Genomic DNA, 47583 nt, shown 5'->3' with positions numbered 1-47583 from the left:
TGAGCGGCTTCTAGGCCAACCACGGCGCTATCATAACGTAGATTATAACCGCATATAGCACACTGATAATTGTAAGCACGTAAGATATTTTTTCTAAAAGTGGGATCTCGGTTTTGGCGAATTTCTTGTAGGGAAAAATCAAGACGGTTAGCAATAACTTCTTGAACATTATCAGGGAAGTGTTCACTTAAAATCTGTTGTGCTAGCTTATTGATTAAACTTGGCTTTTTTATAAGAAGCTGATAGCTTTCTTGGTCAAATCCACCTAACACATTTTGCTGAATTAATTTATTTTTCGATGGTTGCTTATTATCTTTTGATAGATCGCTCTCTTTTGGTTGTTGCAATTCCCAAAAACCATCGCGAACTAATCGCCAGAAAGGCAGATTTGGATAATGCTCACGGCGAGATGGGCCAAAATTAATCAATAATTCTAATAACTGTTGATGAATTTCATTACCATAATTAAATAGTCGTGGATGGCCTTTGCGGTACTCGGAAAGCGCTAATAAGAGTAACAGTGGTTTATGGGGCGCTCTGTTATCACCTTTACGCCAGATCGTGATATTAGAATTTTCTGTTGTAGGATTTTTTGAGTATACATGGGTATTTTAGATAATAAGTGAATGGCTGAATGATAGCGAATGCGAAAGTTTATTAATATAGTCGTATAAAATCTTATTTTATAGAAGAAGTACAGAAATATGTTTAATTATTCATATCTGTTATAATAACATTGTTTTTTAATTTCTTTGCAACATCTTGATACTTAACGTAACAATAGTGATTTTAATGTCTCAAACATCTTCCTCACTCTATTAAATACAATATAAAAATAAAATGGTAAAACATCCTCTAATCGCTCATTTTTTTTGATTTTACTATTAAAAATGGTTTTATCTTTATTTTAAAGATTCTAATAGGTAAATCTGTTTTATTATAGAATAACAACCATTCTTACATTTTGTACTATTTTTAGTCGTATTTTAAAAAAAATAAAATAATAGACTCAAAATATCTATAAGTAAAAATAGCTAATTATTCTATTCTTTGAAATGCTTATAAGAAAGCATTTTTATGCTATGGTAATATTATAAGTAATATCATATTTGATATATTTTTATAAATATAGTTATTGGTGGAGATTATTTTTATCTTTAAATTTAAAATATATTTTTATTTATACATGCAAGTATTAATTTTTTAACATTATATTAACTGTAAATTAGGCTTTTGTTTAGATAATAATCTTTATTAAGGTAAATTATTAAAATTTAATACTTAAAAAACGCATTTATAGGTATATCTATCTAAGTATTGTTACTACCGATCAATGCTTGTTTTTTGATAGCTGTTAGCTATCGTAATCTTTTTATTGATCGTTTTTATCAATTTGTACTAGAATCATCATTAGGGTTACCTGTCATTGAGGGGCGTATATGATGATCAATACAGTGGTAGGGAAAAGAATACAAAATAGAAGAAAAGAATTAAATATATCAAGTTCGAAAATTGCATTACAGTTAGGGATGACAGAGCAATATTATCTAAAATTAGAAAATGGTTATACTAAGATAACCGTTGATGAATTAATATGTATTGCGATTATTTTGAAAGTGTCACCACAAAGTTTATTACTAAAATCAACTGTTAGTCAGCAAAATAAGGATAGCCAATTAAATAATTATTATCACTAATAATATTATCACAATAGTGCTTTGTTAAAAAATACTCATATAGTAGTAGTTTATTGAGTAATATAGTAATGATAAGAAATTACTTCTAGGCATCTTTGATATTAAAATATAAGTATATATCTTTATTGAACGTCATAAATCAATAATTGATGATGCATATTTGATCGTTTTAAAATGTTTTCTATTACTACTCTATAGTGTTAAAGCTTTGTTTTTATAGTATAAAATCAGGTCTAATGTTAAATGAAATAGTAATTAAAAGTCGTGATAGATGGCTAATCATCACTAAAGTGAATTAATAATAACCCTCTATCTTATACTGATGGCATTTAACATCGCTGATGCGTTTTTATTTTCGCTATCTACTAAGATGTATAACCGATTTTATTATTTAAGATCACAGTGATGGTTTAATTATTAGATTTATTAGTCAGTTAAGCCACGATTTAATAACGTGGCTTTAGTTTTATATGAGTTATTTCGTTATTGGTAAAAACTCACGTCCATAAAAACAATGAGTTGCATTACCACGGATCACTCGGTGATGAGCTAGGTGCCGCTGGTTATTAAATGAAGCTTGCTGTTGGGATAGATAATGATTTAGATGCCAAGCAATAAGCTGTTTCGCTAATTTTTTATTAGCATGTTGGCTTCGCTGAGACTGGATCTTGACGCTAATGCCTGTTGCAATATGCGTCGCTCTGACAGCTGAACTCGTTTTATTAACATGTTGTCCTCCGGGGCCATTGGCGCGCATGGTTTCAAATAAAATTTCGGTGTCTTGGATTTCTTGTGGTGGTTCAAAATAAGCGATACCGATAAACCAATTTTTGCGTTTATGTTTAGGTCTTAAAGTACTTGTACATTGCCATTGCACTGTGCCTGACCATTGTTGTGCGATAGCTTTAGCCTCTGCACCTTTAAGCGATACTAATACTGACTTTAAACCATAACGCGATGGCTCTTGCTCAAGAATTATCACATCAACTTGCCGCTGCTCTGTGACGGTTAGAAAATAATTCAATGTTTTTTCTACCGCTATACAGCATTCTTCGGGGCCTTGTGCTGAAGAAAATTGTAATAACATTATGCTATCTCCCCACTGGTTTTATAAGTAATAACCGGTTTTAAGCGGGCGATAACCTCAATTAAACCAAGACTCCTCATACTTTCTATAACAGTTTCAATTGATTTATACGATTGAGGCGCTTCCTCATAAATTAATTGTTTATTAGCACAAATAATACGGCTACCTAGTGCTGTGCGTGAGAGCTGTAATGGCGTAAATCGATGTGATAAACGGCCTTTACACTCCGTTCGCATCCACTTTCTACCCGCACCATGTGGTAGAGAATGAAGGCTTAATTCAGAGATAATAGGCTTAACGAGATAACTGTGATCACCACGTGAACCAGGAATAACCACAATTTCGTGATGAGCGGGCGTCGCCCCTTTGCGATGTAACCATCCTTGTTGATTATATAATTCGCAAGGCTCTACCAGATTATGGTTAACATCAGTAATAACCGTTCCTTGTGTATGAATTTGTTCCATCATTCTATGGCCAATCAAGTGGCGATTGAGCTTAGCATAATTAAGAGCATGGTCATGGGCTTGTAAGTAGTCATTGGCAGCGTCTGTATTCGCGACCAATCCTTGATGGCCAAATTGCTCTGTGTGAGCACGTAAAATAGATTGCCCTAAACCACGTGAACCACTATGCACCAATAGCAATAATTGTTTTTTATTAATACCACTGTTTGTAAACAATGCTTGATTAATAACTTGGTCAATTTGTTGGAATTCAGCAAAGTGATTTCCACCACCAATAGAGCCTAATGAGTGAGCAAATGGATGATTTTGCATATCTGCAGGTAAATTATCTATCAACCATTCGATGGGCGCGATATCACTCATTTCGCTCAATTTTTTTTCTATTTTATCTAAATTGAGTTTGCTATGGTTAAATTCTGTTTGAAACAGTGTCATACCACAGCCAATGTCATTACCGACTAAAGCAGGGTAAAAACGGTTAACAGAAAAAAAAGCCGCTCCAATGGGATAACCACGACCGGGATGTAAGTCTGGCATGCCAGTGACATAAGCCATTTCAGGAAGTTGAGCGGTTGTTACTAGTTGTTGGATTGCTTTACTTTCAATCCAAGTTTTATCTGAGGCGATATAACAAACGCGATCAGATAAATAATGAACACACTTGTCCATATTCCAATCCATATATTGTAAAGGATAAAAAATAACGTGATTGGCGGACAGTAAAAAGAAAGGATTACTTTTGAGATTGTCCGCAAAGAGTATTCATATTTGTTGTTGTCATGGGATACCTCCTTGCAGTTCTGTGAAATGGAAAATAATAAATCAGGCGAATAGTAATCACTTTTTTTCACTTTAGCAATTAAAAAAGTAGCGTGATTTTTCTTTCTGTTTACCAAAAAAAGTAAATTAGGGAACAGTGAGATTTTTCTTTTGGGTTAATAAATAATTTTAACTGAGCTTTTTCGGCAATAGGCTTCGTAATCATCTGTTAATTTTCTATCGGTGATCACGACATCAAATTGCGCTAAATCCCCCATATTGCCTGTGGCGGTTTCATCGAAGGCGTGGTATTTGGTGAGTAAGATCTTGCGAATCGATTTATCCATCGCTTTTCTTTTCATATGAAGATCATCGATGTTGTAGCAAGAGACACCAAAATCGAGGTGGACACCCTCTGCGGAAATAAAGGCTTTTTTCGGGTTTATGTTATCAAGGTAACAAGGCTGGAGGGGATTATAAAATGAGTCGCTTTTAGGGCGATATTCGCCACCACACAGTAGTACGGTCGCATTTTTCTTTCGGCTTAATGCCAGAAAAACGCGGTGCGAATAACAAATACCAGTAAAGTGTAAACTCTCAGGAATAAGCTCAATTAATGTCGGAATAAGTTGGCCATTATCAAAAAATAGTACATCACCTTCAGACACCATGCCCGCAGCAAGATTAGGAATATGTAATTCTTGGGTTTGATCCGGGGTGATAATATCACTAGTCGATGTGATTAGGTTACTATGAGGTTGTGCCAATGCGACAATATAGCCACCAAGCAGTGACATCGGATAGGGGTTTTCAACATCTGAACTGAGATCACGACGAATGGTCATTTCAGATACTTCAAGGATCCTCGCGGCATCTTTGAGATGGATGCGGCCTGAGCGTTTTATGCATTCGCTAAGGCGACGCAAACGTTCATGCTGTTTGGTCTCTATCACCTAAGGATCCTTCTATTATCGAATAGCGTATCCCATATAACGATACGCTAGGCTATTAGTAATTTGATTCTGGTGCATCTGAATCTGTTACAATCGCAACACTGGCACTTGCACCAATACGTGTTGCCCCCGCTTTGATCATCTTTAAGGCAGTTTGGCGATCACGTACACCACCTGACGCTTTTACGCCCATTTTGTCACCGACAGTTTGACGCATTAAAGCGACATGGTGTTCTGTGGCACCCATTGTACTGTATCCAGTTGATGTTTTAACAAAATCAACACCGACTTCGCAACACATTTCACAAACTAAACGTACTTCGTCGTCAGTTAATAGGCATGTTTCTAGAATAACTTTTAGTGTTGTATTTCCGCAAGCGGCTTTTACCGCGGCAATATCTTGTTTTACAAAATCAAAACGACCACTTTTTAACATGCCAATGTTGATAACCATATCGACTTCTTGAGCACCTTGGCGAATAGCTTCTGCCGCTTCAAATGCTTTGGTTGCTGTTAAGCCTGCACCAAATGGGAAGTCGATAACACAACATACTTTTACATCACTTCCGGTTAGGCAAGTTCTTGCTAAAGGGATATAAGAAGTGTTAATACACACAGAGAAGAAACCGTGTTCAACAGCTTCAGCACATAATTGTTTGATTTGTGCTTCAGTTGTATCTGCAGCAAGTAGAGTATGATCGATATAATTAGCTAATGGACGCATAATCGTTTCCTTAAGAGAAGATTGTTATTTATCACTCATGTTAGTTTGGCAACATAATAGTGAGCTTTTAACGGGATAACAATCACAAATGATATTTAAATAACATGATATTGTTATATATCTATCTAAATGTAACTATTCTAACATTTTAACTTTTTCATTAGGGTGAGAGGGGCACTATGGATATTGCAGTGATTGGTTCAAATATGGTGGATTTGATCACCTATATAGATAGGATGCCAAAAGAGGGAGAAACCCTTGAGGCGCCAGCATTTAAGATTGGTTGCGGCGGGAAAGGGGCAAATCAAGCGGTTGCCGCTGCAAAATTAAATTCTAAGGTGATGATGTTAACCAAAGTGGGAGATGATATTTTCGCAGATAACACCATCATGAATTTAGAGTCTTATGGTATTAATACTCGTTATGTTGAAAAAGTGCCCGGAACCACCAGCGGTGTTGCACCTATTTTTGTTACCTCTCAATCATCCAATAGTATTTTGATCGTAAAAGGCGCGAATCAGCATCTATCTGCTGAAGATATCGATAGAGCCGCGGTGAGTTTAAAAAAATGTCGTATGATTGTGCTGCAATTAGAAATCCCGCTTGAAACGGTCTATCACGCGATTGAGTTCGGTAATAAACATCATATTCCAGTATTGTTTAATCCTGCACCAGCATCGAAAGCTTTAGATATCACTATCGCCGCACAATGTGATTTTTTTGTCCCCAATGAGACAGAGCTGGAAATTTTAACGGGTATGCCAATTAATACGTTGGATGAAATTCGAGAAGCAGCCTACTTTTTACTCGAAAAAGGGTTTAAAAATATCATTGTTACATTAGGTGAAAAAGGGGCGTTATGGGTGAATGGGGAAATTGAGAAATATATCCCCGCCATTGAAGTTAATGCCGTTGATACCAGCGGTGCTGGAGATGCTTTTATTGGCTGTTTTTCTCATTACTATGTGCATACCGGCAATATTGAAGAAGCGTTAAATAAAGCGGTTATGTTTTCGGGTTTAAGTGTCACAGGAAAAGGCACTCAATCTTCTTATCCTAGTATTGAAGAATTTAGCGAATTTTTAAGCTCAGCAAAATAGCCATCAATGAGCCATACCTCTCACAGCTCTCCTGTTTAAAATCAGGAGAGCTTTATTATCAATAAGTTATCTTTTTTACATCGCGTTAAGTTTGTTTTTAGTTGAATGTTTTTACGGTATTGTGATTTTGTTCACAAAATAGTCATCAATAAGATTGAATTAAAATTTCATTAGATGTAATTTTAATTGAAATACTATTTCATTAAGGTTATTACAATGAAAGATGATGCATTGAGTTTATGTCTTCAAAATGAAAGTAACCAAGAGACCGCACAATTTTCTGAGCTAAGTACCTTAGCGTTAGTTTCGTTAATTAATAGTGCCGATATCACCGTGGCCTATGCCGTAAAGAAAGAACTACCCGCAATCGCGAAAGCCGTAGACAAAATTTGTGAACGTCTACGTCAAGGGGGACGCATTTTTTATGTCGGCGCAGGAACAAGTGGCCGATTAGCGGTATTAGATAGCGCGGAATGTCCGCCTACTTTTGGCGTTTCTCCCTCACTGGTACAAGCCATTATTGCTGGTGGGCATGATGCTATGCTTCAAGCCGTTGAGAATATTGAAGATAATCAACAAGCTGCTATCGAAGAGTTGCAACGCCGTGAGGTAAATTCTAACGATGTCGTTATTGGTATCGCTGCCAGTGGTCGCACGCCATTTACAGTGGCTGCATTACAGTATGCAAAGCAGATCAATGCATTAACGCTCTCAATTACTACCCGCGGTAAAGGTATGATGAGTGAAATAGCCGATTTATCCATCGCGCCAGATGTCGGCGCCGAAGTGTTAACAGGCTCGACAAGAATGAAAAGTGGCACGGCTCAAAAAATGATCTTAGGTATGCTAAGTACCAGTGTAATGACTCGTTTAGGTAAGGTGCATAAAAACCTGATGGTCGATGTGGTGGCCAGTAATGAAAAATTACAGCGACGTGCTGAAGGTATTGTGAGTGAAGTGTGTGGGATCACAACACAAAAAGCAGCGGAGTTATTAAAAATGGTTAATTATCATCCGCGAAAAGCCATTTTAATGTATGAGCTTCATCTGAGTGTAGAGAAGGTTGAGCAAATGACACAACGCTATCCTTACCACTCTTTACAACAACAGTTAGCCCTATTTAATGAATAACAATATCAGTCAATCCTCTGAACTCTAGCAGGCACAATTATGGCTAATAAAATAGAACATCTCGACACCTTAGCATCAGAAATAGAAAAACAGGCTGGTGGGTTTAGCAATATCGCAACCTTAACACATTGCATGACCCGTATTCGTTTGATCTTAAAAGATAGTTCGCTATTTAATACCGAAGCATTAAAACAAGTCGAAGGTGTCAAAGGCGTGGTATTTAATGGCGAGCAACATCAAGTCATAGTAGGAATGGGAACGGCCGCCAAAGTTTATTCAATCATGAATAAACGTATGCAAAAAAACACAGATAATAGCGAAGAAACCCCTGCGTCAACACCAGTGAAAAAAGGGTTTTCCATTCGTCGTATGCTAAATACGTTGGCGGCTATTTTTGTTCCTACTATCCCAGCATTAATTGGCTGTGGTTTAATTATGGGGCTAATTAATATTATCCGTTTAGTGGCTCCCGGCTTAGTTGATCAGTTTCCTGAACTCTTTAAGCTATTTAAACTGATCGGAAGCACCGTATTTGCTTATCTCTCTATTATGATAGGTATAAATACGGCTAAAGAGTTAGGGGCTTCAACCTCCATAGGTGCTGTTATGGCGGGATTATTAGCCATGCCGGGACTGGCTGATATCACATTATTTGGTGAGAAATTACAGCCTAATAGTGGCGGGATCTTCGCGGTCTTAATGGTGGTGGTATTCTCTTCAAAATTAGAACTATGGTTTCGCAGTATTGTAAAAGAGAGTCTTGATCTTATTTTAACCCCCTTTGTCACTATTTTAGTTTCTGCGTTAGTGGCGATTATGGTATTCCAACCTATTGGTCATTATCTGAATCAACTATTAGCGCAAGGCGTCTCCTTATCACTATTAAATCATGGTGGCGGTGCGGTTGTGACAGGCGCAGCGTTAGGGGGCAGTTTCTTATTCTTATTACTAACCGGTCTACACCAAGGTTTAATACCGATCCACACTGAAATTTTAAATACCTTTGGGTTAAATTACCTATTCCCTATTTTAGCAATGGGCGGAATGGGGCAAGTAGGCTCTTGTTTCTGGGTTTATTTACGTACTAAAAACCAACGCTTAAAGAAAACGTTAATGGGTGCATTGCCTGTCGGAATTTTCGGCGTGGGTGAGCCTTTATTATTTGGTGTCTCTTTACCTTTAGGTAAGCCCTTTATTGCAGGTTGTATTGGCGGAGCTGCGGGTGGTGCATTAATGGCTTATTTTCAGGTTGGGATCATTATTCCATTTGGTACTGCTGGGTTATCATTAATTCCACTGGTAGGGGATGGGCAGATCATCAAATTCCTTATCGCAGTATTGGGGGCTTGGGTTGTCGGTTTTATTGCCAGTATATTAATCGGATTTACCGATCCAGAAAAATAAGTCAGAAGAAGAAAAGAAAAAGGATAATAGAATGTCAACACTGACTAAGAAACTTGAAAATTTGCGCTTACAAGGCAAAGGGACAGAGCAACGTCTCGCCCACTATTTATTAGAAAATAGCGATAATATTGCCAGTATGAATGCCGCAGAATTGGCACAAAAAGCCGGTGTCAGTAGTGCTTCTGTTATCCGTTTTTCCCGCCAAATGGGGTATGGCGGTTATCCTGAGTTTAAAATTGATTATCTCTCAGAGGAAAAACAACAAAAAAGCAGTAGTGATATTCTTTATGCCAATTTAGCCAAAACAGACTCGACTGAGCAGATTATTGCTAAAACAGGACATCTATTTACTACCGCCATTCAGGATTCGATAGCGTTACTGGATGCAGCGACGATAGATCTACTCGCTGAGAAAATGATCAGCGCTAAACGGATCGTTTTATTTGGTGTGGGCGCATCTGCGATCGTTGCGAGCGATATCTTCCATAAACTGATCCGAGTGAATAAAAACACCTTATTTAGTGCAGATCTCCATGCGCAACTTGCTTATTCAGCGAATTTATCCGCGGATGATTTGGCTATTGCTGTTACTGCAAGAGGTAATACTGCGGATATTAATCGAATGCTGAAAGCGGCAAAACAAGAAGGCTGTATCACAGTGGCTTTAACACGTTTTGGGCAAGATGAAGCTACGCGCTTAGCGAATTACACATTACCTTATTTTTATGATGAGCAACATTCACAATTGGGGGTGATCACACCGCAAGTATTGCAAATGGTCGCTTTTGATGTGCTGTTTTTTAAATATATGACACTGGCAAAAGGCTCAGCGGAAAAAGCGCTATTAAAAGGGCGACAAGCTGTAATGCAAGGAAATCAATAATGTTATTTATCACCATATTAGCTGTTGGTGCGGCGATTGGCTTAATTATTAGCACAACGGGGGTAGGTGGTGGTGTTATTGTTTTACCTATATTAACGTATTTCTTTGGTATGAATGCATTAATGGCGGTGGCAACCGCAAATTTACTTTCAATGTTGATGAAAGTGACATCCTCATATATGCATTTCCGTTTGGGGAATATTCCCTTTAAACGAGCCATGATAGTCCTTGCCATTATGTTGCCAAGTACTTTTTTAGCGAGTTTACTCGTCAATTATTTAGGTTCATTAACGCAATATCAGCAGCAAGTTGAGTGGGGGATTAATGCGCTGGTGGTGGCTGCCATTATTTTTTCTCTCTTTTTGTTTATTCAAAGAATGTTTTTCTCTTCACCTGTGATAGCTAAACAGATAACCCCATTAGCGCCTCTTAATATTAAGGCACTGTTATTGCCGGCGATTGCAGCAGGTGTTGTTTTAGGTGCCACAGGGGTCGGTGGTGGTGTGGTGGTGTTACCTTTATTATTGCGTTACGCCAATCTATCGATAAAACAAGCGATAGGTACTTCGATTTTTACGACCACCCTATTATCAGGCTCTTCTGCATTAGCTTATATGCAAGATGGTCATACCGATATTCATTTAGCATTGCTGCTGTTTCTTGGCTCTTTGATCTCCATTCCTCTATCAAAATGGCTATTAATTAAAATGCCGGATAGGGTATTTCAGTATGCAACGTTGTTTTTAATTTTATGCAGCGCTTTCATGATGTTGGCGAGATTGTTTTAACTGATAGCCATACTATGGCATTGCGTCGATTCTTTATTCTTGGTTGGTGTTTTTTTCTAGTTTTTTATGCTGTTACAACACGGAGTTACTACTTGGATTAACAAGTGATCTAGCTCTCGTTTTGAGCGGTGATAAAAAATAAACTGAAAAAAAAGGTTGTTAATTTATAGAAGTTATGTTTTTTTAGATACAGATAACAGACAAACACATCATTACATTAATTGATAGGTAACCCATGATCATCACTACTCTACTACAAACTCTACGACTAACAGCGCACATCGCGGCTGTGGTTGTTGTGCGTGTGGTGGTGGTCGTCGGCAAAGCGCCGTAACGGGTCCGAATCAACACAGTTTCGCAACCCCGCCGGCGTATTAACCGGGCGGGGTTTTTCATATCTACCGCCCATAAAGTCCGGCTTAGTAAAAAGGACACAGAACAATGGGTGCTCAACAAGATAATGCCACAGGAAAAACCTTCACTGGTGCGCAATTAATTGTTTATTTACTGGAACGGCAAGGTATCACTACGGTTGCGGGGATCCCCGGCGGAGCCGCTCTTCCTTTGTATGATGCATTAAGCCAAAGTCAGTCTATTCGCCATATTTTGACACGTCATGAACAAGGGGCGGGTTTTATTGCCCAAGGTATGGCTAGAGCAAATGGTCAGCCTGCGGTGTGTATTGCCTCAAGTGGACCGGGGGCGACAAACTTAGTTACAGCCATTGCTGATGCAAAATTAGACTCAATTCCTTTGGTTTGCATTACGGGGCAAGTCTCTTCTGCCATGATTGGGACTGATGCGTTTCAAGAAGTTGATACCTATGGGATGTCTATTCCTATTACCAAACACAACTATTTAGTCCGCGATATCGCACAGTTGCCGGAAATTATCTGTGATGCGTTTCGTTTGGCAATGTCAGGTCGCCCTGGACCTGTATGGGTTGATGTACCTAAAGATATTCAACAAGCGACTATCACCTTAGATAAATTGCCACCGATACCACAAAAAGATGCAGCTCCAGCCTTTAATACCGATTTGGTGATCCAAGCCGCGCAAATGATTAACCAAGCGAAAAATCCTGTGCTTTATTTAGGGGGCGGTATTATTAGCTCTGAAGCGTGTAAAGAAGCGATTGAATTGGCGGAGAAAAATAGCCTACCCACCACGATGACGTTAATGGGATTAGGTTTAATGCCACCAACACACCCGCTATATTTAGGGATGTTAGGTATGCATGCGGCACGGAGTACCAACTTTATTTTAGAAGAAGCCGATCTGCTGATCGTATTGGGGGCGCGATTTGATGATAGGGCAATTGGTAAAGCAGAAAAATTTTGCCCCAATGCGAAGATCATTCATGTTGATATTGATAGGGCAGAGATAAGTAAGATCAAACGTCCTGATATTGCCATTCATGCAGATGCTAAAGCGGTGCTGTCGCTGTTATTACCTTTAATTAATATTAATCAGCGCAACGAATGGATAGATAGAGTCAATACCTTAAAACAAGAATATCCCTTAGAAATGAAAAACTCACACAATATTCTTAGCGGTTACGGCATCGTACTTGCTGCGGCAAATTGTGTTGATGATGAAGCGATTATTACCACCGATGTAGGGCAGCATCAGATGTGGGTTGCTCAAGCTTATCCACTGAATCGACCGCGCCAATGGTTAACATCAGGAGGCTTGGGGACGATGGGATTTGGGTTGCCGGCAGCGATAGGGGCCGCATTGGCAGAGCCAAATAAAAAGATCCTCTGTTTTTCAGGGGATGGTAGCATCATGATGAATATTCAGGAGTTAGCAACAGCCGCTGAGCATCAGTTAGATGTAAAGATTATTTTGATAAATAATCAAGCATTAGGGTTAGTACACCAACAACAAACACTCTTTTTTGATGAGCGTATTTATGCCGCAGCCTACCCTTATCAAACGGATTTTATTCGTATTGCTCAAGGATTTGGGTTGGATACTTGTGATTTAAATCAAGAAGCAGATCCTCAGGCGGCGCTACAAGCGGCAATTGCTAAACCTGGGCCTTGTTTAATTCATGCCATGATTGATATTAACGAAAAAGTATTTCCAATGGTTCCGCCGGGGGCGGCAAATATCGAGATGATAGGAGCTTAATTTATGTCACTACAATCACAACCTATCGCACTAGAACTTATTGTTCGTAACCATCCCGGTGTGATGACCCATATTTGTGGGCTATTTGCGCGTCGTGCATTTAACGTCGATGGTATTTTATGTTTACCAATGAAAAACAGCGATAAAAGTCGTATTTGGTTATTAGTACAAAAAGATGAGCGTTTAATGCAGATGGTGAGTCAAGTGGAAAAACTTGAGGACGTAAAAGAAGTGCGTTTTAGTGATGATCTGCGCGTTTTTGAACAGATGGAAAGTTATTTAAATTAATTGCACTGTTTGTTCTGGCTCTTTTTAGGTACGAGAGAGCCAGAACCTAAATATCTAATGATGATTATCTTCCAGATGTTGTTTATCCTCACTTTCCATCTGTAAGGTAATATGATTGATATGAAATTGTTCACGTAGTTGCTTATCAATAGTAAGGCGTAATGCTTCACTATCTACATTGGGTTGATAGACAATATGACCACTGAGGATCAACTTGCTTTGCGTCAGTGCCCATAAATGTAAATCATGGGAGCTAGCCACCCCTGCGGTATTATTAATGGTGTCTGTTACCTCAGTTAAATTAATGCCTTTAGGCACGCCTTCTAATAAAATATTCAGGCACTCTTTTAATAAGATCCACGTGCGCGGAAAGACCATAAAGCCGATTAATACCGCAATAATAGAATCAACTAATTGCCAACCGGTTAGCCAAATAATTACCGCCCCAATAATGACGCCCACTGAGCCTAACATATCCGCCCACACTTCAAGATAAGCCCCTTTAACGTTTAAGCTTTCATCTTTTGCACTGGTGAGCATTTTCATTGAGATAAAATTAATGATAAGCCCTGCGATTGCCACAACAAGCATACCCATAGACTGAATGTCAGGAGGGGAAGAGAGTCGTTGATAAGCCTCATAAAGAATATAAAAAGCCACCGCCATTAAGATCAGTGCATTCATCGCAGCAGCCAATATTTCAAAACGAGCATAGCCATAAGTTCTGAATAGATCTGCTGCTTTTCTACCTGCGTGGATCGCGATAAGAGCAAGTAAGAGTGCAAATGCATCTGTCATCATATGCATTGCATCAGAAATCAAGGCTAAACTTTCTGTTAAGTAGCCACCAATAAACTCAATCACCATAAAAGAGCCTGTTAATGCAAAAGCAATTAACAGACGTGATTCAGGTAGCGCTTTGACATCACCGTGCTCGTGGCCTGCACTCATGCTATTTATCCCCGCCATTATTAATAATACTTAGAATAATAGTTTAAATGGCGGTGAAATATAATGGGTATTTGTCTTAAGGACGATGATGATAGTGTTGTTGATTGGGGCTAGACATGATAACTGATGCACGCATATGGCCTTCCACACAAATATAAGAGTGTGGCGCATTACCATGAAAGGCATAAAAATCGCCGGTTTCTAATAATACGGTTTCATCGTTAGCAAAACGCATCATCAGTTTGCCAGAATAGACCATAATATGCTCTTGGGTGCCGTCGGCATGGGCTGGGCTATTAATAATTGCCCCGTGCTTCATCTCAATATGCCAAATTTCAGTAATATTGCCGATGCCAATACGGAATTTAAATTCTTGTGCATAGTCGCCAACGATAGGCTTATGTCGCTCTAAGCGAGGATATTCTTCGCGGGTAAAACTAAATAAATCACCTAATGGAAATCCAAGGGCTATCGCGATAGCTTCTAAGGTATCGATGCGAGGATTAGAATCGCCAGACTCTAATTTGGACAATGCCGCTTTAGATATGCCTGATTTTCTTGATAACTCATTAAGTGACAAGTTTCGAGATTGTCTTAACTGCTTAACCTTATTACCAAGGTATTCGTTTGTCTTTTTCGGTGATTGTGGGTTCATTGCCAATTCAAAATATTGTCAGTTTAAAAGTATAATTTCCTGTAGATGATAACATCAATTCTTCACAGACGGGAAAAGCACAGACTATTTAGACAATATTTTGTGAACAGGGTGCGCGTATCAGGCGATATTTTAAAGCATGTTTATCTATTTCTTATCCCCTATAATAAGGCAATATTTTCCATTCATTCAATATTCACTATGATGAGGTTTCTACAGCGTGTAGAAACAAAATAATATGTTGCAACAAAATTATCGTCAGTCCGAGCTTTTTGCTATTACTACTATTACAGTCAGTATTGCGGTGATAGGGATTGTTATTGGATTAACTATTCCGATGGTGGCTTTACGGCTAAACTTGGCGGGGATCAGTGAATCTATTATTGGTCTGATTTCAGCCGCACCTGCGATGGGAATGTTAATCATCTCACCCTTTGCACGCTATATTGTGCAATGGCTTGGTAAACGTTTAGCGATGTTATTAGCAACGATTATATCAGCCATTAGTCTATTGCCTTTAATGGGGAGTTTGCCATTAGAATTCCTGTTCCCATTACGACTAATCACCGGGATTGCCAGTGGTGTGATGATCTGTTTGGGGGAGACATGGATCAATGAACTTGTACCGGATAATAAGCGAGGTCGTATTTTAGCGATTTATACGACCGTGTTTACTATCAGCCAGTTGCTAGGCCCTTCAATTATTGCGTTATATGGCGTTGCTGATAAAACACCGATCTTAATCAGCGTACTGCTTCATATTATCTCTATCGTGCTATTTTTAATGATGGATCAGAAAGTGGGCGATAAATTAGCTAAAGACTCAGAAGAGTCGCACTTTTCTATTCTTCGTTTTATTAAAGTGGCGCCTGCGATATGTGGTGGCATTATCTTTTTTGCATTTTTTGATGGCACAGTGTTGTCTATGTTCCCTATTTATGGGCTAAGTGTTGGTCATAGTGAAGCGATTGCTGCCATGATGATCAGTGCTATTTTGGCGGGAGATGCCATAATGCAAATGCCATTTGGTTGGCTTGCTGATCATATGAATAGAACACGGCTATACCGAATTTGTGGAGTCATTACATTATTAGCAAGCTTATTATTACCCATTGCTATGCCACATACTTTAGTTATTTGGCCACTATTATTAGTGCTTGGTGCAACGGCGGGAGCCATTTATACCATTGCATTGGTACAAATTGGGCAATACTTTTCAGGAAATGATCTGATGATAGCAAATGCTTCAGCGGCGATGTTATGGGGCATTGGTAATCTTTCTGGTCCCATTTTAGCCGGTGCTATGTCTGAAATCTCCCCATCTGCGTTACCTTTTTTATTGGTGGTTATGACGGGATTATTTTTAGTTTCGACGATGGATCGCTTTAACTTGCATGTCGACACTCTAAATCGTCATACATCATAATTGCATGCTCTTTTTTACCTTATTGTAGGTAAAAGAGGGCGCTATTTTCATTAAATTAGACAATAATTTCCTGCTGTTTTATCACCCATTCAATTATTTTTTCTTTTATTATCTTTATTTTAATAATCAATGTAATACATACTATTCAAAGGTTTTTATTGGTGATTTATTAAGAATAATCCAGAAATAATAAAATGAAATAAGAAAGATTTGCTAAATGGCACTATTTTCATCTAGTTTTATCACAAGGAGGTGTGTGTTTTTCAAGCAGAGTGTGATGAATACTGAGTCAATATTATCGCCAAACAAGGGAAGATGCTGTTAAAACAGTAAGTTCAAAAATGATAAAAACATAAGAAATATTTAATTAATATTTATAGTATCAAACCAAGCATTATTAATATAAACATCAATGATATTAATAAAAACAGTTGATTATAAGTACGCTTCACCTTTTAGGGTGATTGCGTTGCTAAAACAGTTTAACCAGAGGAGAAATATATCACTATTCTCCTCTTTTCTTTTTTCTGCGAACACTAGAATGTCTTTTTATGACATTTTTGCTAAAAAAGTATTTTTTTTCTTGATTCTTACCCTAAAAGCACCAGATAATCGTTTGCGTCAAATTCTCTCACTCTATCCACATTAATAAACAAACGTTTGCTTTTTCACTCCTCTGATGATTTTTTTACCATTGGAGGTGATAATAATTTTAGACGTAATCGTTTTCGTTGGGGAGGGTGAACTGTTTTTTATGTCAGAGGAATGTAATGTCTGCTAATCAATCAGCAACCACAGGTAAACTGGATAATTATTTTAAGCTTACCGCCCGGGGCACTACGGTTCGTAAAGAGATGATCGCCGGTTTAACAACCTTTTTGGCGATGGTCTATTCCGTTATTGTCGTACCCAGTATGCTAGGGCAAGCGGGGTTCCCCCACACGGCGGTATTTATCGCAACCTGTTTAGTGGCAGGATTTGGTTCTCTGTTAATGGGATTGTGGGCAAATCTACCTATGGCGATTGGTTGTGCCATTTCATTAACGGCGTTTACCGCCTTTAGTTTGGTACTTGGTCAACATATCTCTGTACCTGTTGCTTTGGGGGCGGTGTTTTTGATGGGGTGCCTATTTACCCTATTTTCTTTAACAGGGATCAGAACGTGGATCTTAAAAAATATTCCGATTGGTATCGCTCATGGCGCCGGTATTGGTATCGGGCTATTTTTACTTTTGATCGCAGCCAATAGTGTTGGGTTAGTGGTGAAAAATCCATTAGCCGGATTACCTGTTGCGATGGGAGAATTTACTTCTTTTTCAGTATTAATGTCATTGGCCGGTCTTGCTGCTATTTTTGGTCTAGAAAAACGTAAAGTTCCCGGTGGTGTGTTATTAGTCATTATTGCGATTTCGATTATTGGATTGATTTTTGATCCTAACGTGAAATACCAAGGGTTCTTTAAAATGCCACAATTAGGCGAAGAGGGCCTTGCACTATTATTTGCCATGGATATTAAAGGCGCATTACAACCACTTGTTTTACCTAGTGTATTAGCTTTAGTGATGACGGCTATTTTTGATGCGACAGGAACCATTCGCGCAGTGGCGGGACAAGCTAATTTACTTGATAAACGAGGACAAATTATCAATGGTGGTAAAGCGTTAACTTCTGATTCCGTGAGCAGTATATTTGCTGGGGCAATTGGTGCAGCACCTGCAGCAGTATATGTTGAGTCTGCAGCGGGTACTGCAGCTGGTGGTAAAACAGGGCTCACTGCAACTGTGGTCGGTATTCTCTTTTTATTGATCCTCTTTTTATCACCACTATCTTATTTAGTTCCCCCCTATGCGACAGCCCCTGCATTAATGTATGTGGGTTTATTGATGTTAGGTAATGTCACTAAGTTAGATTTCAGTGATTTTGTCGATGCGATGTCAGGTATGGTGTGCGCGGTATTTATCGTATTAACGTGTAATATTGTTACAGGCATTATGTTGGGTTTTGGCTGTTTAGTGATTGGCCGTATTTTTGCCGGTGAGTGGCGTAAACTTAATATTGGTACAGTTCTAATTGCTATTGCTTTAGTGGCATTTTATGCCGGACACTGGGCAATTTAATTAAAATCATCAGGTTTAAACATAAAAAGCGGAATATATTTTTATTCCGCTTTTTTGCTATTTATTTATCTAGTTTTATTCGCTATTGTCGAGGTTAAGACTCATTGTTAATTTTTTGGTAAAATAAATGCATCAGATAGAAATACGACATGGTGAGCCTGAAGATGCTATAGCAATACAGCAATTGTATACACATCCAGACTTATATATTTGTACTTGTCAGTTCCCTTATCCATCAGTCACTATGTGGAAAAAAAGGCTAATTGAATTTTCTGAACAAAATATTCCACATTTTGTTGCTTCTTTTGACGGTCAAATCGCAGGTCATTTGGCGTTGATCATCGACAATCATCCTCGTCGTCGGCATATCGTCAGCTTTGGTATTGGTGTTGGTGCTGAGTTTTCAGGAAAAGGTATAGGTAAAGCACTCATTAATACGGCAATTGATTATGCTTTTAATTGGTTGGCTGCAACACGTATCGAGCTAGAAGTTTATGCTGATAATGAAAGAGGACTTCATTTGTATAAAAAATTAGGTTTTGAAGTGGAAGGCATTCGTCGTAATGCAGCCTTCAGAGAAGGTAAATATTGTGATGTTGTGATGATGGCTCAGCTAAAAAATATCGAATAACTCTGTGGGGGCTTGACGCTGTTTTCATTTTTCAATGATAGAGCCTATTTTACTTTTTGATCCTCTTAAGAGTATGACTAGAACAGAAAACAGCAATAACAGCATACTTTTTCTCTTTCTGATGCCGTTAATAGATAACACTATGCATTAATATGTTAGCTTTTTTGTAAGATACGATTAATCTTAATTTTATATCATTCTTCATTAGTCGATGTGGGTTCAGTTTAAAATAGGAAAGGTAAAGATAGGCATGGTAGATAAACTTTTATGATGCGTTTCTTTATCATTCAGCAAGGGTTCTTTTCATATCAGGAAAGATGGCAGATTCTTAGATAAAAATAAGCATGTAAGGGTAGCATGGAAATTTTCTTTACTATTTTAATTTTAATATTGGTAGTTTCTGTTTCAGGTGTCATTACCAAAGTTATTCCTTTTCGCATTCCATTACCATTAATCCAGATTGTGATCGGGGCACTTTTGGCTTGGCCTCAGTTTGGTTTACATGTCACCTTTGATCCTGAACTCTTCTTAGTTTTACTGATCCCTCCTTTACTTTTTGTTGATGGATGGAAAACCCCCACACGTGAATTTATCCAAAATGGTCGAGAGATCTTTATCCTTGTGCTGGTTTTGGTAATGGTGACAGTAGTAGGTATTGGTTACCTTATTTACTGGATAATGCCTAGTATTCCACTTATTTCTGCTTTCGCGCTCGCCGCGGTTCTCTCGCCAACTGATGCGGTGGCATTATCCTCCATTGTCGGTAAGGGGCGAATACCGAAGCGGATCATGGGGGTTTTAGAAGGCGAAGCCTTAATGAATGATGCTTCGGGTCTGGTGGCGCTAAAATTTGCCGTTGCTGTGGCTATGGGCACGATGATATTTACCGTGGGTGGCGCAACCTTTGAGTTTTTTAAAGTGGCAATAGGCGGTTTATTAGCGGGTATTGCGGTAACGTTAGTCTATAGTAAATCACTGCGATTGATGAGCCGTTGGAGTGGTGATGATCCTGCCACTCAAATTGTCTTTATGCTGCTGTTGCCTTTTGCTTCTTATTTGATTGCTGAACATATTGGCTTTTCCGGGATCCTTGCTGCCGTGGCCGCAGGTATGACTATCAGTAAATCAGGTGTGATCCGCAATGCACCATTGGCGATGCGCTTGCGTGCAGATAGTGTCTGGTCAATGTTAGAGTTTGTCTTTAACGGACTGGTCTTTATTATGCTGGGTTTACAGCTTCCTGTTATTTGGACAAGCTCGGTTATTCAAGCTGATCTCGATCCTGAAGTTGAAGTATGGATGCTGTTTGCCGCCGTCTTTGTTATCTATTTTGCGTTACTGATTTTACGTTTTACATGGTTATGGCTAATGAAGAAAATCAGCCATCTCTTTATGAAAAAACATCCCCTTGATTTCGCCACTTATACGACGAGAGAATTATGGCTATCTTCTTTTGCCGGGGTACGTGGTGCTATCACCTTAGCCGGTGCGCTCTCTATACCGCTATTTTTAACTGATGGCAGTACTTTCCCTGGGCGCTATCAGATAATCTTTATTGCGGCAGGGGTGATCCTGTTATCCATTTTGGTCGGTATTATTTCATTACCTTTCTTACTAAAAGGGATTAAAGCTACCGATAAAGAAGCGGATAAAAATGAAGTACGTTATGCCAAGAAAGTCATGGCAGAAGTCGCTATTGTTAGCCTCAATAAGATGGAAGAGCGTTTAGCTGCAAGTACAGAAGAGCAACTAGATGCGGAAGAAATTAATGAAGTAGCTTCTCGAGTTGCCGGTTATTTAAGACGACGTACCGCGGATCAGGACGAGATGATGCACAATATGTTGGTGGAAGATTTGGAAAGACGTTTTCGCCTAACGGCATTGCGTGCAGAGCGTGGTGAGCTTTATCACTTACGTGCAACGCGTAAAATTAGTAACGAAACACTACAACTTTTGCTTCATGAATTAGATTTAATGGAAGCGCTGTTAGTTGAGAAAGACAGTTAATTATGTGGCTACTGGTTATTACAACGTTGTTATGGGCGGCTTCTTTTAGTCTGATTGGTGAATATCTCGCAGGTCAGGTTGATAGTTGGATCTCAGTATTGATTAGAGTGGTGTTAGCTGCCATCGTCTTTTTGCCTTTCCTACGTTGGAAAGGCATTCGCCTTAAAGTGATTTTATTGTATATGGGAGTAGGCGCATGCCAATTGGGTATTATGTACCTGTTTGTGTTCCACGCTTATAACTATTTAACCGTAGCTGAGTTTTTACTCTTTACTGTATTAACACCACTTTATGTCACCTTAATTTATGATCTACTTGAAAGACAACGTTTACGTTGGGGCTATGCCTTTAGCGCACTACTGGCGGTATTAGGGGCGGCCATTATTCGTTATGATCATCTTAGTGATGACTTCTGGCTGGGATTATTATTGGTTCAGTTAGCCAATATTTTCTTCGCCATAGGACAGGTAGGCTATAAACGATTAATGGAAATGCATCCACTTCCTCAACATCACGCATTCTCTTGGTTTTATATCGGGGCGGTGGTGGTTGTGTTAGTCGGCTCGTTATGTTTTGCCGATTGGCAAAAAATGCCAACCACATCGTTACAGTGGGGGGTATTGCTTTGGTTAGGTATTGGCGCTTCTGGAATAGGCTATTTTATGTGGAACTATGGGGCGACACAGGTAGATGCTGGAACCCTTGCGATTATGAATAATATGATGGTTCCAGCGGGATTATTAGTGAACTTCTCTATTTGGCAACAGCATCCTAATTGGCCAAGTTTCATCATAGGCGCGAGCCTGATTGTTGCATCACTTTGGTTCCATCGGCGTTGGATACACCAACCTGTTTTACAAAAGGCAGATGATTAACGGCATGTTGGCCTGCTAAGCGTATAAACTCTCGTATTGCCGGTTGATGTTGCTCACCTGTACGGTTAGCTGCATATAGCCGGCTCCATAATCCTTCTCCTAAGGTCTTTGTGACCACTAATCCTTGTTTTTCAAAATTCTCTACGGCCCAGTGCGGCAGTGCCGCTATACCCATTCCTGCTGCCACCATTTGAATAAGAAGTAAGGTGTTATCTACATGTTTAAAATGTGGCGTGATCCCTGCGGGCTGTAAAAAATGACGCCAAATATCAAAACGCTCTCTTTGGACGGGATAGATAAACAGTGTTTCTGAGATCAAATCTTGTGGTTGAATATGTAAGCGATTAGCCAGCGGGTGATCAGGAGATAACACAAGCTTAACTTCATAATCAAACAACGCAGTATAGTGCAGGCGTTGGTTATCCAAGATATCAGAAGTGAGTACGACATCTAATTCTCGTTGTAATAAAGCCGGTTGTGGATCAAAAGTGACACCTGAATGAAAGTCGACATTCACATCCGGCCATGTTTGGCGATATTGCTGTAATGCGGGCGTTAACCATTGAATACAGCTATGGCATTCAATAGCAATATTTAAATGAGCATTACCCGGCTCATTACACTCTTCTATCGCTCGGCGCACAATGGGTAGGACTTCTTGCGCTAATCTTAATAACACTTCGCCTTGTGGTGTAAATCGTAGTGGTTGGCTTTTACGGACAAAAATACGATAACCAAGACGATGCTCTAATTCACTAAACTGGTGAGAGAGCGCGGATTGTGTTTGATGTAACTGATTTGCCGCATTGGCAAGAGATCCTGTTTGCTTAAGTGCCAATATCGTTTTTAAGTGTTTTATTTCTATCATGAGAAACCTTCAGGTTGTGAATGAAAAATTTGCGCTTGTGGTTTATACACTACCTGTAGATTATGGATGTGTAAACATCTAGACGGCTAAAAACAGGATTTTTTATTATGACAATTCGCAATCACACATTAGGTTTCCCACGTATTGGCTTAAATAGAGAGCTAAAAAAGGCACAAGAGAGCTATTGGGCTGGTGATCTTTCTCAGGCAGAACTTCTGGCAGTTGGTAAAGAATTACGCGCTCGTCATTGGCAACAGCAAGCTAATGCAGGAGTCGAATTATTACCCGTTGGCGATTTTGCTTGGTACGACCAAGTCTTGGGTACTAGTCTCCTATTAGGCAATATACCGCCACGCCATCGTAATGAAGATGGTCGCCTAGATCTTGATACTCTATTTCGAGTGGCGAGAGGCAGAGCACCAACGGGTAAACCTGCGGCCGCCTCAGAAATGACAAAATGGTTTAATACTAACTATCACTATATCGTGCCAGAATTTCAGCAAGGACAATCATTTACACTGGCGTGGCAACAGCTACTGGATGAAGTCGATGAGGCTTTAGCATTAGGCCATAATGTGAAACCGGTACTTTTGGGGCCGATCACCTACTTATGGTTAGGAAAAGTTAAAGGACCTGAGTTTGATAGATTGTCACTGTTAGACGCTATTTTACCTGTTTATCAGCAAGTATTGAGTCAGTTACAGCAAAAAGGTATCGAATGGGTACAAATTGATGAGCCTGCACTGGTACTTGATTTACCCATTGAGTGGCAAAATGCTTATCAAGTTGCTTATCAAGCATTGACTGGACAGGTTAAACTATTATTGACTACCTATTTTGATGGTATTACTCATCATCTTGATATTATTAAAAACTTACCGGTAAATGGACTACATATTGATCTATGTGCAGGACAGGACGCATTGCAAGTTATACACCAAGCATTGCCTAAAGACTGGGTGTTATCGTTAGGGGTCATTAATGGTCGCAACGTCTGGAAAGCGGATCTAACTACCCGTTATCAACAAGTAGTTGCATTAAAAGGTAAGCGTCCATTATGGATTGGCACATCATGCTCTTTGTTGCATAGTCCAATTGATTTAAGTGCGGAGACTAAGCTTGATGATGAAGTGAAAAGCTGGTTTGCCTTTGCGGTGCAAAAATGTGCAGAAGTGGCGTTACTCGCAAAAGCATTAAATGCACCAGAAGGTGAATATGACGAACAACTTGCCCAATACAGTGCCCCCATTCGTCAACGTGAACACTCTAGTCGTGTACATAATGCAAAAGTGGCCGCACGCTTGCAGGCGATTAATGCACAAGACAGTGAGAGAACATCGCCTTATCAACAACGAGCTAAAGTGCAACGCGCTCGGTTTAATCTCCCTCTGTGGCCAACGACAACCATAGGTTCATTCCCACAAACTACCGAGATCCGCACAGTACGTTTAGACTTTAAAAAAGGGCGTATTGATACCACTGCTTATCGCACTAATATTAGCGAGCATATTAAGCAAGCCATAGATGAACAAGAGCGCTTAGGGCTTGATGTGTTGGTTCATGGTGAAGCTGAGCGTAATGACATGGTTGAATATTTTGGCGAGCATTTTGAAGGTTATGTCTTTACTCAAAATGGCTGGGTACAAAGCTACGGCTCCCGCTGCGTAAAACCGCCGGTGATCATTGGTGATATTAGTCGTCCTGCACCGATTACGGTAGATTGGGCGACTTATGCTCAATCATTAACCGATAAGCCTGTTAAGGGTATGTTAACTGGGCCGGTGACTATTTTATGTTGGTCTTTCCCGCGTGAGGATGTCAGCCGTGAAACTATCGCTAAACAAATTGCGTTAGCGTTACGTGATGAGGTGGATGATTTACAAAAAGCCGGTATCGGTATTATTCAGATAGATGAGCCTGCATTACGCGAAGGATTACCGTTACGTCGTGATGAGTGGCAAGCATACCTAGATTGGGCTGTTGATGCCTTTAAGCTCAGTGCAGCTATCGCTGATGATGAGACACAAATTCATACACATATGTGTTATTGCGAGTTTAATGACATTATGGAGGCGATTGCTGCATTGGATGCGGATGTGATCACCATTGAAACATCACGCTCAGATATGGAGTTATTAGAAGCCTTTGAACATTTTGATTATCCAAATGAAATTGGTCCTGGGGTATACGATATTCATTCGCCTAATGTACCGAATGTAGAATGGATTGTAGGGTTGTTAAGAAAAGCGCAATCGCGTATCCCTGCGGAACGTTTATGGGTAAATCCAGATTGTGGTTTAAAAACGCGGGGGTGGAGTGAAACCCGTGCAGCATTGGCAAATATGGTTGAAGCGGCTAAATATTTACGCCAGAACGTATAATAATATTTAAATAATATATTTTAGTAGCCTGTTATTTTGATGTTATCAATATAATAGGCTATTTTTTTCTTATTAATCAAAAATGTTTATTAATAGGTAAATAAAAATAAGAGATAATCTTATTATTGATATTTTTTAATATTGCTATACTGCACAAAACTTAATTTTATGGATATAGATATTGTGCAAAATGGTATTCACCTGTCAGAAAAAATATTAAATGCATTTCCTACTCGAGCCTTAACATTATCTCCATTAAAAGGGGATGGCGGTTTATTCCGTACCTTATTTTTAGTGATTGCAATGTTAGGGATGACAGTATTTAGTGCTTATCAAATTCCTAATATTGTTTATGATTATCAAATTAGTAAAAACCCCGTATTTATTGATGCCGATGTTGATGGCTCTTGCCGTTCAAAACTATTTGTTTTAACCAATTGTAGTGTTGACTTACGCTATAAAGGTAACGAGGTTTCACGAAATTTTACTTTTCTTGATTTTGGCAATAAAGATATATTGGTTGAGCCAGTAGCAGATGAAAACGATCTGACTAAAATGACCGTCGATGTGGCAATTGATAATATTTGGTTACGCTTAATTAGTGCATTAGTTTTTACTGCATTATTTGCTTTTTGCGTGATCTTTTTCATTTATCGTCAAATGATCAGCAATAAAGTCAAAAAAGCATTGCTTTCAGTAGGCACCAAACCTTTAAAATTAACGGCTATCCCTGCTAAGGTCGTTGTGAGTAATAAACAATTTATTGCTACCTATAAAACCAATGTTGCCGGAAAAGAGACTTCAATTACTTATTCAGGTAATAAGAAAACGCCACCCATTACATTAGAAATGGAAGGCAAAACTTATGTTTTGGCGGTGTACGAGCCACAACAAAATATTCCTTATGTATTAGATGTTCCTTTAGCTCGAATTCAAGCAACAGAAGAAGAAAAACAACGTTTTCATGAGGCATTAATAGAGGAAGGTATTCTCTAATTACGCTTTAATGCAGTGATGAGAGCGATTGATTATAGAAAACAAGATGGCTATTGCGCTTGATTGGTTAAGAAACAATAGCGCCATAGCCATCATTCAATTTATTAGCCACCAAAGATTTTTGCTTTAAGCATATCCATACCGGCGCTCATTAAATCTAACTCTTTGGGGATAACACCTTCTGGCGTGAGTTTATCAACCAATTTGGGCAAATATTGTGCAGCCATATCAGAGGCTTCAGCGGTATTCATATTGATCTTTGCAGCCAATTCATTAATCACTGGCGATGAAAAAACTTGTACGATTTGCTCGGCATTAATAGGTAAATTACTGCCTGTGCTAATCCAAGATTGGATCAGTTCACTTAATCCTGCGCTATTAAACTGTTTAACCAAGCCTTCAATTCCCCCTTGGGTTTCTACCCATTCGAGTACTGTTTTGAATTGATTAATTTTCTCACCGCCCAACAGGCTTGCGATTTGGTTAAATAAGCTCATGCTTGCTCCAATAACTATCAACGCATTATTACGTTATATTGAGATGTTAATTTTAAAGGCGAGTAGTGTACGTGAAGTTAGTATCTTCATCTATACTCAAGTGATATTTATCCGACTAAGCAAGAATAGAATGCAGGATTTTATTACGCCAAAGCGATATTGATAATGCCGCCACGGCGTCACTATTTGACATTGTTATTTGTGATAACTATCACGTTTTTATGAAATTGTTACTTTTTTTATTACCTGACAGGTGACGTCAATCACTAAAAAGGTCTAAAAAACTGATAAAGTAACACTTAATTTAATGAACATTGGTTTTGTCCCATTGAGGAGTCCGATATGTCTGATGTATTTCACTTAGGTTTAACCAAAAATGACCTACAGGGTGCCACTTTAGCAATTGTTCCAGGTGATCCTAAGCGTGTTGAAAAAATTGCCAAATTAATGGATAACCCAGTTCATCTGGCCTCTTTACGTGAGTACACCTCATGGCGTGGTGAAATTGATGGAAAAGCAGTGATCGTTTGTTCTACAGGGATCGGTGGTCCATCAACCTCAATTGCAGTGGAAGAATTAGCACAATTAGGTATTCGTACTTTCTTACGTATTGGTACAACGGGCGCTATTCAAGAGCACATCAATGTTGGTGACATCTTAGTAACCACAGCAGCGGTTCGTTTAGATGGTGCAAGTTTGCACTTTGCACCAATGGAATTCCCTGCAGTGTCTGACTTTGAATGTATGAATGCACTGTATAAAGCGGCTAAAGACAATGGTTCAACGGTTCACGTTGGTGTTACAGCCTCTTCTGATACCTTCTACCCAGGCCAAGAGCGTTACGACACCTATACTGGTCGAGTCGTTCGTCGTTTTAAAGGCTCTATGAAAGAGTGGCAAGAAATGGGTGTGATGAACTATGAAATGGAATCCGCTACATTATTAACCATGTGTGCAAGCCAAGGCTTACGTGCAGGTATGGTTGCAGGCGTTATTGTTAACCGTACTCAACAAGAGATCCCCGATGCTGAATTACTGAAGAAAACTGAAAATAATGCATTAGGTATCGTGATTGAAGCTGCTCGCACTTTAATGAAATAAGTTTTCTAAATGAAATACTAAAGCCTTTAATACATTGGTGTATTAAAGGCTTTTTTTGTGCGGTAATTCATCATGTTAATATGTCAACCGTTATAGATTTCTGTTAAGGTCTTGATGGTCTTAACAATACAACAATGAGAAGAGGCATTATGACTGATATCTTACAAACACATCCTTCGGTGTTGCCTTTAACAGGTGGGATTAACTTTCGTGATCTAGGGGGAAAAAAGCTCAGTAATGGCGGTATTATCAAACCCGGCTTACTCTTTCGCTCCGGTTCACTGGATAGATTAACGGATACCGATCAAGCGCTTCTTATTGATAAAAATCTTTTTCAAATCTTAGACTATCGTGACACAGGTGAAATTGTTGATAAGCCGGATCGAGTATGGGAAGGGGCACAATATTACCATGCTCCAGCCAATCCATTATCGAAAGAAGTGTCAGCTAACCTTGAAAAACTCACCCCAGAAATACTGGAACAGTTTGATGCTAAAGCATTTATGTTTCAGCTATATAAATTACTACCTATTAATAATCCGGCTTATAAACAGTTGGCAACGTTGTTGAAGCAACCAGAAAAAGGCGGTGTCATACAACATTGTGCAGTAGGTAAAGATAGAACGGGGGTGGGCTCTGCTTTAGTTCTATTTGCCTTAGGGGCCTCATTAGATGTGGTGATGGAAGATTACTTACTCACCAATGAAACATTAGCGCCTTTCCGCGCTTATCTTTTAGAAGAGCATGCTAAAACACTGAGTGAAAATGTGGTGAATAAATTTGCGTATGTTTATTCAGTACAAGAAGAGTTCCTGCAAACAGCCCTTGCCAGTATTAATCAACACTATGGCAATATCGATACTTGGCTTGAAAAAGATATTGGCTTGGATGCGCAAAGTAGAGAAAGCTTACAAAACTATTTTCTCGAATAGTGAAGTGATTTATATTCGGTTAAAGATGTTGTGCTTTTTTACTGAAATTAACCGAATTTAAGGTCTCTATTGTGACAGTACAAGACATTATTCATACCATCACTCTGTTTGTAAAAGAGCACGAAATATGGGCTGTGCCTATCGTGTTCTTACTCGCATTTGGTGAGTCACTTGCCTTTATCTCGTTATTAATACCTGCCACTGTTATCCTATTAGGCCTAGGAGCATTAATAGGTGAAAGTGGTCTACTCTTTTGGCCAATTTGGCTTGCCGCCGCCCTAGGCGCTTTTTTTGGTGATTGGATCTCCTATTGGGTGGGTTATCACTATAAAGAGGGGGTAAGAAACTTATGGCCGATTTCTCGCTCACCGCAGACCTTGGTAAGAGGGCATCAATTTTTTAATCGCTGGGGTGTTTGGGGGGTATTTATTGGGCGATTTTTTGGGCCTTTTCGGGCAATAGTGCCTTTAGTTGCGGGTATTTGTGCTATGCCACAACGCTATTTTCAGTTGGCGAATTTGGCTTCTGCGATGATCTGGGCATTTGGTATTCTGGCACCAGGGGCGTTTGGTCTGCAATGGCTGGCGAAATGGATAGGATAATTGCGTCCTTTATCGCAAATCAGCGTATGATGTAAATTGTTGCTAGACAATGTTACTGATGCGTTTTAACGTAGCCCGCTAGAAAATAAAAAGGTTACTTGAGTGGATATTCAGTTGTTATACGGGATCATTGGTTTATTAGGCGGTGTTTTGGTGGGGGGGATCGCCGTTTGGTGGCTTATCCAACAACGCTTAGCCGAAAAAGAAAACCTATTACGTGAAAATTATACTCAGCTTGCGGTTGCACAACAAAAAGCATTGGTGATCCCTTCTTTACAACAACAGATAGCGCACTTAGAGCAAGAGTTACGTGCACAACGTGAAATAATTACTTCTCAAGAAGCCGAATTAAGGGAAGTGACCACGCGTTGGGAAGAGAGCCGAATATCCGCTGAAGAGAAACAGCGTTTACTGCTTAATAGTGAACAACGACTAGCCACTCAGTTTGAAAATCTGGCTAACCGCATTTTTGAGCAAAGTGGACGTAAAGCGCAAGAGCTTAATCGTCAAGGTTTAACCCATCTCCTTTCTCCATTTCGAGAGCAACTAGAGAGTTTTCGTCGGCAGGTACAAGAAGGTTTTGGACAAGAAGCGCGAGAAAGGCATACACTGGTACATGAAATTCGCCAACTGCAACAACTCAATGTCAAAATGGCGCAAGAAGCCGTTAATCTGACTAATGCCTTAAAAGGGGATAATAAAATCCAAGGCAACTGGGGAGAAACGGTATTAGCGCGGATCTTAGAGTCATCTGGTTTACGCGAAGGGCACGAGTTTGAAACTCAAGTCAGTATTCGCCATGAAAATGGCAGTCGTTATCAACCCGATGTGATTGTGCATTTACCGCATCGTCGAGATGTGATTATTGATGCTAAAATGTCGCTGATTGCTTATGAAAGATACTTTAATAGCAGTGATGAAAATGAACAAAAACAAGCGCTGCATGCTCATGTGAACTCTATCAGAGCGCACATTAAAGGCTTAAGTCTCAAAGATTATCATAAGCTACCGGGAGTGACTTCGTTAGACTACGTTTTAATGTTTATACCGATAGAGCCTGCTTACCTCGTTGCTATTGGTCATTCTCCAGATTTATTAGAAGAAGCATTGAAAAATAATATAATGTTGGTTGGGCCATCTACTTTACTTGTTGCTTTGCGTACAATAGCCGCATTGTGGCGTTATGAATACCAAAGCCAAAATGCGCAAGAAATTGCTGATAGAGCGGCTAAAATGTATGACAAATTAAGACTTTTCGTTGATGATATGCAAGGGCTAGGTAATAGCATTCAAAAAGCGCAATCGGGCTATCTATTAGCGATGAAAAAACTCTCTGAAGGTCGTGGAAACCTTATCAGCCAAGCAGAAGGCTTTAAATCCTTAGGGGTTGAGATAAAAAAGACCATTGATAATGATCTGGTTGAAAAATCAGCTTCTGATTGATTTACATAAATAAAAATAGCGGTTTCCGGGCAAGAAATGTACTGAATTTACTAAATTTTGATTAATTAGCGGGCAAATAATATGACTCAACAATCTAAGGAAACAACAGATTTTGGTTTCCAAACCGTTGACAAAGATGAAAAACAAACCATGGTGGCCAAGGTTTTTCACTCTGTTGCATCTAAATACGATTTAATGAATGACTTAATGTCTTTTGGCATCCATCGTGTCTGGAAACGCTATACCATTGAGGCAAGTGGTGTAAGACGTAATCAACGTGTACTTGACTTGGCAGGTGGAACCGGCGATTTAACGGCAAAATTCTCTCGTTTAGTAGGAGAGAATGGTGAAGTGGTTTTAGCTGATATCAATGACTCCATGTTAAAAATGGGACGTGAGAAACTGCGTGATCACGGTATTGTTGGTAATGTCAGTTATGTACAAGCGAATGCAGAAGAGCTGCCATTCCCTGATGATTACTTTGACTGTATCACTATCTCGTTCGGTTTACGTAATGTGACTGATAAAGCCAAAGCGTTACGTTCTATGTTCCGTGTGCTAAAACCCGGTGGACGTCTATTAGTCCTTGAATTCTCTAAACCCGTTCTTGATCCGCTAAGTAAGATTTATGATGCTTACTCTTTCCATATATTACCAAGAATTGGTCAAGTGATTGTGAATGATGCAGATAGCTATCGCTATTTAACCGAATCCATTCGCATGCACCCAGACCAAGAAACATTAAAAGGAATGATGGAAGAAGCTGGGTTTGATCAGGTTTCCTATACCAATATGACTGGAGGTATAGTTGCATTACACAAAGGGTTTAAATTCTAAGATGGAAAAAGCCACTTTTTCTCATGATATTGCTTCTCAAGTGCTCTATCCACTGATAACTGCATCGATGGAAACGGCACTTAATCATGTTTTATATCAGGAAAATGTGCTTAAACCTGCCCGCAATCGCCTTGCGGGCAAAGTCTTGGCGCTTTCTATTAATGAGTTTCCTCAATCTATCTATTTAATTTTCAGCGAACAGCAAGTTGATGTGTTAACTCAATGGAATGATGAGACTGATTGCACGATAAAAACTAAATTATTAACCTTAATTAAACTCACTGACCGACAAAAGTTGTCTGAATTAATTAATCGTGGTGATATTACCATTGAAGGCGATATGCAGGTGGTACAAAACTGGTCTGCCTTGCTGGATATGGCACCCTGGGAGCCTGCGCAATATTTAGCGCCTTATATTGGTGATTTGGCTGCAGAAGGATTATCGCTTGCAGCAAGTAAAGGGCTCAAATTATTCACTACACTATTTGGCCGACAAAAAGCTTATTTAAGAGACGCTTTGATTGAAGAGTGGAAAACCGCCCCCTCAACATTAGAGACTGTCCATTTTTATGATGAAATAGAACAACTGGCACAGCAAACAGCCGAGTTAGAAAAACGGTTAAGCACCTTGGAGAAAAAATAATGCTCCTCAGTGAGTTAAAGCGCCTTTATCATATTATTAAAGTCTTCTTATCTTATGGGCTTGATGAGCTAATTCCTAAACATCGAATTACCTTGCCAGCAAGATTGGGGTGCCGAGCACTATTTTGGATCAAAAATCAGCATGCCGATAAACCATTAGGTGAGCGCTTACGACTTGCATTACAAACATTAGGGCCTGTTTGGATAAAACTGGGTCAAATGTTATCGACTCGACGTGATCTTTTTCCTCCTCATATCGCTGATCAGTTGGCGTTACTGCAAGATAAAGTAGCCCCTTTTGATGGTAAAAAAGCGCGACAATATATTGAAAAATCATTTGGTGGCCCTATCGATAAATGGTTTGATGATTTTGACGAAACACCTCTTGCTTCTGCGTCTATTGCACAAGTCCATACCGCTACATTGAAAGAAAATGGTAAAGAAGTGGTATTAAAGGTGATCCGTCCTGATATTCAGCCTGTTATTAAAGCGGATATTCGTTTGATGTATCGGTTAGCGAATTTATTGCCATTTTTACCCGATGGGCGTCGGTTACGGCCTAAAGAAGTGATCCGCGAATATGAAAAAACATTACTTGATGAGCTAAACCTATTACGTGAAGCGGCAAATGCCATTCAATTGCGTCGTAACTTTGAAAATAGCTCTATGCTTTATATTCCGGAAGTGTATTCGGATTATTGCCATGAAAATGTAATGGTGATGGAGCGTATTTATGGTATTCCTGTTTCAGATATTGATGCGTTAAATGCCCAAAATACCAATATGAAGCTATTGGCAGAGCGTGGGGTTAAAGTCTTTTTTACTCAAGTATTTAGAGACAGTTTTTTCCATGCAGATATGCATCCGGGTAATGTATTTATCAGTTATGATCATCCGGAAAATCCATACTATATTGGCATTGACTGTGGTATTGTCGGCTCACTGAATAAAGAAGATAAACGTTATTTAGCGGAAAACTTCTTAGCATTCTTTAATCGTGACTATCGTCGTGTGGCTGAGTTACACGTTGATTCTGGTTGGGTACCTGCTGATACCAATGTAGAAGATTTTGAATTTGCTATTCGCACAGTGTGTGAGCCAATCTTTGAAAAACCCTTGTCAGAAATTTCTTTTGGGCATGTGCTACTGAATCTTTTTAATACGGCTCGTCGTTTTAATATGGAAGTACAACCGCAATTGGTTTTACTGCAAAAAACTTTGTTGTATGTTGAAGGCTTAGGTCGTCAGCTTTATCCACAGCTTGATCTTTGGAAAACGGCAAAACCTTTCTTAGAAGATTGGCTACATAGTCAAATTGGTATTACTGCGTTGGTAAATGGTATCAAAAGTAAGGCGCCTTACTGGATTGAAAAGATGCCTGAATTGCCTGAATTGGTTTATGATAGCCTGAAACAACACAAAAATATGAAGTTAACGCTAGAAAAATTGACGGAACAAATAAGTTCACAGAGAGTCAAACAAAGACAGTCCTATTTTTTATTGGGTATGGGAACAACGCTATTTTTATGCGGTAGCCTGTTTTTTGTTTCTGGTTTTAAAACATTATTTAGTGTTTTTATCAGTTTAGGCCTTCTCGCATGGATTTGGGGCTGGTTTAAATCAGGTAATGCACAATAAAAACACATCAAAGTTTGTCTTTGAACAATTTATAATATGAATTCGAGATTCCCGAAAATTGAATTCGATGTATATAATGGGCACTGTTGTAAAGTATAACTCCTAAAATAGTTGAGGAACATAAAATGGGCGGTATTAGCATTTGGCAATTACTCATCATCGCTGTCATCGTAGTCTTATTATTTGGTACTAATAAACTGCGCACTTTAGGCTCAGATTTGGGTGCTTCAGTCAAAGGCTTTAAAAAAGCGATGGGTGACGAAAACCAAAAAGAGACCAACAACGCAGAAAAAACCACGAACGACGCAGATTTTGATACTAAAAATTTAGCGCAGAAGACTTCGACAGAAGAGAAGTCAACCACTGAGAGCAAAAATAAAGAGCAGGTGTAAACCGTGTTTGACATTGGTTTTAGTCAGCTGCTATTGGTCATGGTGATAGGTCTTGTTTTTCTGGGGCCAGAACGATTGCCCGTAGCAGTAAAAACAATTGCTGGCTGGGTAAGGGCATTGCGCTCTTTGGCGGCGAATGTGCAAAATGAGCTAACTCAAGAACTAAAACTTCAAGAGCTTCAAGAGAGCCTGAAGAAAGTGGAAGAGAAAGCGAATTTGCAAACATTATCCCCTGAGCTAAAAGCGTCGATGGATGAGTTAAAAGAGGCTGCACAGTCTTTAAAAGAAACTTATCAAGCACCTACAACGCCAGGATCTACAGAGACAGAGCAGTCTGTAAAAACCGACTCTACGGAACCTACGCCTTCTGATTTAGCGGCACTGGCTGAAGCGAATGAAGCGAATGAAGCGAATGACGATGTTCAACACAGTTCCAAAACGGTAACTGAAAATACAGAACATGTTATTAAGCCAGATGTTCCTGTTACCAAAACAGTAACAGTAGAGAAGAAAACAACTGATCAGGCAAATGGTGAGCACTAAAACATGGCAGTAAATGATACCCAACCGCTGATCAGCCATTTAATAGAACTGCGTAAGCGTCTAATGTACAGCTTAGTTTCAGTTCTAGTGGTTTTTCTGGCTTTGGTTTATTTTTCTAACGATATCTATCAATTAATCTCGGCACCTTTACTTGATAAGTTGCCGCAGGGGTCAAATATGAGTGCGACTGATGTTGCCTCAACTTTTTTGACGCCGATTAAATTGACTATTATGGTATCCGTTTTTGCTTCTGTTCCTGTGATCCTTTATCAGGTATGGGCTTTTATCGCACCAGCACTGTATAAACATGAACGTCGCTTAATGTTACCGTTACTGGTTTCAAGTACCGTATTATTTTATCTCGGTATGGCGTTTGCGTATTTTGTTGTGTTTCCACTTGCATTTGGTTTCTTTGTGAATACTACCCCAGAAGGGGTTAACTTTATTCCAGATATCAGTAAGTATTTAAGTTTCGTAATGACGCTGTTTATGGCGTTTGGGGCCGCATTTGAAGTTCCTATTGCGATCATCTTGCTGTGTTGGAGTGGTGTCACAACACCTGATGCATTAAAGAAAAAACGTCCTTATATCTTAGTGGGTGCTTTTGTTATTGGCATGGTATTAACGCCACCTGATGTTTTTTCTCAAACATTATTAGCAATACCGATGTATTTATTGTTTGAGATTGGTGTCTTGGTGTCCCGTTTTTATGTCAATAATGGCAGAAGAAAAACACCAGAAGAAGAAGCTGAAGAGGCTGAGGCGCAAGCAACAGAACAGCAGAAATAATTTTAGGAAGTGAGTTTTCTAAAAACATAATTTATTAACCCAGCTAAGGCTGGGTTAACTTTTTAGAAAGGCTCTTTTTTAAACTCTTTATTATCAACGGATTTTTTCACTTCATTATTTAATATTTTTAATAGCAAAATAGAGCGAGTTTCGCCGTCTGGCTCTTGGTATATCGCTTTGATCCCCTGAAAAACACCTTCCGTAATTAATACATAATCACCACTATGCGGCACATTTTCTTCACTGTAGATAACTGAAGACGGTGTCGGCGATTGTAAGGTATCTATAACCTCTTGTGGCACTGTGACAGGATAGCGTCCAAAGCGCACAAAGGCATTAACACCACGGGTAGAATTTATCGTAGTGGTATGAATGACCTCTGGATCAAATTGAATAAATAGATAATTCGGGAACAAAGGCTCGGTGACCAAAGTTCTTTTATTTCTTATTAACTTTTCTATTGTCACCATCGGCGTAAAGCAGATCACCTGCTGACGTTCTAAGTGTTCGATCGCCCGAGCGATTTGTCCGCGTTTACAATACAGAAGGTGCCAGTTTTTCATAATAGAGACAAAGGGTTAGTTGATTCTAATTAGGAGGATAATAGCAAATTTATGATAAAGGTAACAGTAATCTGTCGGTAAATGTAACAAGTGAAATGCAATTTTATACTAGAAAATGATCACTGAAACCGTGTTCAGACGCAATAAATGCAGTGGTTTTGAGAAGTTTCAATCTTATCTCAGATAGAGGTAACAAGTTGACAAAAAAATGATGGCAAAAACAAGAAAAAACTCCCAAGATAATTATCTTAGATCCTGATCCATAATTATAAAGAGGTTTTCAAATGGAAGTTTTTTTATTGAGTAATGGGAAGATTGCCGGGGACCCACAATGGTTAAGTTACGCCAAAGATAATATCGACAGCATGATTAAAAAGCGTGGTATTCGTTCTGCCGTGCTTATTGCATATGCGGTTATTCGTTCTGATCACGACCAACGTGCTCGTGAATTATCAGAAGTATTAGGTATTGAAGTGACTTGTATTGAACATTTTGATTCAGAAGTGGAAGCCATTAACAATGCTGAGTGTATTTTAGTTAGTGGGGGGAATACGTGGTTATTAAACCAAATGCTGCATGAGAAAGGATTAGTGGTTCCTATCCAGCGTGCAGTTCGTGAACGTAATATCCCTTATATCGGTTGGAGTGCGGGTTGTAATGTTGCCACTCCGACTATCCGTACTACAAATGATATGCCTGTGCGCTGTTCTGTTGTTATGCCTTCACTGGGATTATTCCCTGTACAAATTAACCCGCACTATATTGATGCCACCATTAGTGGACATATGGGCGAAACTCGAGATGAGCGTATTGCGGAGTTTTGTGCGATGAACCCAGACGAGATAGTGGTTGCCATTCGTGAAGGTAGTTACTTATATATTCAGGGTGAAGAGTTACGTTATTACAGCGCTAAAAATGAAGGCTTTAAAATTTTCCAACATGGAAAAACTTTTCCAGAACAGTTTGATACAAAAATGTTGGCAAAATGGGTTCCATTTCGCTGTTTATAATAATAATTTGCAATCTCATATAAAAGGCATTGCTTTTTAGTGAGTTATGCGTTTAGCTTATAGTGTTTCAAAGAGGGCTTTGCCCTCTTTTCTCTCACTCACTGGCTCGTAAGATTATGATGAAATACCGCGATTTAAGAGATTTCCTTTCATTACTCGAAGAAAAAGGTGAATTAAAACGCATCACCTTTGAAATAGATCCCTACCTTGAAATGACCGAAATAGCGGACAGAACATTACGTGCTGGTGGGCCTGCACTGTTATTTGAAAATCCTAAAGGGTTTGATATGCCAGTGCTATGTAATTTATTTGGTACACCTGAGCGTGTTGCTATGGGGATGGGGCAAGATGATGTTAAAGCCTTACATGAAGTGGGTAAGCTATTAGCATTTTTAAAAGAGCCTGATCCTCCGAAAGGATTTCGTGATCTTTTTGATAAGTTACCTAAATTTAAGCAAGTTTTAAATATGCCAACTAAGCGCCTGAGCAAAGCCCCTTGTCAGGAGGTTGTGTTAACTGGCGATGATGTTGATTTAACTAAGATCCCCGTGATGCATTGTTGGCCTGAAGATGCAGCACCTTTGATTACATGGGGACTTACAGTAACGCGAGGGCCATTTAAAGAGCGCCAGAATTTAGGTATTTATCGCCAACAAGTGCTTGGCAAAAATAAAGTGATTATGCGTTGGTTATCTCATCGCGGTGGCGCGTTAGATTTCCAAGAATGGTGTCAAAAACACCCAGGAGAACGTTTTCCCGTTTCTGTTGCATTAGGAGCTGATCCTGCGACAATTTTAGGTGCCGTAACGCCAGTACCAGATACATTATCTGAATATGCCTTTGCTGGATTATTGCGAGGTAATAAAACAGAAGTCGTTAAATGCCTTTCCAATGACTTGGAAGTCCCGGCAAGTGCCGAAATTATTCTCGAAGGGTATATTGAACCCGGTGAGCTTGCACCAGAAGGGCCATATGGTGATCATACTGGTTATTATAATGAGATTGACTCTTTTCCAGTATTTACCATAACACATCTAACACGTCGTAAAGATGCTATCTATCACTCTACTTATACAGGGCGTCCACCGGATGAGCCGGCAGTATTAGGCGTTGCGCTTAATGAAGTATTAGTACCGATATTACAAAAACAATTTCCTGAGATTGTCGATTTTTATTTACCTCCTGAAGGTTGCTCTTATCGTTTAGCGGTTGTGACCATGAAAAAGCAGTATGCTGGTCACGCTAAACGCGTAATGATGGGAGTTTGGTCTTATTTGCGACAATTTATGTATACTAAATTTGTGATTGTTTGCGATGATGATGTGAATGCAAGAGATTGGAAAGATGTGATTTGGGCTATCACAACTAGAATGGATCCCGCAAGAGATACCATTATGATGGAAAATACGCCAATTGATTATCTTGATTTTGCTTCACCTGTTTCAGGTTTAGGCTCCAAAATGGGGTTAGATGCGACCAATAAATGGCCCGGTGAAACAGAGAGAGAGTGGGGGCGACCTATCGTAATGACGGATGAAATAAAACAGCGGGTCGATACTATTTGGGAACAGCTCGATATTGTTAAATAATAATAGAGGAACAACATGGCGATACTGAACTGTAAAGTCTCACTCGTTGAGCCGATAACAGATACGGTGTATCGGGTAAGATTATTACCTGATGGCCCATTTGATTTTCAGGCTGGACAATACCTTTTAGCGGTTATGGATGAGCGAGATAAGCGCCCATTCTCTATTGCCTCTATTCCCGAAAATAAAGACTTTATTGAGCTTCATATTGGCGCGTCAGATCTGAATCTTTACGCAATGGCTGTGCTCGATCTTATTTTAGAAACTCAACAATTAAAGATTGATATTCCCCATGGTAATGCGTGGTTTAGACAACAGAGCCAACGTCCTTTGTTGCTTATCGCAGGAGGAACAGGATTTTCTTATACTCACTCTATCTTGCTAGCGGCATTACAAGAAAATCCTCAACGTGCGATAACGCTTTATTGGGGAGGACGAGAGCAGGTGCATCTTTATGATCTTAATGAGTTGCAAGATTTAACGGAAAAGTATCCCTCATTATCAGTCGTACCTGTTGTTGAACAACCTGATGACGCTTGGCGTGGTAGAAAAGGGACTGTATTAACGGCAATTAGTGAAGATTTTGGCGATTTATCATCCTATGATATTTATATCGCAGGACGTTTTGAAATGGCTAAAATAGCGCGAGATCGTTTTTGTAATGAGCGTAATGCTGATAGAGAACGCTTATTTAGTGATGCTTTTGAGTTTATTTAATAAGCAATAACGATAAAAAAACCATAAAAAAACCCGCCCCTGACGGCGGGAAAATGGTTAAAAAACCAAGCAATCAAACATGTCAACCAAGTGATATTACTCAAAATGAAAAATCATCTTGATTAAACTCGCTCAATAATGGTTGCTATCCCTTGGCCTAATCCAATACACATTGTCGCTAATCCTAATTGTGCATCTTTACGCTCCATAATATTTAATAGCGTGGTGGTTATTCTGGCACCAGAACAACCTAATGGATGCCCAAGTGCAATAGCACCACCATTAAGATTGATTTTGTCATCAATGCTATCGAGTAAATTCATTTTTTTCATGCAAGCTAAGGATTGCGCTGCAAAGGCTTCGTTAAGTTCAAAGATATCAATATCACTGAGGGTTAACCCTGCTTTCTTTAGCGCTATTTCAGTGGCAGGAACGGGACCATATCCCATGATTGCCGGATCACAACCTGTTACCGCCATCGAACGAATAATTGCACGGGGTTTTAAATGATGTTGCTTAGCATAACTTTCGCTCGTGATAAACATCGCGGATGCCCCATCAGAGACGGCCGATGAATTCCCCGCAGTGACGGAGCCCGTGGCGGGATCAAACACGGGTCTAAGTTGTGCTAATTCATCAAGACTTGGGTTATAACGGATAACCTCATCCGTGCTGACGCGTATAAAATCTCCTGCTGCATCATGACCATTAATGGCAACAAGTTCGTTGTCAAAATAGCCTTTTTGGGTCGCGAGGGCGGCTAAATGGTGTGAGCGATAGGCGAATTTGTCTTGTTCTTCACGAGATATTTGAAATGATTTTGCTAACATTTCTGCAGTTAACCCCATTGAGAATGAAGCCTTTGCTACAGAAAGATTTAATGCTGGGTTAAAGTCAGCATTATAGGTCATCGGTACATGACCCATATGTTCAACGCCACCAATTAAAGCAACTTGGCTCTCTCCTAACATAATTTGGCGAGCACCGTCATGCAAGGCTTGCATCGAAGAGCCACATAAACGATTGACGGTTACTGCCGGAACTTTATGCGGTAATTCTGCTAATAGTGCGGCATTACGTGCAATATTAAAGCCTTGCTCTAAAGTTTGTTGCACACAGCCCCAAATCACATCGCCAATATCATTGGGATCAATATCAGGGTTACGCTTAAGCAAAGCTTGCATTAATTGCGCAGAGAGATTTTCAGCTCTTACATGGCGAAATGCCCCGCCTTTTGAACGTCCCATTGGGGTGCGAACACCATCAATTATGACAACCTTTTCCATTTCTTCTCTCCTTAAGCGAGTTCTCTGATGTTAACATCTACTTTTGCAGGCTTTGGATAGTAGGTTTCGTTACGTAATGCTTTTTGTTTTAAGCTCTCAGGAATTTGGTAAAGTGGCCCTAATTCTGAGTATTGCTCTGCATTTGCAACAAATTGTGCTAATCCAATGGTATCGAGGTAACGGAAGACACCACCACGGAAAGGAGGGAAGCCTAAACCATACACTAATGCAATATCGGCTTCTGCAGGTGAGGCGATAATGCCTTCATCTAAGCAACGAATAACTTCATTGATCATTGGGATCATCATACGAGCAATAATAGTGTCTTGGTTAAATTCCTGTTTTTTGCCGACATGATGTTCAATAAGGCTGTGAATATCGTTATCTACCTGCTTTTGTTTTTTACCACGCTTATCAATAGTGTAGTCATAGAAACCATGATTATTTTTCTGACCATAGCGTTGTTGTTGATATAAAAGCGCAATAACGTCTTTATCAATACTTCCCATTCTGTCTGGGAAACCTTGAGCCATCACTGCTTGAGCATGATTCGCTGTATCGATACCGACAACATCCAGTAAATAAGCCGGACCCATTGGCCAGCCAAAGGCTTTTTCCATCACTTTATCTACAGCAATAAAATCAGCACCATCTCTTAATAAAAGAGAAAACCCGGCGAAATAAGGGAAGAGCACGCGATTGACAAAGAACCCCGGACAGTCATTAACAATGATTGGCGTTTTACCCATTTTGCTAGCATAACTGACAATGCGATTAATCGTCTCTTCGCTGGTTTTTTCACCTTTAATGATCTCAACTAAAGGCATGCGGTGAACGGGATTAAAGAAGTGCATTCCACAGAAATTTTCAGGGCGTGTTAGTGATTTGGCAAGTAGCGAAATGGGGATTGTTGAGGTATTCGAAGCAAGTACAGCATGATCAGCAAGGAGCGCTTCGGTTTCAGCAAGTACAGAGGCTTTTACTTTAGGGTTTTCAACCACCGCTTCGACCACAATTTGTGCATCAGCTACACTGGCATAGTTTAGGGTAGGATGAATAGAGGCGAGGGTTTTTGCCATATCAACGGCACTCATACGTCCTTTTTCTTGACGTTTTTGTAACAGACTGAGTGCTTCTGTCATACCCAATTCAAGGGAGTTGGCATTAATATCTTTCATGGTAACAGGAATGCCTTTTAGTGCAGATTGATAGGCAATTCCGCCACCCATGATCCCCGCGCCTAATACTGCCGCTTGTTTTGGTAAGCTAGCATGACGTTTTTTAGTAATACCTTTCACATATTGATCATTAAGGAAAATACCCACTAATGCTTTGGCAACATCGGTGCGGGTCAGTTTGACAAAGTTTTCTGTTTCCAATTCAAGTGCCGCTTTTCTATCTAGAAATGCGGCTTTTTCTATCGTATTAACGGCGGTCATTGGGGCTGGATAATGAGGGCCTGCGACTTTCATCACCATGCCTTTTGCCACAGCAAATGACATTTTATGTTCAAGTTCCGTTAATCTTAATGCCACAGTTTTAGGTTGACGAGCAGCTTGCCAGTCAAATTTGCCATCAATGGCTTGCTCTATCAGTGAAATGGCACTTTCTTTTAGCTTATCAACAGGGACAATAGCTTGAATTAAGCCATTCTTAAGTGCTGTTTCGGCATTAATATCTTTACCTGCGGTAATAATTTCTAAGGCATTATCAACGCCAATAAGGCGAGGTAGCCGAACAGAGCCACCAAAACCCGGCATAATACCAAGTTTTGTTTCGGGTAAACCAATGCGTAAATCCGGTGATGCAATACGAAAATCCGTTGCTAATACACATTCACAGCCACCGCCTAGGGCGTAGCCATTAATGGCAGAAACTGTAGGAACGGGGAGATCTTCTAATCGATTGAAAATATGATTAGCAAAATGTAGCCATTGTGTCAGTTCTTCAACCGGTGCATCAAAAAGTGATAAAAATTCGGTAATATCGGCACCAACAATAAAGGCGGGTTTTTCTGAACGTAAAATAACCCCTTTTAGATCAGATGTGTTTTCTAATACTGTTAACGCTTCGCTTAACATTGCCACCGTTTTTGTATCTAATTTATTAATAGAACCGCTAGCATTGAAAACGAGCTCAACAATACCTTGCTTCACCCAATCGGCTTGAATATTTTCGCTTTGATAGAGCATTTGTATTCTCCCTAAAGTATAAACTGGTATGACCAGATAATTAGAGTGTGAATACAATGTTAATTAATTGCAAATATTCGATTAAGGAAATGTAGGGCTGATCACAATGAAATTATCTAATATATTGATTTTTATATGATTGGTTTAAATGAATAAATCAGCATAATTAAGGATCGTAAAAACATAGTAATAAGTCATGGTAAGCTATTTTTGCTATGGTGTTACCCTGTAAAAGAGTTGGCGTGTTAAGCTGAATAATTAACAATAAATAAAGATAGGTGATTAGTAATGGAAAAATTGCTTTCTCTGTATCAAGAACATATCAAAACACTACAAAATCGTACTCGTGATGCTTTATCTAGACACCACCTTGATAATGTCTTGATTCACTCTGGTGAACCTATTGGTGTTTTCCTTGATGATAGTGATTACCCTTTTAAAGTGAATGCACACTTTAAAGCGTGGGTGCCAGTAACTGATGTGCCACATTGTTGGTTATTGGTTGATGGTGTCAATAAACCAAAACTCTGGTTCTATTCACCTGTTGATTATTGGCATAGTGTTGAAGCTTTACCAAGTAGCTATTGGACCCATGAAATTGAGCTGATCCATTTAAAAAATGTCGATGATATTCAAAAAGAGCTAGCACCTTTTATTAATAAAAATACTGCTTATATTGGGCCAAATACACAACGGGCTGATTCATTAGGTGTCAGTCTTGATAATGTTAATAACCAATCTCTTCTTAACTATTATCATTATTATCGTGCTTATAAAACGGGTTATGAACTGGCATGTATGCGCGAAGCGCAGAAAATGGCAGTCAATGGACATATCGCCGCTCGTGAGGCATTCCAAGCTGAGTTAAGTGAATTTGATATTAATATGGCTTATTTAATGGCAACAGGACATCGGGACACAGATGTACCTTATGGCAATATTGTTGCATTAAATGAACATGCTGCTGTTTTGCATTACACCAAATTAGATCATCAATCGCCAGATGAATATCGTAGTTTCCTCATTGATGCAGGAGCAGAGTATAATGGGTATGCTGCGGATATTACGCGTACTTATTCAGCGAAAGAAAATCATGAATTTACTGCTTTAGTCAAAGATATGAATGATGCGCAACAGGCATTGATAGCGACAATGAAAGCGGGAGTACGCTACAGCGAATATCATATTCAAATGCATCAACGTATTGCCGGATTATTACATAAATACGGTATTGTTAAGGGAATTAGCGAAGAAGAGATGGTGAGTGAAGGATTAACAACTCCCTTCTTACCACATGGATTAGGCCATGCGCTAGGTTTACAAGTTCATGATGCGGGTGGATTTATGCAGGATGATAAAGGGACTCATTTAGCTGCGCCAGCCATGTATCCTTTCTTACGTTGTACACGTATTGTAGAGCCGGGAATGGTACTTACCATTGAGCCAGGATTCTATTTTATTGATTCATTATTAGCACCTTGGCGTGAAGGGAAATATCGTAGTCATTTTGATTGGCATTTGATTGAACACTTCAAGCCTTTTGGTGGCATTCGTATTGAAGATAATATTATTATCCACGATAACAAAATTGAAAATATCACAAGAGACTTACATTTAGCCTGATGAAAGCTTATTTGATCCCCGCTGAAACGGTAGAATTCAGTGAAGAAATAAAGAAGAGCCGTTTTATTACATTTATTGCTCATACTGAAGGGATTGAGGCTGCCAAAGCGTATATCCAATCAATTAAAGCGCAGTTTCCCGATGCTCGGCATCATTGTTGGGCATTTGTTGCCGGAAGACCTGATGATTCACAGCAGTTAGGTTTTTCTGACGATGGTGAACCAACAGGCACGGCGGGAAAACCTATTCTAGCACCCCTGTTAGGGAGTGGTATGGGAGAGGTGACTGCGGTTGTGGTACGTTATTTCGGCGGGATCAAATTAGGCACTGGTGGATTAGTACGTGCTTATGGCAGTGGGGTACAGCAGGCATTAAAACTTTTGCCAACGAAAACTAAAGTACCTCAGCGCCGATTTCTTGTGGAGTGTGAATATTCCTTGGTGTCATTACTTGAGCAAGTTGTTGCAGAATATCAAGGGAAGATCCTCTCTAGTGAATATACTGATAAAGTCACTTTTGAACTATCATTGCCAGCAGTAGAGAGTGAAAAAGTTGAAAGTAAACTACGCGATATCAGTCGTGGCAGTATGCAATTAATATGTTTAGAACCGAATGAATAATCGTTGCTACCAAGGAAATCGCTAAATGCATTTTCGTTCAATAACCCGAATTGTTGGGCTACTTGTTATTTTATTCTCTGTCACGATGATCATCCCCGGTATCGTTGCGTTGATCTATCGGGATGGTGCAGGACGAGCATTTAGTCAGACATTTATTGTCGCTCTTATTATTGGGCTAATGTTGTGGATCCCCAATCGAAACAATAAAAGTGATCTAAAACCCAAAGAAGGTTTTCTTATTGTGGTTTTATTTTGGACTGTGTTAGGCAGCGTAGGGGCATTGCCTTTTATTTTTTCGGAACAACCTCATCTATCGATTACCGATGCCTTTTTTGAATCTTTTTCCGGATTAACAACCACAGGGGCTACGACACTTGTTGGGTTGGATAGCTTACCTAAAGCGATTTTATTTTATCGCCAAATGCTGCAATGGTTAGGGGGAATGGGGATCATCGTATTAGCGGTGGCCATTCTTCCACTGTTAGGCGTTGGGGGAATGCAGCTTTATCGGGCAGAAATGCCGGGGCCTTTGAAAGACAATAAAATGCGCCCAAGGATCGCAGAAACTGCGAAAGCATTGTGGCTGATTTATGTCTTACTCACTATTATTTGTGCCCTTGCGTTGTGGATTGCGGGTATGGACGTGTTTGATGCTATCTCGCATAGTTTTTCTACTATTGCAATCGGTGGATTTTCTACCCATGATGCAAGCATTGGCTATTTTAATAGTCCAACAATTAACGTCATTATTGGTGTTTTTCTATTAATTTCAGGGTGTAACTTTGCTTTACACTTTTCGGTTTTAACAGGGCGAAGCCTCAATATTTATTGGCGTGATCCTGAATTTCGCATGTTTATCTTTATACAGCTCGGATTAGTGATTATTTGTAGCCTTGTTCTATGGCTCTATTCGGTATATGACTCTGGATGGACAACAATTAATCAAGCTTTTTTCCAAGTTGTTTCAATGGCAACAACCGCAGGGTTTGCAACAGATAGTTTTGCCCAGTGGCCAACTTTTTTACCTCTGTTACTGTTGTGTTCTGCCTTTATCGGGGGCTGTGCTGGTTCAACGGGGGGGGGATTAAAAGTAATCCGTATCTTACTGCTGTTTTTACAAGGCTCTCGTGAATTAAAACGTCTTGTACACCCTAATGCGGTTTATACGATTAAACTAGGACATCGAGCATTACCAGAGCGTATTATAGAAGCGGTTTGGGGCTTTTTCTCAGCATATGCTTTAGTGTTTATTATTAGCTTAATGCTATTAATAGCGACAGGCGTTGATGAGTTTTCTGCTTTTTCTGCTATTGCTACAACACTTAATAATTTGGGTCCAGGATTAGGTATTGTTGCTGATAACTTTACAACAATGAATCCAGCCGCTAAGTGGATACTTGTTGTCACCATGTTATTTGGCCGATTAGAAGTTTTCACATTATTGGTTTTATTTACACCAACATTTTGGCGTGATTAACCAAAAACAAGGAGTGATGTATGAGCGCGCTGTTGCTGTACTGCAGTACAGATGGTCAAACTAAAAAAATAATGACGCACATAGCTAATGAACTAAGACAACAGGGCTATGAATGTGATGTAAGAGATTTAACTGCTGTTCACCATAGCCTTAATTTATCTGCTTATAATAAAGTGTTAGTTGGGGCATCAATTAGATATGGCTATTTTAATAAAGTACTGGATAAATTTATTACCCAACACCTTTCTCAATTAAATAGTATGCCATCCGCCTTTTTTGGGGTGAATCTTACGGCAAGAAAAGCTGAAAAGAGTACGCCAGAAACCAATGCTTATATGCGTAAGTTTTTAGATAAGACTCCATGGAAGCCTAGATTAACAGGTGTTTTTGCAGGCGCGCTTCTTTACCCACGTTATAAATGGATTGATAGAGTGATGATCCAGCTTATTATGAAGATGACTAAGGGTGAAACCGATCCAACAAAAGAAATCGAATATACTGATTGGAATAAAGTTAGTGAATTTGCGACAAAATTTTCCAAAATTGAGTGATATCTGTTCGTTGTGACCTGTTTTTTGTACGTATTGTTGGTGTTTTAATCGAACGGTGAATTTTTTTCAAAAAACACTTGCGCTAATCTGAGAAGCCCCTATAATGCGCACCCACTGACCGACGATGAGCTGACAACAGCAACGACGGAAAGGGAAGAGAAAAGAAAAAAGTTTGAAAAAACTCTTGACTCTTCATAGGAATAGCGTAGTATACG

General features: G+C 39.4%; 45 protein-coding genes. 33 read left to right on the top strand and 12 right to left on the bottom strand.

Annotation, left to right across the window (positions count from 1 at the left end):
• Positions 1-566, bottom strand: a 566-nt coding sequence (locus HMPREF0693_RS14020; RefSeq protein ID WP_050765215.1) for a phosphorothioated DNA-binding restriction endonuclease, incomplete at its 3' end; no start/stop codon positions are given.
• 873 nt (positions 567-1439) lie between these two features.
• On the opposite strand from HMPREF0693_RS14020, the gene HMPREF0693_RS14015 reads away from it, so the two are divergent.
• Complete coding sequence (locus tag HMPREF0693_RS14015; protein WP_004246153.1) at positions 1440-1697, top strand: helix-turn-helix domain-containing protein; 258 nt, start codon at positions 1440-1442, stop codon at positions 1695-1697.
• A gap of 475 nt (positions 1698-2172) precedes the next feature.
• On the opposite strand, the gene prfH is transcribed toward HMPREF0693_RS14015, so the two are convergent.
• From prfH to deoC, 4 genes are all read right to left on the bottom strand, one after another.
• Complete coding sequence (gene prfH / locus HMPREF0693_RS14010) at positions 2173-2784, bottom strand: peptide chain release factor H (protein ID WP_004246152.1); 612 nt, start codon at positions 2782-2784, stop codon at positions 2173-2175.
• Positions 2784-3920: an RNA ligase RtcB family protein gene (locus HMPREF0693_RS14005; RefSeq protein WP_036932474.1), complete on the bottom strand. Its 1137-nt coding sequence runs from the start codon at positions 3918-3920 to the stop codon at positions 2784-2786. Before HMPREF0693_RS14005 ends, prfH begins: the two co-directional genes overlap by 1 nt.
• 266 nt (positions 3921-4186) lie before the next feature.
• Entirely contained in the window at positions 4187-4963 is a 777-nt protein-coding gene (locus HMPREF0693_RS14000; RefSeq protein WP_004246149.1) for a DeoR family transcriptional regulator, read from the bottom strand.
• Positions 4964-5018: 55 nt separating this feature from the next.
• Positions 5019-5687, bottom strand: coding sequence for a deoxyribose-phosphate aldolase (gene deoC, locus HMPREF0693_RS13995; protein WP_004246148.1), 669 nt, complete (start codon positions 5685-5687; stop codon positions 5019-5021).
• A 179-nt stretch (positions 5688-5866) separates the two neighbouring features.
• On the opposite strand from deoC, the gene rbsK reads away from it, so the two are divergent.
• The 8 genes from rbsK to ilvN all read left to right on the top strand — a co-directional run bounded on the left by rbsK (position 5867) and on the right by ilvN (position 13417).
• Positions 5867-6787: a ribokinase gene (rbsK, locus tag HMPREF0693_RS13990; RefSeq protein ID WP_004246147.1), complete on the top strand. Its 921-nt coding sequence runs from the start codon at positions 5867-5869 to the stop codon at positions 6785-6787.
• A 216-nt stretch (positions 6788-7003) separates the two neighbouring features.
• On the top strand, positions 7004-7918 hold the full coding sequence (gene murQ, locus HMPREF0693_RS13985) for an N-acetylmuramic acid 6-phosphate etherase (RefSeq protein WP_004246146.1): 915 nt from the start codon (positions 7004-7006) through the stop codon (positions 7916-7918).
• Positions 7919-7957: 39 nt separating this feature from the next.
• Positions 7958-9322: a PTS transporter subunit EIIC gene (locus HMPREF0693_RS13980; protein ID WP_004246145.1), complete on the top strand. Its 1365-nt coding sequence runs from the start codon at positions 7958-7960 to the stop codon at positions 9320-9322.
• Positions 9323-9353: 31 nt separating this feature from the next.
• Positions 9354-10205: a MurR/RpiR family transcriptional regulator gene (locus tag HMPREF0693_RS13975; protein WP_004246144.1), complete on the top strand. Its 852-nt coding sequence runs from the start codon at positions 9354-9356 to the stop codon at positions 10203-10205.
• A complete protein-coding gene (locus tag HMPREF0693_RS13970) occupies positions 10205-10993 on the top strand; it encodes a sulfite exporter TauE/SafE family protein (RefSeq protein ID WP_004246143.1) in 789 nt (262 codons plus the stop codon). The genes HMPREF0693_RS13975 and HMPREF0693_RS13970 overlap by 1 nt, the downstream gene beginning before the upstream one ends.
• 235 nt (positions 10994-11228) lie before the next feature.
• Positions 11229-11327, top strand: coding sequence for an ilvB operon leader peptide IvbL (ivbL, locus tag HMPREF0693_RS18650; protein ID WP_004249539.1), 99 nt, complete (start codon positions 11229-11231; stop codon positions 11325-11327).
• Between the two features lie 107 nt (positions 11328-11434).
• The gene (gene ilvB, locus HMPREF0693_RS13965; RefSeq protein WP_004246142.1) at positions 11435-13129 is read left to right on the top strand and encodes an acetolactate synthase large subunit; all 1695 of its coding nucleotides are present in this window, start codon (positions 11435-11437) and stop codon (positions 13127-13129) included.
• Positions 13130-13132: 3 nt separating this feature from the next.
• On the top strand, positions 13133-13417 hold the full coding sequence (ilvN, locus tag HMPREF0693_RS13960; RefSeq protein ID WP_004246140.1) for an acetolactate synthase small subunit: 285 nt from the start codon (positions 13133-13135) through the stop codon (positions 13415-13417).
• A gap of 54 nt (positions 13418-13471) precedes the next feature.
• Here ilvN and HMPREF0693_RS13955 read toward each other — a convergent pair whose 3' ends face one another.
• Positions 13472-14368: a cation diffusion facilitator family transporter gene (locus HMPREF0693_RS13955; RefSeq protein ID WP_017827617.1), complete on the bottom strand. Its 897-nt coding sequence runs from the start codon at positions 14366-14368 to the stop codon at positions 13472-13474.
• A gap of 76 nt (positions 14369-14444) precedes the next feature.
• Complete coding sequence (locus HMPREF0693_RS13950; RefSeq protein WP_004246138.1) at positions 14445-15023, bottom strand: helix-turn-helix domain-containing protein; 579 nt, start codon at positions 15021-15023, stop codon at positions 14445-14447.
• Between the two features lie 238 nt (positions 15024-15261).
• Between HMPREF0693_RS13950 and HMPREF0693_RS13945 the strand changes: the two genes are divergently transcribed.
• The 5 genes from HMPREF0693_RS13945 to HMPREF0693_RS13925 all read left to right on the top strand — a co-directional run bounded on the left by HMPREF0693_RS13945 (position 15262) and on the right by HMPREF0693_RS13925 (position 22079).
• Complete coding sequence (locus tag HMPREF0693_RS13945) at positions 15262-16449, top strand: MFS transporter (RefSeq protein WP_004246137.1); 1188 nt, start codon at positions 15262-15264, stop codon at positions 16447-16449.
• 770 nt (positions 16450-17219) lie between these two features.
• Positions 17220-18566, top strand: a complete 1347-nt coding sequence (locus HMPREF0693_RS13940) for an NCS2 family permease (RefSeq protein ID WP_004246136.1) — start codon at positions 17220-17222, stop codon at positions 18564-18566.
• Positions 18567-18693: 127 nt separating this feature from the next.
• The gene (locus HMPREF0693_RS13935; protein WP_004246135.1) at positions 18694-19197 is read left to right on the top strand and encodes a GNAT family N-acetyltransferase; all 504 of its coding nucleotides are present in this window, start codon (positions 18694-18696) and stop codon (positions 19195-19197) included.
• 357 nt (positions 19198-19554) lie between these two features.
• The gene (locus HMPREF0693_RS13930) at positions 19555-21204 is read left to right on the top strand and encodes a Na+/H+ antiporter (RefSeq protein WP_004246134.1); all 1650 of its coding nucleotides are present in this window, start codon (positions 19555-19557) and stop codon (positions 21202-21204) included.
• 2 nt (positions 21205-21206) lie between these two features.
• Positions 21207-22079, top strand: a complete 873-nt coding sequence (locus HMPREF0693_RS13925; protein WP_004246133.1) for a carboxylate/amino acid/amine transporter — start codon at positions 21207-21209, stop codon at positions 22077-22079.
• Here the strand turns inward: HMPREF0693_RS13925 and metR are convergent.
• On the bottom strand, positions 21994-22947 hold the full coding sequence (gene metR / locus HMPREF0693_RS13920; protein ID WP_004246132.1) for an HTH-type transcriptional regulator MetR: 954 nt from the start codon (positions 22945-22947) through the stop codon (positions 21994-21996). The two genes, HMPREF0693_RS13925 and metR, sit on opposite strands and share 86 nt — an antisense overlap.
• A 107-nt stretch (positions 22948-23054) precedes the next feature.
• Between metR and metE the strand changes: the two genes are divergently transcribed.
• Together metE and HMPREF0693_RS13910 are read left to right on the top strand one after the other, a co-directional pair.
• Positions 23055-25328: a 5-methyltetrahydropteroyltriglutamate--homocysteine S-methyltransferase gene (gene metE / locus HMPREF0693_RS13915; RefSeq protein WP_004246131.1), complete on the top strand. Its 2274-nt coding sequence runs from the start codon at positions 23055-23057 to the stop codon at positions 25326-25328.
• A 168-nt stretch (positions 25329-25496) separates the two neighbouring features.
• Positions 25497-26324: a hypothetical protein gene (locus HMPREF0693_RS13910; protein WP_004246130.1), complete on the top strand. Its 828-nt coding sequence runs from the start codon at positions 25497-25499 to the stop codon at positions 26322-26324.
• Positions 26325-26428: 104 nt separating this feature from the next.
• Here HMPREF0693_RS13910 and HMPREF0693_RS13905 read toward each other — a convergent pair whose 3' ends face one another.
• Positions 26429-26821: a YidB family protein gene (locus HMPREF0693_RS13905; RefSeq protein ID WP_004246129.1), complete on the bottom strand. Its 393-nt coding sequence runs from the start codon at positions 26819-26821 to the stop codon at positions 26429-26431.
• 342 nt (positions 26822-27163) lie between these two features.
• On the opposite strand from HMPREF0693_RS13905, the gene udp reads away from it, so the two are divergent.
• The 10 genes from udp (at position 27164) to tatC (ending at position 35740) form a co-directional block, all read left to right on the top strand.
• Positions 27164-27922 (top strand): uridine phosphorylase, encoded by a 759-nt coding sequence (gene udp / locus HMPREF0693_RS13900; protein WP_004246127.1) that lies wholly within the window; start codon positions 27164-27166, stop codon positions 27920-27922.
• A 149-nt stretch (positions 27923-28071) separates the two neighbouring features.
• Complete coding sequence (locus HMPREF0693_RS13895; RefSeq protein WP_004249528.1) at positions 28072-28854, top strand: tyrosine-protein phosphatase; 783 nt, start codon at positions 28072-28074, stop codon at positions 28852-28854.
• 71 nt (positions 28855-28925) lie between these two features.
• Positions 28926-29456 (top strand): DedA family protein, encoded by a 531-nt coding sequence (locus HMPREF0693_RS13890; protein WP_004246124.1) that lies wholly within the window; start codon positions 28926-28928, stop codon positions 29454-29456.
• A gap of 102 nt (positions 29457-29558) precedes the next feature.
• Positions 29559-30899 (top strand): DNA recombination protein RmuC, encoded by a 1341-nt coding sequence (gene rmuC / locus HMPREF0693_RS13885; protein ID WP_004246122.1) that lies wholly within the window; start codon positions 29559-29561, stop codon positions 30897-30899.
• A gap of 81 nt (positions 30900-30980) precedes the next feature.
• The gene (gene ubiE / locus HMPREF0693_RS13880) at positions 30981-31736 is read left to right on the top strand and encodes a bifunctional demethylmenaquinone methyltransferase/2-methoxy-6-polyprenyl-1,4-benzoquinol methylase UbiE (RefSeq protein WP_004246121.1); all 756 of its coding nucleotides are present in this window, start codon (positions 30981-30983) and stop codon (positions 31734-31736) included.
• A gap of 1 nt (position 31737) precedes the next feature.
• Positions 31738-32379 (top strand): ubiquinone biosynthesis accessory factor UbiJ, encoded by a 642-nt coding sequence (locus HMPREF0693_RS13875; RefSeq protein WP_004246120.1) that lies wholly within the window; start codon positions 31738-31740, stop codon positions 32377-32379.
• Positions 32379-34016, top strand: a complete 1638-nt coding sequence (gene ubiB, locus HMPREF0693_RS13870) for a ubiquinone biosynthesis regulatory protein kinase UbiB (RefSeq protein ID WP_004246119.1) — start codon at positions 32379-32381, stop codon at positions 34014-34016. Before HMPREF0693_RS13875 ends, ubiB begins: the two co-directional genes overlap by 1 nt.
• 125 nt (positions 34017-34141) lie before the next feature.
• Positions 34142-34408: a Sec-independent protein translocase subunit TatA gene (gene tatA / locus HMPREF0693_RS13865; protein WP_004246118.1), complete on the top strand. Its 267-nt coding sequence runs from the start codon at positions 34142-34144 to the stop codon at positions 34406-34408.
• Between the two features lie 3 nt (positions 34409-34411).
• Positions 34412-34951 (top strand): Sec-independent protein translocase protein TatB, encoded by a 540-nt coding sequence (gene tatB, locus HMPREF0693_RS13860; RefSeq protein ID WP_004246117.1) that lies wholly within the window; start codon positions 34412-34414, stop codon positions 34949-34951.
• Between the two features lie 3 nt (positions 34952-34954).
• Positions 34955-35740 carry a Sec-independent protein translocase subunit TatC gene (tatC, locus tag HMPREF0693_RS13855; protein WP_004246116.1) on the top strand — a complete coding sequence of 262 codons (786 nt, stop codon included), beginning with the start codon at positions 34955-34957 and terminating at the stop codon, positions 35738-35740.
• A gap of 62 nt (positions 35741-35802) precedes the next feature.
• Here the strand turns inward: tatC and rfaH are convergent, their stop codons facing one another.
• Positions 35803-36303 carry a transcription/translation regulatory transformer protein RfaH gene (gene rfaH, locus HMPREF0693_RS13850; protein WP_004246114.1) on the bottom strand — a complete coding sequence of 167 codons (501 nt, stop codon included), beginning with the start codon at positions 36301-36303 and terminating at the stop codon, positions 35803-35805.
• A gap of 284 nt (positions 36304-36587) precedes the next feature.
• Between rfaH and pepE the strand changes: the two genes are divergently transcribed.
• From pepE to fre, 3 genes are all read left to right on the top strand, one after another.
• Complete coding sequence (gene pepE / locus HMPREF0693_RS13845; protein ID WP_004246111.1) at positions 36588-37313, top strand: dipeptidase PepE; 726 nt, start codon at positions 36588-36590, stop codon at positions 37311-37313.
• Between the two features lie 119 nt (positions 37314-37432).
• Positions 37433-38902, top strand: coding sequence for a 4-hydroxy-3-polyprenylbenzoate decarboxylase (gene ubiD / locus HMPREF0693_RS13840; protein ID WP_012368791.1), 1470 nt, complete (start codon positions 37433-37435; stop codon positions 38900-38902).
• A gap of 15 nt (positions 38903-38917) precedes the next feature.
• Positions 38918-39619, top strand: coding sequence for an NAD(P)H-flavin reductase (gene fre, locus HMPREF0693_RS13835; RefSeq protein WP_004246107.1), 702 nt, complete (start codon positions 38918-38920; stop codon positions 39617-39619).
• 122 nt (positions 39620-39741) lie between these two features.
• Here fre and fadA read toward each other — a convergent pair whose 3' ends face one another.
• Positions 39742-40905 (bottom strand): acetyl-CoA C-acyltransferase FadA, encoded by a 1164-nt coding sequence (fadA, locus tag HMPREF0693_RS13830; protein WP_004246106.1) that lies wholly within the window; start codon positions 40903-40905, stop codon positions 39742-39744.
• Positions 40906-40916: 11 nt separating this feature from the next.
• Positions 40917-43097, bottom strand: a complete 2181-nt coding sequence (gene fadB / locus HMPREF0693_RS13825; protein WP_004246105.1) for a fatty acid oxidation complex subunit alpha FadB — start codon at positions 43095-43097, stop codon at positions 40917-40919.
• Positions 43098-43385: 288 nt separating this feature from the next.
• On the opposite strand from fadB, the gene pepQ reads away from it, so the two are divergent.
• Genes pepQ through hemG form a run of 4 tightly spaced genes read left to right on the top strand, consistent with a single transcriptional unit; the run spans position 43386 to position 47368 of the window.
• Positions 43386-44720: a Xaa-Pro dipeptidase gene (pepQ, locus tag HMPREF0693_RS13820; RefSeq protein WP_004246104.1), complete on the top strand. Its 1335-nt coding sequence runs from the start codon at positions 43386-43388 to the stop codon at positions 44718-44720.
• Entirely contained in the window at positions 44720-45340 is a 621-nt protein-coding gene (locus tag HMPREF0693_RS13815; protein WP_004246103.1) for an IMPACT family protein, read from the top strand. Before pepQ ends, HMPREF0693_RS13815 begins: the two co-directional genes overlap by 1 nt.
• A gap of 25 nt (positions 45341-45365) precedes the next feature.
• Positions 45366-46817 (top strand): Trk system potassium transporter TrkH, encoded by a 1452-nt coding sequence (gene trkH / locus HMPREF0693_RS13810; protein ID WP_004246102.1) that lies wholly within the window; start codon positions 45366-45368, stop codon positions 46815-46817.
• 20 nt (positions 46818-46837) lie between these two features.
• Complete coding sequence (gene hemG, locus HMPREF0693_RS13805) at positions 46838-47368, top strand: menaquinone-dependent protoporphyrinogen IX dehydrogenase (RefSeq protein WP_004246101.1); 531 nt, start codon at positions 46838-46840, stop codon at positions 47366-47368.
• The last annotated feature ends 215 nt before the right edge of the window (positions 47369-47583 follow it).

The sequence above is a fragment of the Proteus mirabilis ATCC 29906 genome, assembly GCF_000160755.1.
Classification (GTDB): domain Bacteria; phylum Pseudomonadota; class Gammaproteobacteria; order Enterobacterales; family Enterobacteriaceae; genus Proteus; species Proteus mirabilis.
The sequence above is the reverse complement of the archived record's forward strand: the minus strand, read 5'-3'. Positions and strand labels throughout refer to the sequence as shown.

Excerpts from the sequence above, each read along its gene's own strand:
- fre (WP_004246107.1), top strand. The coding sequence starts at position 38,918 with ATGGCGATACTGAACTGTAAAGTCTCACTCGTTGAGCCGATAACAGAT.
- HMPREF0693_RS13975 (WP_004246144.1), top strand. The coding sequence starts at position 9,354 with ATGTCAACACTGACTAAGAAACTTGAAAATTTGCGCTTACAAGGCAAA.
- metR (WP_004246132.1), bottom strand. The coding sequence starts at position 22,947 with ATGATAGAAATAAAACACTTAAAAACGATATTGGCACTTAAGCAAACA.
- HMPREF0693_RS14005 (WP_036932474.1), bottom strand. The coding sequence starts at position 3,920 with ATGGACAAGTGTGTTCATTATTTATCTGATCGCGTTTGTTATATCGCC.
- rfaH (WP_004246114.1), bottom strand. The coding sequence starts at position 36,303 with ATGAAAAACTGGCACCTTCTGTATTGTAAACGCGGACAAATCGCTCGG.
- HMPREF0693_RS13815 (WP_004246103.1), top strand. The coding sequence starts at position 44,720 with ATGAAAGCTTATTTGATCCCCGCTGAAACGGTAGAATTCAGTGAAGAA.
- fadB (WP_004246105.1), bottom strand. The coding sequence starts at position 43,097 with ATGCTCTATCAAAGCGAAAATATTCAAGCCGATTGGGTGAAGCAAGGT.
- ubiE (WP_004246121.1), top strand. The coding sequence starts at position 30,981 with ATGACTCAACAATCTAAGGAAACAACAGATTTTGGTTTCCAAACCGTT.
- udp (WP_004246127.1), top strand. The coding sequence starts at position 27,164 with ATGTCTGATGTATTTCACTTAGGTTTAACCAAAAATGACCTACAGGGT.
- ubiB (WP_004246119.1), top strand. The coding sequence starts at position 32,379 with ATGCTCCTCAGTGAGTTAAAGCGCCTTTATCATATTATTAAAGTCTTC.
- prfH (WP_004246152.1), bottom strand. The coding sequence starts at position 2,784 with ATGTTATTACAATTTTCTTCAGCACAAGGCCCCGAAGAATGCTGTATA.
- HMPREF0693_RS13980 (WP_004246145.1), top strand. The coding sequence starts at position 7,958 with ATGGCTAATAAAATAGAACATCTCGACACCTTAGCATCAGAAATAGAA.
- fadA (WP_004246106.1), bottom strand. The coding sequence starts at position 40,905 with ATGGAAAAGGTTGTCATAATTGATGGTGTTCGCACCCCAATGGGACGT.
- HMPREF0693_RS13925 (WP_004246133.1), top strand. The coding sequence starts at position 21,207 with ATGTGGCTACTGGTTATTACAACGTTGTTATGGGCGGCTTCTTTTAGT.
- HMPREF0693_RS14015 (WP_004246153.1), top strand. The coding sequence starts at position 1,440 with ATGATGATCAATACAGTGGTAGGGAAAAGAATACAAAATAGAAGAAAA.
- rbsK (WP_004246147.1), top strand. The coding sequence starts at position 5,867 with ATGGATATTGCAGTGATTGGTTCAAATATGGTGGATTTGATCACCTAT.
- HMPREF0693_RS13935 (WP_004246135.1), top strand. The coding sequence starts at position 18,694 with ATGCATCAGATAGAAATACGACATGGTGAGCCTGAAGATGCTATAGCA.
- HMPREF0693_RS13930 (WP_004246134.1), top strand. The coding sequence starts at position 19,555 with ATGGAAATTTTCTTTACTATTTTAATTTTAATATTGGTAGTTTCTGTT.
- HMPREF0693_RS13910 (WP_004246130.1), top strand. The coding sequence starts at position 25,497 with ATGGATATAGATATTGTGCAAAATGGTATTCACCTGTCAGAAAAAATA.
- trkH (WP_004246102.1), top strand. The coding sequence starts at position 45,366 with ATGCATTTTCGTTCAATAACCCGAATTGTTGGGCTACTTGTTATTTTA.
- HMPREF0693_RS13950 (WP_004246138.1), bottom strand. The coding sequence starts at position 15,023 with ATGAACCCACAATCACCGAAAAAGACAAACGAATACCTTGGTAATAAG.
- HMPREF0693_RS13955 (WP_017827617.1), bottom strand. The coding sequence starts at position 14,368 with ATGAGTGCAGGCCACGAGCACGGTGATGTCAAAGCGCTACCTGAATCA.
- HMPREF0693_RS13970 (WP_004246143.1), top strand. The coding sequence starts at position 10,205 with ATGTTATTTATCACCATATTAGCTGTTGGTGCGGCGATTGGCTTAATT.
- hemG (WP_004246101.1), top strand. The coding sequence starts at position 46,838 with ATGAGCGCGCTGTTGCTGTACTGCAGTACAGATGGTCAAACTAAAAAA.
- HMPREF0693_RS13905 (WP_004246129.1), bottom strand. The coding sequence starts at position 26,821 with ATGAGCTTATTTAACCAAATCGCAAGCCTGTTGGGCGGTGAGAAAATT.
- tatA (WP_004246118.1), top strand. The coding sequence starts at position 34,142 with ATGGGCGGTATTAGCATTTGGCAATTACTCATCATCGCTGTCATCGTA.
- pepQ (WP_004246104.1), top strand. The coding sequence starts at position 43,386 with ATGGAAAAATTGCTTTCTCTGTATCAAGAACATATCAAAACACTACAA.
- murQ (WP_004246146.1), top strand. The coding sequence starts at position 7,004 with ATGAAAGATGATGCATTGAGTTTATGTCTTCAAAATGAAAGTAACCAA.
- HMPREF0693_RS13945 (WP_004246137.1), top strand. The coding sequence starts at position 15,262 with ATGTTGCAACAAAATTATCGTCAGTCCGAGCTTTTTGCTATTACTACT.
- ilvN (WP_004246140.1), top strand. The coding sequence starts at position 13,133 with ATGTCACTACAATCACAACCTATCGCACTAGAACTTATTGTTCGTAAC.
- ivbL (WP_004249539.1), top strand. The coding sequence starts at position 11,229 with ATGATCATCACTACTCTACTACAAACTCTACGACTAACAGCGCACATC.
- HMPREF0693_RS13875 (WP_004246120.1), top strand. The coding sequence starts at position 31,738 with ATGGAAAAAGCCACTTTTTCTCATGATATTGCTTCTCAAGTGCTCTAT.
- pepE (WP_004246111.1), top strand. The coding sequence starts at position 36,588 with ATGGAAGTTTTTTTATTGAGTAATGGGAAGATTGCCGGGGACCCACAA.
- tatC (WP_004246116.1), top strand. The coding sequence starts at position 34,955 with ATGGCAGTAAATGATACCCAACCGCTGATCAGCCATTTAATAGAACTG.
- metE (WP_004246131.1), top strand. The coding sequence starts at position 23,055 with ATGACAATTCGCAATCACACATTAGGTTTCCCACGTATTGGCTTAAAT.
- ilvB (WP_004246142.1), top strand. The coding sequence starts at position 11,435 with ATGGGTGCTCAACAAGATAATGCCACAGGAAAAACCTTCACTGGTGCG.
- HMPREF0693_RS13895 (WP_004249528.1), top strand. The coding sequence starts at position 28,072 with ATGACTGATATCTTACAAACACATCCTTCGGTGTTGCCTTTAACAGGT.
- ubiD (WP_012368791.1), top strand. The coding sequence starts at position 37,433 with ATGAAATACCGCGATTTAAGAGATTTCCTTTCATTACTCGAAGAAAAA.
- HMPREF0693_RS13940 (WP_004246136.1), top strand. The coding sequence starts at position 17,220 with ATGTCTGCTAATCAATCAGCAACCACAGGTAAACTGGATAATTATTTT.
- deoC (WP_004246148.1), bottom strand. The coding sequence starts at position 5,687 with ATGCGTCCATTAGCTAATTATATCGATCATACTCTACTTGCTGCAGAT.